A 57,183-nucleotide genomic window follows, 5' to 3' on the forward strand; every position below is an offset into this window, starting at 1 on the left:
AAAGGCGCCTCTTTTTCGTTTTTTATTTACTTTTTTTGGCTAATCAACACTCGTGAAATAAGTATTCTCTTATGGAATACAGAATTCCTTATATGACCCTAAGGAATTAGTCTGCGATGGCGCAGGCTGCACGTGAGCTTGGGCTGCATGAAAACACCCTGTATCGCTGGGTAACAGGAGTGAAAAAGGATGTTTTATTGAAGTAGCGAACAGGGTTGTTACGGAATGCGATAGAATAACCTAATTTCTACAAGTAGATAGTGGGGAGGACAAAAGTTTATGGAGATTAGAAAGTTCTGTGATTCGGATATTACTCAGATCGTTTCGCTGTTTTATGAAACAGTCCATTCGGTAAACGCAAGGGATTATACACAAGAGCAACTTGATGCCTGGGCACCTAAAGATGAAAAAGGAAATAAGATGATAAGTTGGAAAGATTCTATGGGTCGCAACATTACATATGTGGCTGAAGATAAAGGTAAAATTGTCGGTTTTAGTGATATGACTCATGATGGATACCTCGACAGGCTTTTTATTCATAAAGAGTTTCAGGGGCAAGGAATCGCTTCAGATTTGGTGAATGTTCTAGAATCTGAAGCCAGAAGACTAAGACTTGTAGAAATTAATACAGAAGCTAGTATTACAGCTAAACCGTTCTTTGAACGTCACGGGTACCGAGTAATTTATTCACAGACCGTAGAAAAAAGGGGCGTCAAATTAGATAATTTTAAGATGGTTAAAAAGGTGGGCTCCTAATGTATTTTGGCTTGGGATTCTGTTTTGTTGACTATCTATGTCCGATGATCTTTACTATGTAAAAAGGGAACTATCCAAGGGGTAGCGACAGAATTCTTGCTCGAATCCGTCAAATGTTTTGCATAAAATGAAAATTGGAGGATTATCATGGTCTATGTCGCACTGCTTAGGGGAATCAATGTTGGTGGGAAAAATAAAATTGACATGAAGCTGCTTAAAAAAACTTTTGAACGAGTAGGCATGGGCTCTGTAGTTACATATATCAATTCAGGTAATATTATATTCACGGTAAATGGTCAATCAAAAACAACAATATCCTATATTTTAGAAGAGGCTATACATACAGACTTCGGACTACAAATTAAAGTTTTAGTTCGTAGTTTTGACGATATTAAAAAAGTTATACACTCCCTTCCAGAGTCATGGACGAACGACCAACAGATGAGAAGTGATGTGCTGTTTTTATGGGACGAAATTGATGATGAGTCAGTGCTTACTAATCTGGTCATCAAACCGGAAATTGATACGGTGAAATACGCTCCTGGAGCCATTCTATGGTCGATTGAAAAGAAGAATAGTACCAAATCCGGTATGTCTAAACTCATCGGTTCAAAGCCATATCGACAAATGACAATCAGGAATGTAAATACAGCGCGCAAAATATACGAACTTATGCAGGCGGCAGAGGCGTGAATATGCGGCGTTCTCGCTTCGTCATATTTGGGGCTCCTTATCTGTCTAGATAAGTGTAGACGCTCCAATTACAGAAAAATGGCTGGGGTATAGAAAAAGAGCAAGATGAAGTTGCTTCGTTCAAGATGATAGAGCCACACCTTGCTCAAGCATTTTTTTCCTAATAAAGATTGGTTACGCTCTATGCCTAATTAAACTAAGAAGCTGCCATCTTTGTGGCGACTGAAAAACCTGGTTAAAATCCACCGAGGTTTATTTTTGTAATGAGAAATTTAAATAGACGATGCTGCTTTTAAACTGCTTTCCATTCCATTCGGTATACACCAGCTCCTTGCCGGAAGGGCTCCATGAGGTTGCTGCATTCTCGATCCCCACGGCCAGCTTGGTGGGCTCATGGCTTAACAGATCGTAAACATAGAGACTGTTCCCGGATGCGGAGTTAGCTTCGGGTTTCAGACTGTATGCAATCATCCTCTGATCCGATGACCATGAAACGCCGCCAAGCTCCGTACCTTCGGCAAGCGTTTTTTTGTTTTCGCCGTTTAGATCGCACAGGATCAGCGTTTCTTTGGAGCCATTGGACTGCAATACCAGCATTTGTTTCTTGTCCGGCGAAGGATATACACCCACCACATGGTCAAGCTTCAGGCTAGTCTTTTTCTTCGTCTTCAAATCCACTGTCGTTAATGTCGCATTGGAATGAGTGTTGTAATAGATCGTATCGTTTATTTGTTCAGCAATGAACAATGGATCATCCGTCCATTTTTCAGCAGAAATTTTGCCTGCAGTCGTCGCTGTATAAGCAGTACCACTATATGCGGCACCAAATATCTTGTCCGAATCTACCCATTCCGCGCTGACGGCACCTCCGATTGATTCACCTGAAAGGGGAAATGCATGCTGCGAAGTAAGATTCATCACGAAAAAGAGAGGGTCGCCCAATAAATATTCTTGATAGATCAAATGCTTTTTGTCGGGGGATAACCGGGCATCACCCAGATGCAGGTTCTTCTGTTCTTTCAGCAGCTCGAATTTTTTGGTCTCAAGATTGTACCGATACAGGCTTCTGGGATGGGAGTCTGACAGTTCTTCCTGGCTCATTTTGTCCAGTGCCTCATTTTCCTTCGAGACGATGACCGTATTTTCATCCCACCAATCCGATACTTCCATGTTCTCATACCTAACAATCTTTTCCACGGATATATCGGGATTACCAGCCTTCTTGCCGTCATCGTCAATGACGGTGATCGTTTTGCCAGGCTCTTCTTTAATGACGGTCTTATTCCCGGTAGCTTCTGATGCGCAGGCCGTGATCGTTAAAAGCAAAGCTGGTACGACCAAGATGATTTTGAATTTTTTCATTTTCGTTCGCCTCCTTGATACCTACAGTACCAGGAATATGTTCCAGGAATATAAACAGATATTTCAAAAAAGTAAACAAACATGTCGGGGATGTTAGTTATGTTCTTGAAGCGGTTGAGCCGTAAGCCGGAAACATAATGCGAAAATGACTTCCATCCGCATTTGTGCTCACAAGTGAAATCGAACCTCCTTGTGCTTCCGTATACTTTTTGGCAAGCGAAAGTCCGAGGCCGGTGCCGCCGCTTTCACGCGACCTGTTTTTATCGACGGTGTAGAACGGCTCGAAGATTTTGCGCGCATACTCTTCCGGGATTCCGATGCCGGTATCCGTAATATCAATGATCACCTGTCCGTCCCTTCGTTCATTCCTCACAGTAATATGACCCTTGGTTTTATTGTATTTAATGGCGTTATCCAGGAGATTGACAAGCACAATGGTCATGCAGTCTTTGTCCGCCTCTACATACGCTTTTGTTAAATCGGTTTCTAGTGTGATGCCGAACTTATCCATTTTCCCTTTCAGGCTGTTCAGCACCGTTTGAATGGCCTGCTGCACATCGACTTTTTCTTTATTGAATTCAAACTCGTATTTCTCCATGGAAGATAATTGAAGTACTTTCTCAACCATTTCATGAAGCCGCAGTGTTTCGCTTTTAATATTCACTATCGCCGTGTTCAAAAGCTCTTCATCGTCCGGATATAATTCAAGCAAATCGATATACGCACGGGTCGATGTGAGAGGCGTCTTAAACTCATGTGTTACGCTGCCAATAAATTGTTTTTGCTGCTGGTCGAGTTGGGACAATTTATGGACAGCCAGGGACAGCTTTTCCTGCTCTTTGTCCTTGTCCTGTATGGTTTTCTTAATTTGCTGGCTCATCACCCGGATGCCTTCACTCAGTTCTCCAATCTCATCTTTGCGCGATAGGGAGGGGACTTCATAATTTCCGGATCGAATTCTGTCTACCGTTTGATTAAGCTTGATAATCTCGCCGGCGAAGAAAGTAAAATAAAAATAAGCCAGAATAAAGCTTAGGAAAAATACACCCGCTCCAATTTGGATAAAGAGCTGCTTAATCTGATTGTAAAACGCCAGGTTTTCCGAGAGTGAGTGATGGAACTGTACGACACCCACTTGCTCTTTGCCTGTTCGTAAGGGAGCCAAGTAATATAACGATTCATTTTCCACCAGATAGGCTGTTTTATCTTTGAGTGCATAGGTCAATGTTTTGGCAAGGCTGTCGGATGCACCGGCGGCTTTTTTTTCGCTGACGATTTTTCCTTGCTGGTCATATAACACAACCGGTTGGCCGCTTATCATTTCTAATTGCGCAGCAAATTCCCGGCCTTTCGATGCAAGGAAGGTATGAGGAACCTTACTTTGCTCCGCCATCATCGTCTGGATAAAATAAATATTTGCAGTTGCTGCCTGTTGGGCAAATTGGTGTTCCACCTGTGATTGCTGATTCTTTTGAATGCCTTCTAGAACGAGCAGGCTTAAAATAAAGACCGTGAAGAGGAGAAGGACAGCCAGAAAAATACTGAATTTGATTTTTATACTGACTCTCACGTTACTCACCCAAGGCTTTGTAACCGACGCCATGAACGGTTTGTATCAAATCACTGTAGTCTGCGCCGAGCTTCTTCCGCAGCCGCTGTACATGGATATCCACGGTGCGCGTTCCGCCAATATAATCCAGGCCCCAGACCAGGTTCAGAAGATCCTCCCTTGTATACACCCGATGAGGGCTGGATAGGAGCAATGCCAGCAAATCGTATTCTTTGGGTGTCAGATCCATCTTCCGATCGCCGGCAAAAGCCGTTCGCTTGCTTACATTCAGTACCACTCCGCTGAGTGCAACCTCGGTCAGCTCGTCATCATCCCTTGCGGCTTTCATTCTTCGGAGCAGTGATTTTAAACGCGCAAGCAGTTCTCGTATATCAAAAGGTTTGGACATATAATCATCCGCACCGAGCTCAAGTCCAAGAATTTTGTCGATAAGATCTTCTTTGGCTGTGAGCATAATGACACCTATTCGCCCTTTGTCCTGAAGCTTTTTCAGAATATCGTAGCCATCCATTCCGGGAAGCATGACATCTAGAATAATCGCGGCCGGCTTGAATTCATACACTCTATCTATAGCCGTATCGCCGCGATCAACCACTTCGACGGCATAGCCTTCCTTGGTTAAAGCATAAGCAATCGCATCCGCAATTTTTCGCTCATCCTCAATGACCAGAATTTTATCGCCCATTGGATAGCCCTGCCCATTCTGTACCATAACGTCCAAACCGGGTTTGCTTCATAACCGCTCAGACCTCCGTTTCTTTTATGAAACAGATTTTACCAACCTATATGAAAAAGAACAACCATGGAAGGGAAAAGTCGAAAATACGCGCTGGGCATTTATCGAGACATCAAGTAAAGTAAAGGTAGGAATTGTAAAGGAGAGGAGGAAGAAATGGTACAGCAATTGATGGAAACATTTCAAATGACGTTACGTGATGACTTGATCGAAACGTTACAGTCACATAGCGATAAACAGCAAACATGTGAGTTTTTTATTCGGCTTATGAGTATACAGGAGATTGTCGAAGCGGTCGAGTGCTTGTCAGCGTTTGAAATGTATAGAGAGATCATTCCTTTGTGGACAGACGATCATTCAAACTATGTGGGTGTTTATTTTTGGGGGCCGATGCAATATAGGGTTTGTTATATCAATCATGAGGAGACCGATCTGTCTCCTGCATTTCGCAGTGTACAATCATTTAGTACATTGCTTGAGCAGCATCCTGAAAGTGATTGGTATGATTTGCCGAAGGATTATCCGGGGAGTGAAACAAACGCCGCTTTGATAGCGAACGATATGGTGGCGATTGCAGAATTAAATACAGCGCTTCAAGCAGAGGAATTAGATGAAGAAATACGATGTCAACTTCTCTTTTCTATTATGGCACTAACCCCGTACCATAAGCTTGATACACTAATGAGCTATATGGACGATGAAAATATGTATGTACAGGAAAGAGCCTGTGAAATTTTGGGCTTCCATAAATATGAACCTGCAAAAAGCAGGTTGGAAGAAATCGCTGAATCCGGTTCACATAATGGGAAAACAGCTGCCAGGTCTGCGTTAGCAAGAATGAACTGATTCTGCATGTTTGAGAAGGAGGATCGCTGTTTGTATCAATGAAGTAGGGGGAACGTTTATGCACTCAACATTGTCAGCATCTTTACAATCCTATAAGCGAAGCATTTCACAATTGTACAATGAACTGACTATAGAGGTGTATGGAACCGGGGTGCGAAGACAGAGCATTACCGTGACAGAAAACAAAATATTGATCTTCGCCGAGCGCTCGCGGCTTCCCGAGCTGAGCGCGCTGGAAAAGGGGAATAAGAACTTGAGCCTGCATCTCGATTCCGCACTGCGTGATGAGTTTAAACGGCGGCTCAGGGAAAGAATCGAGGAGACGTTTTCTGTTTCTGTACGAACGATTTTGCTTGATTATGATTTGGAGACAGAGATGACGGTAACAGCCGTATTTCTTATCGAAGCTGCGCAGAAGTGAATAGGTGTAAGAAAAGCAGTTGGGCCTGCCGCACAGTTCATCGACTGGCGAGCAGGCCCGTTTTTCATTTTGCCGTTCGCTGCAGAAAGTGTTCTACAAAGCGATCCGCTGCCACGTCTGTACAAACCGTTATCCGCTCCCGTGTAGGGTCCGCACTGTCCAAAGGTTTTGTTTGCCCCAGTGTATCGCCAGTTGTGTCCACGTAAATGGGCATGGAGGAGGTCGTAACGAAAGTCGGATCGATGGCCACTCCCACGGCGAGCGGGTCGTGAAGCGCACATCCGCCAAGCTCAGGTGAGGATATACGATACGCATTCATATAAAAAGCGCAGGCTTCGGCTAAAAAAGCTGAGGCAGGAGTATTCTGCTGCTGCCATATGGCGAGCTGACTTTCCTTTAATACGGCTTGCATGGTAACGTCCAGGCCGATAAGGGTAATTCGGGCGCCGGATTGAAGCACGATCTCGGCTGCCTCTGGATCAGCGTATATATTTGCTTCCGCATACGGTGTGACGTTACCCGGCACATGCACCGCTCCTCCCATAATGATTAATTCTTTCATCAGCGGTACAATCTCTGGTGCTTTTTTTATGGCTATGGCTATATTGGTCAGACTGCCTGTGGCAATGACTGTCACATCTCCGGGCCTCTCTTTGATCGAAGCGATAAGAAATTCGTGTGCCGGTATATTTTTGGGGGATTGGGTTGGTGCGGCAAGCGTTATGTCGGCGAGACCATTGCTTCCGTGTATCCATATGGGAGCCTCTCGCGCTTCGCGTACGAGAGGAGCGCTCGCTCCAGGATAAACGGGGATGTGTGCGCGTTCAAATAGATCAAGTACCTGAAGCGTATTCCGGGTTGTATGTTCTACTGTGCCGTTGCCAAAGCAGGTTGTAATACCGATGACATCGAGCTCTGGAGCGTTCAGGGCATAGCCGATAGCCATTGCGTCGTCAATGCCGGTGTCTACATCTAGAATAACTGGCTTCATGTGTTCCTCCTTGTGAGCTGTATCTCCCTTATACGTTTTGCTCGCAGGCTCCGCTCAGCTCCCGGCTGCTTTTCCATTCGCGGACAGTAAACAGGCGGCTGCTTGCTAGTGCTGCCGGGTCATTTTGGGCTAATTGCTGTGCTTCTTCCAATGAGTTCGCTGTGAAAATAATGAGTCCGCCGCTTTCATCCGTAAAAGGGCCTTTGGCTATTATTTTCCCCTTCTGTATGAGATCATTCAAGTATTCAATGTGTTCGGTGCGGACCTCTTTATCTTTGTTTGCCTCGATCGTTTCCATGAACGCGATATAGTATAAGGGCATCGTATGTCCTCCTTTTGTTCCCTGTATGGTACCAACAATAAGCGAATATACAAGTTTTCCTTGTAATAAATAAATTAATAATTTAAAATAGATGAAAAACATTATAAATTATATATATGCATGGGAAAAAGAATAGAGCGATATGCAGTGGAAAGATAAGCGTGTGCAGCATGATTGGCAGGGAGAAGTACACACTCGTGGCTAAGCGCGTGCACTCCCTGAATGGAAACCCCTACAGTTTTGCTTGATCAACACACGTTAGTTATACGGATACAATAGACGGCAAACGCTTTAGCAAGCGATGAATGGACTGATTGGCCTCCTGCAGAACGATGTGTTCATCCACCGTTTTCATGATGCGATTCTCCATCAGAATTCGTCCGTTGACCATCGTTGTTTCTACGTCGGCCTTGGAAGCGGAATAAACAATTCTGGAGATCAGGTCAACATTATCAGCCGGATAGGCATGGAATTTATTTAAATTTAGAATAGCCAAATCCGCTTTTTTACCGACTTCAAGACTCCCAATGTCCGCATCCAATCCGGCAGCCCTTGCTCCACCGATGGTCGCCATTTCGAAGACCATTTTTGCATTCATGGACGTGGGGCCGTGCACAGGCTTCTGAATGAGAGCGGCCAAGCGCATTTCATTAAACATGTCAAGGCTGTTGTTGCAGGGAGCGCCGTCTGCACCCAGGCTCATGAAGATCCCTTTATCGAGTAAATCAGGAACTTCTGCGATTCCGGAGGCCAATTTCAGATTTGAGCCTGGACAATGGGCGACTTTCACTTTTCTGTCCTTGATGATTTGTTTTTCTTCCTCATCAAGCCAGACGCAGTGGGCCAGGATGAGCCGTTCGTTGGCTACGCCAATGGAGTCGAGGTAGACGACGTTGCGCATCCCACGCTCCGATTCGACGAGAGCGATTTCGGACCGGTTTTCGGATGCATGCGTATGAATCATCGTATTATACGTAGCGGAGAGATCGCGCACGGCTGTAAGCAAGTCTTCCGTACATGAGACGACAAAGCGCGGACAGAAGGCATACTGAATGCGTCCGTTATCATAGTTGTGCCATTTCTCCAGCAGATCGACGCTTTCCTGGATGGATGCATCGGTTTGTTCATGCAGAAGCTTCGGCACATCTCCACCGCGATCCATCATAACTTTGCCGGATAGAGCACGTATGCCGCTTTGGGCGATCGCCTGAAGAGCCGAATCGGTATGATGCACGGTCTCCATATCTACGATGCAGGTTGTACCGCTTTGGATCAATTCACCGATTCCAAGCATAGCAGAGTAATAAATGGATTCTTCATCATGGGCGGCTTCTAGCGGCCAAATCCGTTTTTTTAGCCAATCGAGCAGTTCCAAATCATCGGCCTGTCCTCTAAACAGGGTTTGACAGAGATGGATATGCGTCTGCACGAAGCCTGGAATGACAACTCGATTCGCCGCATTGATGACTTTGTCTGCCTGTTCATAGCGCAGGTTCGGACCGATGTCTTTGATTCGATCCCCTTCGATGTAAATGTCGCCTGTTAAAATAAGGTCGTTTGCATCCATTGTGATGATCTGTGCATTTTTAATCAGGGTGGTTTCCATATACATCCCGCCTTCTTTATGTTCTGTATGATAAGCACGTTTGGTATAAACGTCTTTAGACGCGGTATATCATGTTAATAATAAAAGCCAGACTGATAAAGTGAACGGTCCAAGTTACTTCGTGGTGGCGTCCTGTCAGGACCTTCAGTAGGCTGTACGAAATGAAGCCAAAGGCAAGCCCCTGGGTAATGCTGAAGGTTAAAGGCATCATGATGATGGTGAGGAAGGCTGGCACCAGCTCCGTAAAATCATCGAACGGAATGTGTCGAATCTCGTTGAACATGAAAACGCCTACAAGAATGAGCACCGGTGCGGTCGCAAATCCGGGGATGAGCGTAACCAGCGGTGTGAAAAGGAGGGCCAGCATAAAAAATCCTGCCACTACTAGCGCTGTTAAGCCGGTTTTTCCTCCTTCTGAAATACCTGTGGCATTTTCTACATATACATTCATCGCTGTGGTACCCAATGTGGCGCTGCCCATTGTAGCAAATGCGTCCGCCACAAAAGCTCGGTTTAAGTTGGGGATCTCCCCATTCTTATCTACCAGCCCCGCCTTGTTTGCCAATCCCAGCAGCGTTGCGGAATTATCGAACAGCTCCACAATCGTAAAGGAGAAGATGACAGAAACGATGCCATAGGCAAGTGCGGCTTTAATGTCCATGTGCAGGAAGGTATCCGCAACGCTCGGCATCGAAAAAGAGATGATATTGCTGATGCTTGCCGGTGCCTGCGAAGCGCCTACAATCATGGACAGTACGGTTGTGGCAATAATGCTGATGACGAGTGCGCCTTTGACGCCCCGGGCGATGAGAAGGGCAGTTAACATGAGTCCGGTAAGTGCAATGAGCACCCCGGGAGAATGGAGATTGCCTAAAGAGACGATCGTATCTTTGCTGCTGATTACCAAACCGGCATTTTTCAATCCGATTAAAGCGATAAATAAGCCAACTCCCACTCCGATAGCGGAGCGCAGTGATTGGGGGACGGCAGCAATGATTTTTTTTCGCACCCCGGTGATGGTAAGGATGAGAAAGACAACCCCCGATATAAACACCGCTCCCAGGCCTGTCTGCCATGTTAGTCCCATTCCCAGCACGACTGTATACGTAAAGAAAGCGTTGAGTCCCATGCCCGGACCGACGGCAACCGGCATGTTTGCCATCAGGGCATACATTAGCGTGCCGAAAATGCAGGAGAAAATGGTGGCTGCCACAGCTGCTTCTTTCGGAATGCCTGCATCTGAAAGAATAAGAGGATTCACGAAAATGATATAGCTCATTGTCATAAACGTAGTCATGCCTGCAATAAACTCTGTTTTAGGAGTAGTGTTGCGCTCGCTCAGCCGAAAGAAATTTTCGAGCCACCCGCGTTTAACCGCTGCATTCGGAGGTGCAAGTACGTCTTCTTCTGTTTCAAGCGCCTGATCCGCTTCCTGTAATGGAGGATGTATGCTCATCTAGATTCTCCCTTCGCTTTTTCTTTTACCCGAGGCCGGCTTTAGCTTCTGCTATACAAATACAACATGGTTGAAGTTGTTCACCTCCCTTATACACATAAAAAAACCTAGCCGGAGAAAGAAGCGATGAGAATCCACTTCTCTCTCGTAGCTAGGAAATTTATGGTTTCCAATAGAAACCCCCAACCCATATTGCTGGGGTTATACGAGAGATATGAAATTGTGAAGGAATCGCAAGTTGCAAACTCATGTTTTGAATTTTAAGAATATTTAATTTGCATGTCAAGCGAGAAAAATAGTGTGAGAATGAGAAAAAAGGTGAATTCTGTCGCAGTAAGCAGATAAATTTTAAATAATAAGAAAAATGGGAAAATTATAGGTTTGAAGTTTGAAAAACAAAAAAATATAGTGGTACTCAATTACAGCTAACGACAGCAAAAATGAAAAATTCATACTTTCTTAGGCCTCGTATAGCCTCGAAAATACGGTTCGAGGGTCTCTACAGGAATACCGTTAATTTCCTAGCTACGAGAAAAAACACACCGGTTGTTTTTTCTCGTAGCTAGTTTTTTTATGAAGAGGTAAAGGAGGAAGACGATGATAAAAAAAGAGATAGCATTCACCATCAATCAAAAGCCGGTTATTGTCTCTGTTCATCCTGCCAAAACGCTGCTTGACGTACTGCGTGAAGATTTACAGCTCACGGGGGGAAAGGAATGCTGCGGCAAAGGGGAATGTGGAAGCTGTTCGGTATTGATCCAAAACGAAGCCGTTTGTTCGTGTCTCATTCTTGCGGGCCAGGTGGAAGGGGAGGACATCACGACGGTGGAAGGGATTGGCACAATGGGGGAAATGGATAGGTTGCAGGAAGCCTTTGTCGAGGAGGGAGCCACACAATGCGGCTACTGTACGCCCGGAATTATTGTGGCAGCGCGCGCCTACTTAAACAGCATTGACCATATCCCGAGCAGCGATGAAATTAAAGACGCGCTGGCAGGCAATCTATGCCGCTGTACAGGCTATACGAAAATCATACACGCTGTAGGCAGGGCAGCCCAGCGGCAGTTCGCATGAGTGGAGGTGAGCGCGCTGAATATTTTTCGTACATTGGTGAGCAGAGTACGTACAGAGCAAAAAACCACGTTTGCTACAGTGCTCAACAGCGAGAATCCGGCAGAGATCGGACACCACGTACTGTTTGATGCCGACGGCCACGTTATTTGTGCAGCAGGAAAAGCAGAAATACGTCTGCCCCACATTCCCGTAACGCAAGTCTCTGTTCAGTCGATCGTGATGGGGGGCAGGAAGATGGAGGTTCTGATCGAACCGTTTGAAGCCAAGCCGACACTGGTTATTATGGGCAGCGGGCATATTGCAGAGTATATCGCTGCGCTGGGCAGTTTGCTCTCTTATGAGATTGTCATTGTTGATGATCGAAGCGAATATGCCAATTCGCGTACATTTCCGTACGCTAAACGCATTCACTGCGGAAGCTTTGCAGATATTTTGCCTCAGGTGGCGCTTCACTCCAGAAGCTTTGCGATTCTGGTCACCCGGGGACATCAAACAGATGCGGTTTGTTTAGAACATTTGCTTACTTGCAATATACCATACATTGGTATGGTAGGAAGTAGGCGTAAAATTCGAAGCATATTTTCGCTGCTTAGAGACCGGGGGATAGAGCCTGAAGCCCATCCGAATATTCATGCACCGGTCGGGCTCGACATCCATTCCGAAACCCCGCAGGAAATCGCGCTGTCGATTTTAGCGGAGATTCAGCTCGTTCGTGCAGGTGGCTCCGGCAGGCCGCTGTCCGTCCTGCATAAGCAGGAGAATATTCATCCGCACGGCAAGCAGCGGGGAGAAGTGGATGTGTCTGTCTGGGAGCGGCTCGCTTATGCCCGAGAACAGCAGGAGTCCTGTGCTCTCGTAACCATTATCGGAAGCAGCGGCCATGTACCGCGTGGGGTGGGCAGCCGCATGCTTGTATGGGAAAGCGGGAAAACCTACGGAACGATCGGTGGGGGCAGAAGGGAGAGCGAGATCATTGAAGCGGCCCGTCACGCTCTCTATACTGGAACACCTGTGCGGCAAGAGGTGGATTTTAGCGGCAGCTACAACTCATTTCAGCCGGTTTGCGGAGGAAGATATACGTTTTTTGTTCAGCCGTATATTCCTGTCTCTGCATCGCAGGTCCAGGAAGTGTAAAGGGATGTACGCTGCCATTTTACTCGCTGCAGGTCAATCCTCAAGAATGGGCCAGCCAAAGGGGCTGCTGCCATGGGAGGGAGTTCCGCTGCTGGTCTATCAGATTGCGCAGCTCGAGAAATCTCGCATTGATCATATTATTCTTGTACTCGGGCATCAGCCGGAACGATATCAAGCGCTTGTTTCCGAGCGGACGCATGTGGTCTGGAATGAGGAATGGAAGCAGGGAAAGACCCGTTCAATCATCAAAGGACTTACGGCTCTCTCCCCAGATTGTGAGGCGGTTTTATTTGTAAATATTGATCAGCCGGTATCCGCCGGGAGCATTGACCGGCTCCTTGCTGCGTACGAGGAGGAAGAGGGGGATATTTACATTCCTGTTGCAGGCGGCACAAGAGGACATCCCGTTCTGTTTTCATCGCGTCTGCTGCCTGCTCTTTCCGCCATTACGGAAGAAGGACTCGGGTTAAAGGGGGTTATCAGGGACGAACAAAATAAAATCGTGTCTGTGCATATGTCGGATGCATCTGTGCTGTATAACTTTAATACACCCGCAGACTATGAAAAGGGGAGAGGGATATGAGAGTTTCGGAGATTGAGCTGATTTCACCAACGTCTGTATTGGAATGCCTTACATATTTGGCGAATTCCGGCCGCACCGCCCGACTGCTTGCAGGCGGAACCGATGCGGTGGTTCAGATGAAGGAGGGAATACGGCGTCCTGATATTTGGATTAATATAAAAGGCTTGAAAGAACTGCGTTTTATCCGGGAAGAGGAGGATGGCATTCATATCGGTCCGCTTACGACCCACACCGATGTGTTTCGTTCCTCTCTGCTGCAGGGAAAGGCGGATGCGCTGGTTGAAGCCTGTCGTGAGGTCGGTGCTGCACAAATTCGGAACATGGGGACGATTGGCGGCAATCTCGCTACCGCTTCTCCGGCCGGTGATACGATTCCTGCCCTGTATTTATATAATACCGAGCTTGAACTGCAGTCTCTATCCGGTCGGCGAAGAGTACGAATCGAGGATTTCTTTCACGGTCCGCGTCGTACAGAACTGAGGGAGCACGAGATGATCACATCGATTGTGATCCAGCCGCAGAAGCCGAATGAATGCTCCATTTTTCAGAAGCTGGGTCCGCGCAAGGCCCAAGCCATTTCCATCGTCAATGTAGCCATTATGCTGACGATGGGTCCAGGCTCACGAGAGTGTTTGGGCGGAAGAATTGCGCTTGGCTCTGTGGGACCGACCATTGTGCGGGCAAGAAAATGTGAGGGGATGCTGGCGTGTGCGCCGCTCACAGATGAATGTATACACGATATCGGCAAGATGGCGTGGAAGGAAGTGGCGCCGATTTCGGATATCCGGGCTTCGGCTGAATATCGACGAGACATGACCAGCGCGTTGGTTGAACGGGGATTATACCGGTTGATAAAAAGGTGGGAAGCAAAATGAAGATCGAAGAGGAAGTGCAAAGCAAGGAGCTTCGGTGGGTAGGGAAGCGTGTCAAGCGGCTGGACGGTCCGGAAAAAGTAACCGGGGAATTAAAATATATGACCGATTACCATTATACGAATATGGCATGGGGACGGGTTCTTCGCTCCCAGCATCCATATGCGAAAATCAAGCGGATGGATGTCTCAAAGGCCAGGGAGCATGCCGGGGTGATCTGCGTGCTCACACATGAAGACATTCCCGGTTTTAACGGGTTCGGTATTGTTGTGCCTGATCAGCCGGTGCTCTGCAAGGATGTGGTGCGCTGCATGGGAGATGCGGTGGCTCTGGTAGCGGCGGAAACAGAAGAAATTGCTGAAGAAGCGCTTGCTTTGATTGAAGTGGAGTACGAGGTGCTTGAACCGTTGATTGATCCGGAAGAGGCGATAAAGGACAGCGCTCCAAGCCTTCATCCATCAGGAAACATTCATAGTCGAATTCAGGTAAAGAATGGGGATGTGGAGAAGGCGTTTGCAGAAGCCGATGTCGTGGTGGAGCACACGTACTATTCTCCCCGCCAGATGCATGCGTTTATCGAGACGGAAGGCGGGTGGGGGATGCTAGAGGCGGATGGATCGCTAACGATCCGCTGTCCCGGTCAATACGCATACCGGGACCGGATGCAGATCGCGCGGGTGCTGGCCTGGAATCCGGAGCGCATTCATGTGGTGTCCCATCCCATCGGCGGCGGATTCGGAGGCAAGGACGAGATTACCGTACAAATCTATTTGGCGCTGCTTGCGCTGCATACCGGAGGCAGACCCGTCAAAATTCACTACAAGAGAGAAGAGTCCGTCATAGCCGGCATCAAAAGACACCCCTTCAAAGTGACGATGAAAACAGCGGCAAAAAAAGACGGCACCCTGCTTGCCAACAAGGTTGTCGCCTATGGGGATACCGGGGCGTATGCTTCGCTGGGGGGAGCAGTTGTAAGTCTAGCCATTGAGCATTCCTGCGGTCCGTATTACATTCCGAATGTTGATCTGGACGGGTATTGTGTGTACACGAACAATGGAGTCGCGGGCGCATTTCGCGGATTCGGGGTCAATCAAGTTGCACTGGCTATCGAGGCAAACCTTGAGAAAATCGCAGAAAAGCTGGGCATGGACCCCATTGAAATTCGAAAAAAGAATGTCTATCATCAAGGCGGCTTATCTAGTATGGGACATCGGGTGATGTCCAGCGTCGGCACGTGGAAGACACTGGATGAGGCGGAAAAGTGCGAGCTATGGCAAAATCGTGCAGCGTATAAAGCAGCCCCTTCCGAGCCTTGGAAAAAGCGGGGCATTGGAGTGGCGACCTCGTTTCATGGTATCGGCATGGGAATCGGCCTGCCGGATTACGGAGCGGCGACGATCGAGCTGCTGCCGGGCGGAGGTTTTCTTGTCGGGGTTTGCTCCGAGGATATCGGGCAGGGCAACGGAACCGCATTTGCGATTGTTGCGGCAGAGGAGCTCGAGTGCGATGTGCCAGACATTCAAGTAATACAGGGCGATACGCGCAAAACGATTGACAGCGGTACAGTATCGGCCTCCCGTTCTACGTATGTAGGGGGCAATTCTATCCTTGCGACCGCACCGTACATGATTAACCTGTTAAAAAAGACGGCGGCTGAGATATTGGGGGCTGAGACGCAGGAATTGGCCCTGCTAGATGGCCGGGTGTATGTTGTTTCTGATACAAGCAGAAGCGTGACCTATGCAGAAGTATATGAGCATTTGCATGAACAGCGAAAAACTACGCGGGTGGAAGGCCATTTTATGGTTCCCAAAGCAAAAAAACAGATCGGGAAAAATGTGGGTATGCCGCATTATTTGTACGGATACTTGACGCATGTGGCGCTGGTGGAAGTGGATACGCTTACAGGCGAAACCGAAGTGCTCCGTGTCGTGTCCATTCCGGATTGCGGCAGGGTGCTCAATCAGCAGGGCCTGGAAGGACAGACTGAGGGCGGTGCCGTGATGGGCATCGGATATACGTTATATGAGGACGTGATCATGGAGCAGGGAGTGAATAAGACAACGAATTTTACCAACTACATTCTCCCTACCTTTAAGGAAACCCCTGTGATTGAAACCATTCCGGTAGAGGAAGAGGAGGCGACGGGTCCATACGGAGCAAAGGGGATTGGCGAGGTCGTCATGATCCCGATCATTCCCGCCATCGTCCAGGCGATTTACGATGCGACGGGGGCCAGAATCAATCATCTGCCTGCAACGCCGGAACGCGTTTATCGGGCTATGAAGGAGCAGGGGATTGTATAAGGTGATCTATGGATGAGAAGGAGGCCGCTATGCTGACCGATTCTTTGCAACGACCTTTACGGGATCTCCGTATCTCTGTAACCGACCGCTGCAATTTTCGCTGCCGATATTGCATGCCGCCAGAAATTTTTGGACCGGATTACGAATTCCTGCCGAAAAAAGATTTGCTAACCTTTGAAGAGATTGAACGAATTACACGGCTGCTAGCCTGCCAGGGTGTACGCAAGGTCCGTTTGACGGGGGGAGAGCCTCTGCTTCGCAAGGATTTGCCTCGTTTGATTCAAAAATTGGCCGCGATCGAGGGAATTCAAGACATCGCTCTGACGACAAACGGGGTGCTGCTTCCAAAGTATGCCGGAGAATTGAAGGAGGCAGGCCTGTCCCGGGTTACTGTGAGCCTTGACTCTCTTGATGATCAGCGGTTTGGCATCATGAACGGGCGGGGCATCCCGGTCGCTTCCGTGCTGGCAGGAATGGAAGCGGCAGCACGGGCGGGCATGAAGGTAAAAGTAAATATGGTTGTTCAAAAAGGAAGCAATGACAGCGATATTCTTGCTATGGCCGCGCATTTCAAAGAGACAGACTATATTCTCCGCTTTATCGAGTATATGGATGTGGGGAATACAAACGGTTGGAGCATGGAGCATGTCGTTTCTAAACAGGAGATTCAGAATCGGATTCACGGGGTGCTGCCCATTGATCCGATCGAAGAGAATTATATGGGGGAAGTGGCGACACGATACCGCTATAGGGGAACGGAGAAAGAAATCGGCATCGTTTCTTCAGTTACAGATGCTTTCTGTTCTACCTGTACCCGGCTGCGTCTTTCTTCTGAAGGCAAGCTGTATACGTGTCTGTTTGCTGCATGGGGACATGATATACGCGCGCTGCTTCGTTCCCCTGCGACAGATGAAGAGATCAAGGCGGTGCTTTGTAGAATTTGGATGGGGCGTCATGACCGTTATTCTGAAGATCGTCGGGAGCAGGGGGAAGAGCAGCAGGGCAGAAAAAAGGTGGAAATGTCGTATATTGGCGGATAGGGAAGCGGATCAGGGAGCCTTGCCTCTCGCAGCATGGCTCGCCTGTATGACTATCGTTTAATTCATATCCCCAATGTAGGCGGGAATAGCTTCATCGTCTTCCTGTCTGCTGGTGAGAACCGCAGACAAGATCGGGACAATCTGTTTTGGGTACAGCCGGTATGATGCAAGCTCATGGAGCGGGAGCCATTCGGCACCGATTTGACCTTGATCCGGATGGATCGGACTTCCGGGATCGGAGATGGCACGACAGGAGAAAATGAATTCCACCTGATGAATTTCTGTATGCAGCTGAGCGTTTTCATGATTTTTGCCGATGTATTCACGCACGAAAAAAAGGGGTCCGATTTCGACAGCTGTTCCCAGCTCTTCCTGGCATTCTCTTTGTAACGCTTCCGGGATCGTTTCTCCGTGGTTTTGGCCACCTCCGGGCATGATATAGAAGATGCCCCGCTCGTCTTTCATCTTAACGAGCAGAATGTGTCCGTCTTCGATGATGAGCGCTTTTGCGGATGTTCGTATATTCATAGCAGCCCTCTCTTTTCTTTATATTCCATCATTGTAAGCGAGAACATTCGCGGCTTCAACAGGCGCAGGAAAAGAACCTACAAAAATAATAAAAAAATTTCGACAATTAAATTGACACAAACTAACTTTTCTGATAAATTAAAAATATACTAAATCGCTATGCGGTTACAGGCGTAGCGTCTACCAGTCGATGAGGTGACAGGCGAATGAATTCCGCACTGCTTCAGCACGATAATCTCTTTAAACGAAGGGTTACGCAGCTCTACAACAGCATCAATCAAGAGATGTATGGAGTAGGGGTGCGGAAGCAGCAAATCGACGTGCTGGAAGATAAAATTGTAATTTATGGCGAACATAAAAGAGTACAGGGGTTAACCATCCTTAAAGGAAGGTTTGACGATCTGACAATTCATGTGGACGCCGCCTTGATCCGGGAGTTTAAGACCCGACTCAAGGAGCAAATCGAGAAAGATTTCGGTTTGAAAATCCGTACTGTTTTAAAAGACTATGATCCTGAAACTGAGTTAGCCGTGACGGTCATTTATCTGGACCGACAATAAATAAACAGAACGTTTTCAATAGCCGGGGCTGGGGTGCCAGGGTGGCATGCTACCTCCTGCAGCGTGACAATTGAAGACGGCCGCTAGCGTTTTCGTTTACGGAAACATAGAAGCCGTAGGAATAGAAGAACTCTTTCTATTCCTACGGCTTTTTTTATTCTCTTAAAGGAGGTGAGGCCCACGTAGGAATTCCGTAGTACGACAACCTGTTTTCATCAACAGTAGAGTAAAGAGGCTGTACGCAGCAGAGATGGCGCGGCATTCTCCTCTTTTCTCCCTGTTTGATAAAGATACAAAAACGAAGGGAGCAAACAAAATGGATTTGATTTTAAAAAACGCGAATATTCCCCAGGGGGACAGACAGGTCCTGACGAACATTCTAGTCGAAAACGGAACGATCATGGGCTTTGTCCCTTCCATCAACGGTCTACAGGCCAAAAACGTGATCGATTTGGAAGGGAAACTGGTTGTGCCAGGGTGTATCGATCCGCACACCCACTTCATGGATCCGGGTTTTACCCACCGTGAAACGTTCGCTACGGGTACGATGTCGGCGGCGGCAGGCGGATTAACATTGATTATTGATATGCCGTGCTGCAGCAAGCCTTCTGTACGCAGTGAAGAAAGCTTCTATGCCAAAATCGATCCGATCAAGGATAAGGCATACATTGATTACTGCTTCTGGGGGGGCATGACAGGCGAAGACGTACGTGAAGGCCTGCTGGATAATGTATGGGGCCAGGTGGAAGCGGGGGTTGTCGCATTCAAGTCCTACATGACCCCATCGGTTCCGACCTTCCCGAAAGTATCGGATGCGGAACTTTTGGAGATCTTCTACAAGGTGGCAGAGACGGGGCTTCCGGTCGGTGTACATGCGGAAAACTATGATATTTGCAGCTTCTACACAGAGAAGCTTAAAAAAGAAGGACGAATGGATGGTCCGGCATGGGCGGAAGCGCGTAAGTCGCTGGCGGAAAAGGTAGCCATTGAATTGATCATCAGCTACGCGGAAGAAACCGGCGCTCGCGCTCATATCGTGCATATGAGCACGAAAGAAGGGGCGGAGCTGATTCGCAAGGCGAAGGAGCGTGGGGTAAAAGTTACCTCCGAAACATGCCCGCACTACCTGATGCTGAATGCGCAGGATTCCATGACAAAACACGGCACGTACGCTAAAATCGCTCCGCCGCTGCGCGGTGTCGAGGACAATGAGGTCCATTGGCAGGCGCTTGCAGATGGCACGATTGACTTTGTCGGAACCGATCATGCTCCATATGAGATTGCGACGGAAAAAGCAGCAGCCGATTCGGACATCTGGAACAGCTTCCCGGGCATTCCGGGCGTGGAAACGATGGTGCCGATTCTGGTAAGTGAGGGCTTGAACAAGGGAAGATTGTCGCTGTCCCGCTTCGTGGAAGTGACCAGCCGCAACGCCGCCATCCATTACGGCATTTATCCGAAGAAAGGTGCGATAGAGATCGGCAGCGACGCCGACTTCACCATCATCGATCTGGAGAAGGAGCATGTCATTAACCAGGAAGAAACATTCTCGATGGCTAAATACAATCCACTTCACGATATTAAGCTCAAAGGTATGCCGGTGATGACGATCGTGCGCGGAAATGTTGTTTATGAAGACGGAAAAGGCATCGTAGGCCAGGAAGGATACGGTCAATTCGTAAAACGTCAGAGCACACAGCACCTTGATGCTGTCATTAACCTGACCAAGTCCAACGAGAGTCGGGCAGTGCAGCAAAATACACAAAAGAAAGAAAGCGTTCAGCTATAAGCCGTATCTAAATTTTTTAACCAGGGGGAATGAGTTCAATGCTGCGAGGAGATAAACACGCGATTGTTATTATTGATATGCTAAATGACTTTATCGGGCCAAAAGCGCCGCTGCGCTGCGAAGCGGGAGAAGAGATCGTTCCGAACATCCAGCGCCTGATCGAGTTTGCCCATGAAAACAATATCCAGGTCATCCACGTACAGGAGTGGCACCGCAAAAATGACGCGGACTTCCGCGTTCGCCCGGTTCATGCGGTTCGCGGAACATGGGGAGCGGACTTCATACCGGAGCTGCGTCCGGAAGAGGATAAAGGCGATTATGTGGTGCAAAAGCGCCGCCACAGCGCATTCTCTTATACGGATATGGACCTGTTCCTCCGCGAAGAAAAGATTGACACTGTCGTGCTGACCGGCGTCTGGACAAATGTATGCGTGCGCAGCACCGGATCGGATGCTCTCTATCACGGCTATAATGTCGTATGCATCAGCGACGGCACAGCCTCCCAGGACAACAGCATGCACGAGTCGGGATTACGTGACATCGGTATTTTCGGTCAGGTATGCTCCACCGATGAATACATCGAACAAATGCAGCAAAAGCTTGCTGATCAAGAAACAAACGTTTCGGTATAAAAAGCAGATTGTCATACAGCTGCATAGAGAGGACGCGTTCACATGAGACTGATCGTGGGAATTACCGGTGCGAGCGGTTCTCTCTACGCCTATAGCTTGGTTCGCGCGCTGCATCATTTACAGGTAGAAACGTATGTTATCGCTACGGAAATGGGGAGAAAAGTCATGAAGTTCGAGTGCGGCATCGACACAGATGTGCTGAAAGAGTATGCGACCGTACTCGATAATAGCGACCTTTTCTCCGCCATTGCCAGCGGTTCTGTAAAGACGGACGGCATGGTGATTGTTCCATGCTCGATGAATTCGCTAGGCGCGATTGCAAACGGCGTAGGAGATACGTTAATGAGCCGGGCAGCCAGTGTTGTTATGAAAGAGCAGCGGAAATTAATTGTAGTTCCGCGGGAAGCGCCTCTTCACCTTATCCATCTCGAGAACATGGTAAAGCTCAGCAAGGCCGGTGCTATGATTATGCCCGCCGCTCCAGGATTTTACCATCGTCCAAAAGAGGTCTGGGAGCTTGTCAATTTCATTGTCGCACGCATTCTTGATGCGTTCGATATTGAGCATGACCTGATGGCAAGGTGGAGAGAGACGCCTCTCACACAATAAATGACGGAGTAGATGCCAAGTATGAACACCTCCATCCGAAAACTTATCGATCATTGGGATCGTACAAAGCAGCTCATTCACATTCAAAAAGAGGTAGATCCGCTTTATGAGCTGGGGGCTGTTATTAATGCCTGGGAAGGAAAGCAGCCCGTTTATTTTGAGAAGGTAAAGGGGTACAGCACCCCGATGGTAGCCGGCCTGGGTGGAGATCGTACCACGATGGCGGACTCGATGGGGATTACGCCGGATCAGCTGGTGCCGAAGCTAATTGATGCGATTGTCAATCCGATTCCTACGACAAAGATGTCGGTAGGTCCGGTCCATGACAATGTGGCGCTCGGTGAATTTTCTATTGATGAATTTTTTCCGGTTCCGACCTACCATGCCAAAGATGCAGGTCCGTATTTCGTTTCCGGTGTCATGGTCGTCAAGGATCCATCCGGTATCAAACGGTATACCTCCATCCGGCGCATGCAGTATCTTGGCGGCAATCGCTGCGCGATCTGTATCACGTCCCCGGAGCTAAACCAGCAGTACCAAGCGCTTGAGGATCGAAACCAGCCGCTTGAAGTAGCGGTCATGTTCGGTGTCGTACCAGCGGTTGTCTTAAGCTCGCAAATCAGTACCCATCTGTATCATGCGGATAAGCTTGATGTTGCAGGTGCGCTGCTTGGCACATCGCTTCCGGTAGTGCAGTGTAAAACCGTAGACATAGACGTGCTTGCCGACGCGGAAATCGTACTAGAAGGCAGAATTTTACCGCATGAGCGCTATCCTGAAGGTCCGTTTGGCGAAGTGGGCGGATACTACGGTGTAGTGGAAGAAAATCCGGTGATGGAATTTACGGCCATTACATACCAGAATCATCCGATTGCACAGACGATTTTCCCTTCAAGCTTTGAAGAACGGATTCCGATGTCCATCGTGCGTGAAGCTAATCTTCTTAATGCGGTGCGCCAGACGGTACCTAACGTGCTTGCCGTACATGTTACCGCTACAGCGGTCGCGCGGCTTCATGCCATCATTCAGATTGAAAAGAAAACAGAAGGCGACGCCAAGCAGGCGCTGCTGGCCGCCTTTTCAAGTGATAAAGATTTGAAGCTTGCCATCGTTGTCAACGAGGACATCGATATATTTGACCCGGCGGATGTAGAATGGGCCATCGGCACGCGCATGCAGGCTGATCTTGATGTATTTATCGTTCCTGGCGCGAAGGGATCTCCCCTAGAGCCATCGCATAATTTACGAGGAGTTACAGCGAAAATGGGGATGGATGCCACGTATCCGTTGTCAGAGAAAGAACGCTTCATACGTACTTCCATTCCGGTTCCCTCCTCTTTCAATATACAAGATTACCTCTAACCCTGGGAGTGAATAAGCAATGGAAGCAATCGGCTTACTTGAAACAAGAGGTCTGGTGCCGGCCGTCGCTTCGCTAGACACGATGGCTAAAGCAGCCCATACTCGCCTGGTTGATATGAAAGTGGTGGGCTCCGGATTGGTTTGCGTCATTATTGAAGGGAACGTCAGTGCGGTAAAGTCAGCCATTGAGGCAGGCAAAGCCATGTATGACGGAAGCGATAAGCTTATTTCATACAATGTAATTCCACGCCCGCATGGAGACCTGAGCAGGATGCTATAAGTCAGAGGAGGTGAGATGAGTTGGCTGACATGATGAAGAGCATTATTGAGGAAGTGCTTCACAAAGGCAGAAAGCGCGAACGGGTGCAGGGAAATGAGCAGCCTGCTTCGGCAGCAGGAAGCACGGGACAGTCGGTTTCTCTTCTGAATCTGTATCGTCCCAACTATCAAAAGCAAAAGCAGCAAAGCCGCCTTGGCAGTTTTGCCCCTGATTCTTCTGTGCGTTCTGCGAACAACGGGGTTCGCAGCGCGGCACCGACCGCTGCCATCAGGGAAGCAGGCGATTTCAAAGAAGATCAAATGTCTGCGCTGCAGCGGCTTGCCATTTCGCAAGTTGCCCAGCGCCATTCAGGACGGTTGGACGGAGCTTCTGCCGCTGAAGCCCCTCAGCTTATCGGAAAAACAAAAGAAGGAGAATACATTTGGTTTTATCCTGCGGGTGCTTCCCGTACAGATGAACGGCTGAGCATGCAGGATCAAGGTGGGATGTCGGCCGGAGTGATTACAAGAGGACAGGGAGGAAGCGGTCTGCTGTTTTTGTTGGACGACTGGCGAGCGTCCCTGCCGGATGTAACGTGTGAAGTGCTTCCGGAAGCTGTGCTGCTATTCGCAGAGAACAAAGCCGGACTTCGGCACATGCTGGAGACGGCCTACCGCGACTTGAACAGGCGAAGGATTCAGGGAAGCAAAATGTATCAGGCAGCGCAGCCGTCTTCCTGGCTCAAACAACAGCTGAATCTATCCCATGGCCCGAGTGTGGTTCTATGGGAAGGCGTTTCCTATTTTAATAGTGTGGCTCTTATTGAACGCTGCTTTGCAAACAACCCTGCTCTCGCACTCTCGTATGAGATAAGAGAGGATGAGCTTTTGCTCTCGGGGGAACCCGCGTTCATTGATAGCGCCATGCAGCAGATCAAGCAGGACATGGAACAATTGCTAGTGTAAGAGGGGGAGAAATATGGCGCTATACGCACTGGGTCTGATTGAAACGGAGGGCTATGCCACCGCAGTTTCCGCCGCTGATGCTGCGTTAAAGGCAGCAAGTGTGGAGCTTTTAGGCGTAGAACGGGTGATCGGGGTCAAAGGGACGCTCGGTGTGACCATTCAGTTAGGCGGTGATGTGGGAGCGGTTCGTTCCGCTGTGGAAGCTGGAAAAATGGAGGCGGAAAAAGTGGGCAATGTTATTGCGACACATGTAATTGCGCGCACACATCAAGAAGTAAATGATAAGATTCTGCCCCTGTTCTCTCTGGCAGCACCGAAAAAAGAAGAGCAGAAAAACGAGCTGGCCTCCATCCCGGAAGCAGAAAAAGCGGCGCCAAAGGATGCTGCTTTTGAAAAAAAACGTACCGGCAAAGCGTCCTCAAAAAAAGAGGATGCGGTGGAGCCACCGGGCAGGATTGAAAGCAAAACAGATACGATCAATGACAGCACCAAGATGGAATAATTGAGTGAAAAATTTATGATGGGAGACATGATCATGGGCGAAGCATTAGGATTGGTGGAAACAAAAGGATTGGTTGGTGCGGTGGAAGCAGCGGATGCGATGGTAAAGGCGGCAAACGTGGAGATCTGCGGGTATGAAAAAATCGGCTTCGGTCTTGTCACGGTGATGGTGCGCGGGGATGTAGGCGCGGTCAAAGCAGCCACAGATGCAGGCGCGAGCGCAGCCAGCCGTGTCGGAGAGCTGGTATCCGTTCATGTGATCCCAAGACCGCACAGCGAAGTGGAGCGCGCTCTGCTTGATAGAAAAGGAGAGTAAAAATGAATGAAGCAGGAACGTATGCAAAGCGTTCTCTTGGAGAACGTTTTGCTCTCACTGCTTTACCGTAACAAAACCGAAGAGTTAGAGCGTCTCCATCCCGGTGTTCTGACTCTTCTTTCGTACAGCATGGTGGGCACAAAGGAAGGAATCCGGTGTCTGCAGGAGGTTAGAGAGGCGCGAGTCCGGGTACGCATGATTGTGGATGATCAGGTGCTGGAGCAGCGTTCGATTCCAGCACTGGCGAGAGAAACAGCGATAGACGACATCACGAGGGTCAGTGAGTGGAGACAGAAGCACGCAGCCTATTCCTATCTCTTGATTCCGGTACTTCCTGCCTCCCTTGTTAAGAAAATTCTGGATTTTGATGAGGAGCACCTGTTTTCCCGTTTAATTCTGGAAGCGTTGTATCAGGGAAAGAAGGTCGGCGCGGTGGCGGCAGGTGCTGATCCATATCAGCCGGCCTGGGCGCAGCGCGGATATGACCGCATGTCGCCGCTCCTTAAATCAGAAATGAAGTCCCGGCTGCAGAAGCTGCGTGGATATGGGATTGAATTGCTGCAGGCCGGCGAGGTGGCCGGATGGCTGAAGCGGACGGAGCAAAAGCAGCGGCAGGCGCCCGTCATTGCGCGTCAGGAAGTAGAAGAAGCGCACCGTGCGCGTCAGGATGTTATCCGTACATCTTCCCATGCGATTGTCACACCGCTGGCAAGGGATCTTGCCCGGGAGTATGGCATCGAAATCCTTACATGATGAGAGGGAAAGCGCATGAACATTGGTCTGGTGATCGGCCGCATTACGTCCACCAAAAAAGATGAACAGTTAACCGGCACAAAGCTGCTGATTACGCATCCGATGGATTTGGACGGGGAGCTGGCGGGACAGCCGATCGTTACCGTGGATACGGTGGGAGCGGGCATTGGCGAGAGAGTCATTTATGTGACAGGGAGCATGGCGTCAAGAGCAGTCCGCAACAATCAGGCTCCAATCGATGCAGCCATCGTTGGAATTATTGATAATATGGAGATTGATCGCGGAGGTTGAATATGAGCATACGTACAAAGACATTGAAACAGGTCATGCAGTGGCGGCAGCTGATTGATACGTTACTTGATGAAAATCAATATGCGGACATTGTTCTGCGAAACGGTTATTTCGTCAATGTAATTACCCGTGAGATTTATAATGCGGACGTAGCAATCAAAGGGGAGCACATTCTGATGGTCGGTGATGCGTCCAGGTTGATTGGGCCTGCGACCGTAATTGAAGAGATGACAGGCAAGTTTATTGCCCCCGGATTTATCGACTCGCATATGCACTTTGAGAGTGCGATGCTTACCGTTACCGAATTCTCTCGTCTCTCCATCCCGACCGGCACGACCACGCTGATTGCCGACCCGCATGAGATTGGCAACGTGCTGGGTGTTGTCGGTATGAAGGCGATGATTGATGAAGCAAAAACACTGCCTAATCGCGTGCTGTATACGGTCCCCTGCTTAACGCCGGATGTGCCGGGGCTTGAAACGGCGGGCTATGATGTGAATTCAAAGGACATGGAAGAATTGCTGAGCGATCCGTATGTGCAGGGAATCGGCGAGATTCAGGGCTTCGCAAACGTGCGGCCGGTATTCAAGCATGCCCCGGAGATCATTACCGATCAGCTTGCATCGGTTGCCTTTGCCAAAAGCATCGGAAAGACGGTCGAAGGAAATTGTCCGGGCCTTTATGGAGAGGATTTAGCCGCACACATTATTAGCGGCGGCGCTCACGTGTCCTGTCATGAAACGACCGGCAAGGAAGAGATGATCGAAAAGCTGCGTTACGGCATCACCGTATTTATGCGCGAAGGCTCTTCGCAGCGCAATATGGCGGAATGCATTCGGGCTATTACGGAAGAAGGAATGGATTCACGTCGTGCCGTGCTCGTATCGGATGATATGGTGCCGGAGGATCTGCTCAAATATGGTCATATGAACGATATTGTGCGGCGGACGATTGCCCAGGGAGTCGATCCGGTAGAGGCGATTCAGATGGCGACCATCAATCCGGCGACACACTTTGGCTTCCAGCATATTGGGGTTCTTGCTCCGGGGAAAATAGCAGATATTGCTGTGATCAGTGACCTAACGCAGATGACGATTGACCAGGTGTACATCAGCGGAAAAAAGGTGGCCGAGAAGGGCAGCCTCACTATCGATATGCCGAGATATACGTATCCGGATACCGTAAAAAACTCAATCAAACGCAAGCCGCTGAAAATTGGGGACCTGTATATCCAGGCGTCCGGCAGACAGGCGCGTGTGCGAGCGCTTGAAGTTATCGCCGATCAAAATTTGACCGGGAAAAAGGAATTTTCGCTTCAGGTGCAGGAAGGCGTAGTGCAGCCGTGCCTGCAGCAGGATGTTCTGCCAATCTTTGTTGTCGAGCGCCATGGCCGTACCCTGAATATCGGCAAAACGTTTGCGCACGGCTTTAAGATCAAGGAGGGAGCGATCGCTGAGAGCGTCGCACATGATACGCACAACATTATCGCATGCGGTACGAATTATGAGGACATTCTGACCGCGATCAATCGGGTTATTGCAATGGATGGCGGGATCGCCATGATTAAGGACGGCAAAGTGGTCGGTGACCTTCCGCTGCGTGTGGGAGGATTGATGACCGATGAGCTGAGCGGTGAAGAGATGAGCGAGAAGATCGCCGAGCTGCACCGCCTGGCGAAAGAAGAGCTGGGATGCGGCATTCATGTTCCGTTCATGCATCTATCCTTCGTATCCCTCGTAACAAGTCCGGAATGGAAGATCACCGACATGGGATTGGTTGAGGTGGATACATACACGGTCATTCCGACTGTGATCGCATAGGGGGGATGAAGATGGGATTTCGACTTGTTGACTTAACACAGGAAATTTATCATGGAATGCCGGTATTTCCTCTGCATCCAAAAACGATGGTCTACCGGCATATCACCCATGAAGAATCGAAAAAGCAGATCGGTTTTGAATTTGCGACCAATACGCTGATTATTAACGAACACGGCCCAACGCACAGCGATGCGATTTATGAATATGATCCGAGCGGTCCGACCATTGATGAAATGCCGATGGAATATTTTTATGGGCCTGCCGTATGCCTCGATGTTTCCCATGTCTCCAAAGATGACTATATTGAGCCGCAGGATCTGGAGAAAGCGGTATCGAAGCATTCGCTTCAGATCGATCAAGGCGATATCGTATTGCTGTATACGGGCCATTTTAACCGGTCATACGGCACGGACGAGTGGCTGACGCGCCATGCGGGTCTGAGCTACAGGGCTGCAGAATGGCTGGCAAAACGGGGGGTGGTAAATATCGGGATTGATGCGCCTGCCATCGATCATCCGAAGGATACGAAATACTCGGGTCATTTGATCTGCCGCGAATATCAAATGACGAATACAGAGAATTTATGCAACCTTGATAAAGTCGCGGGCAAGCGCTTTTTGTACTTTGGTCTGCCGCTGAAAATTCGCAAAGGAACAGGATCTCCAATCCGCGCTGTGGCTCTATTCATGGACTAGGAGGGAACGACAATGAATCGTATGCAAACACAAACATCAGGCGATCTGTATGTGAAAGAAGAAGTAATCATTCCGCCGTATGATGGGCGCAGCGTGCTCGTCCGTCAGGGAGAAGAGCTGGTCATTATTGATATGGAGGGCAAGCAGGTTGGCGACTTCGTCTGCTTTCACACATCCGATCATGATGAACACGTTTCGCCTGTGCATATGCGCGCCTCGCTGAGCAGCATCCGTTTAAAAGAAGGAGACTACTTATACAGCAATAAGCGCAGACCGTTAATGCAGATGGTCAAAGATACGGTAGGCAGGCATGATTTCTTTTTTCCGGCCTGTGATTACTGGCGCTATAAAATCGACTTCGATGATGAGAACCATCCGAACTGCCATGACAATTTAAAAAAAGCGATGGCAGCATTCGGCGTGGACCGTCCTGTCCCCGATCCGATTAACTGGTTTATGAACAATCAGCTGGATGAAAATTGGGACTATATAATTGAAGAGCCGCGCTCAAAGCCGGGTGATTATGTGCAGCTGAAGGCGATGGAGGATGTCATCGTTGCTGTCTCCACGTGCTCGCAGGATATGGCGCCTGTGAACGGCTTTAAAGTTACCTCGCTAAAGCTTCAGGTACTGGGAAGGAGATAGGATATGCCTGTTTCGTTTTTACAAGAATTGCTCCGGGTCAATACATCCAATCCGCCCGGAAATGAACATGAGATCAGCAGAATGCTGGCCGCGCGCTGCGAAAGCAGAGGATTGCGCGGAAGCGTGACGATGGTGGATGGAAACCGGAGCAATTTTGAGCTTCGCCTACAGGGGACAGGTGCGAAGGGAAAAACACTTATGTTCTGCGGCCATATCGACACGGTATCACCGGGAAAACAGCCGTGGACGTACGAGCCGTATAGCGGCGAGCTGGTAGGGGATCGTCTATACGGCCGCGGAGCCTCTGATATGAAGAGCGGGCTGGCTGCCATGCTGCTTGCTATCGAGGAGCTGCATACGGAAGGGGTAAAGCTTAATGGAGATCTGGTTTTTTTGGCTACCGCCGGAGAAGAGGTGGACAGCTGCGGGGCGCGTCATTATCAGGATGTGATGGGCATGCAGGACATCGATGCGATCGTCATTGGTGAGCCGACGAACGAGAAGGTTGTCATCGGTCATAAAGGCGCGCTCTGGCTGGAAATCAAAACGTACGGCAAAACTGCACACGGATCGATGCCGGATCAGGGAATCAATGCCATCGATTACATGACTCATGTGATCCGACTCATTAAATCATTCAAGTTGGAGTGGCGCATCGAACAGGCACCGCTTGGATCGAGCAGTATGGCGGTTACCCAAATCGGCGGCGGTATCCAAACGAATGTCATTCCGGATCAGTGCTTCATTCACGTAGATATTCGCAGCATTCCTCCCCAATCCCATGACGCTCTCATTCGCGAGCTGAATGCCAAGCTTGACGAGCTTGCTGCCAGCCTTCCGTCGTTTCGAGCTGAGTGCAGTGTTGTGTTGAATCGTACACCTGTTCTAACAAGTCCTCATGCTTCGCTCATTCAGACCGCTCTCTCGCTAAAAGGGCTTGCGGAGAGCGAATGTGCCGGGGTCTCGTATTATACGGATGCTTCTGTGCTGAACCCGCACAGCAAAATTCCAACGCTAATTTATGGACCGGGTGATGAGAAGCTCGCGCATCAGCCGGATGAATGGGTGGCTGTACCTGCTTATCTGCGTTCTATTGCATTTTATAAAGAACTTGCCATCCGCTTTCTTAATGGAAAGAATGAAACTGCCGCACCGATAAAGCAAGCACAAACAAAATAGTCCTGCCGATATGCCCTCAGGATCTGAAAACCGTGAGCACAGCGCGCACGTCAGATCCATACCTTTCAAATTTGGGGAGGAATTCTCTATGGGAGAAGGATTGAATATCTGGAAAGTAGGAACGCTCGGTTTTCAGCATGTACTGGCCATGTATGCGGGTGCAGTGGTTGTACCGCTTATTGTCGGACCGGCGATCGGCATGACCCCAGAGCAAATTGCTTATTTGATTTCGATTGATTTGTTTACATGCGGTGTCGCTTCTTTGCTGCAGGTGATCGGTGGAAAATACTTTGGCATCCGGCTGCCCATCCTCATGGGATGTGCCTTCCAGGCAGTCGGACCGATGATCGCCATCGGACAGATGCAGGGCATCACCGCCATCTACGGAGCGATTATTGCGGCCGGTGTTATCATTGCCATTCTGGCACAGTTTATGGACAAAATCATCCGTTTTTTCCCTCCCGTCGTCACCGGCTCGGTCGTGATTATTATCGGTACTTCATTGATTGGCGCAGCCATGGGCAACATTACAGGGCAGCCGGATACGCCGGGCTATGCCAGCCTTACCAACCTTATACTGGCCGGCATTACGCTGTTCTCTATTGTGCTGATGAACCGTTTCTTTACCGGATATATGAAAACGATTTCGGTGCTGCTGTCTCTTATTATCGGTACGGTCATCGCGTATTTTATGGGCTTGGTAAGCTTCTCTGCTGTAAAGGAAGCCTCGTGGTTCCATATGGTTGAGCCGTTCCGCTTTGGTATGCCGACCTTTCATTTTGCTGCGATTGTAAGCATGGTCTTGGTCGGGATCGTAAGCATGATTGAATCCACCGGTGTCTTTTTTGCCCTGGCTGAAGTATGCGACAAAAAGATTGACGGAAAAGATTTAAAACGCGGCCTTCGGGCAGAAGGATTGGCACAGGTTGTAGGCGGTATTTTTCAGGCATTCCCCTACACAACCTATTCACAAAATGTCGGTCTCATTGCGCTCACCGGTGTGAAAAAGAAACGGGTGGTGGTAGCTGCCTGCTTTATCATTATGTTTCTCGGCCTGCTGCCCAAAGTCGCTGCGCTGACCACGATCATTCCGAATGCGGTATTAGGAGGAGCAATGATCCCGATGTTCGGCATGGTGATGGCATCGGGGGTTCGCCAGCTTATGACCGTAAACTTTCACAAGGTAGAAAATATGCTTGTTGTAGCAACATCGGTGGGCCTCGGCTTGGGCGTATCGATTGCGCCGGTCGTGTTCTCGAACCTTCCGGAAAGCATCCGCTTGATTGTAGAAAGCGGTATCGTTACGGGCAGTTTTGCGGCCATTCTGCTTAACCTCATACTGAATGGTGTCGGCAAGGAAAGCATGGAGGAGACGATTGAAGCATTGAAGTCCGAGCATTCCATTGAATCCGTCTCGTAAAGGCTAAGGCGATTGAACACTTGCAATCGAATGATACAAATATAAAAAATATTTTAAATATTATTGTATTTACCTTTCCTATATAGTACCATGTGGATAGTGACAGCACATCAACTATATAACGGCGAATGACTGTTGTGGGAGAGACCGAATAAACCATTCGGCACCGAAGGAGCAACTTCTAAAAAATCCGTAGAAGATAAACTCTCAGGTAAAGCGAACCACAATAGGACGCACCTCTGGAGAGAGCGATCAGCCACCCAAGGGGAATGTTCCGCCTACGCGGAAATAATCTCTCAGGTAAAAGGACAGAGGAAAGGTAGAATCATCTCTATCTTTCTTTTGTCCTTTTTTGTTATGCAAAAAAGAAAGATAGAACACACATGATGAAAGGAGACGGGGTAGAAATGGCATTACATGAGCACGATACGGAAATTTACGAGGCCATTGAGAAGGAGCGAAAGCGGCAGCACAGCACACTGGAGCTGATTGCTTCAGAGAACTTTGTAAGTGAAGAGGTTATGGCGGCGATGGGTTCGGTGATGACCAACAAATACGCGGAAGGCTATCCCGGAAAGCGCTACTACGGGGGTTGTGAATTCGTCGATGCAGCAGAGAGGCTGGCGATCGAGAGGCTCAAGCAGCTATTTGGAGCCGAGTATGCGAATGTGCAGCCGCATTCAGGAGCGCAGGCCAACATGGCGGTCTTCTTTTCACTGCTGCAGCCGGGCGATACGATCATGGGCATGAATCTCTCACATGGCGGTCATTTAACGCATGGAAGCCCTGTAAGCATCTCAGGGAAATGGTTCAATGTGGTAGCGTACGGTGTACGAGAGGACTCCCACCTGATTGATTACGATGAATTGGAGACGATTGCGCTGCGTGAAAAGCCGAAGCTCATGATCGCTGGGGCGAGCGCCTATGCACGCATCATTGATTTTGCGCGCTTCCGCGCCATTGCCGACAAAGTGGGCGCCTACTTTATGGTGGATATGGCTCATATCGCCGGTCTCGTGGCGGCAGGGCTGCATCCGTCCCCGGTGCCGCATGCGCATGTTGTAACGAGCACGACCCATAAAACACTGCGTGGACCGCGCGGCGGCATCATTCTCACAAACGATGAAGAGATTGCCAAGGGCATAAACAAAGCTATTTTTCCTGGTATTCAGGGAGGCCCACTTATGCATGTAATTGCGGCCAAGGCGGTCGCATTTAAAGAGGCGCTTGATCCGCGCTTTACGCAGTATGCGCAGCAGGTAGTAAAAAATGCGGGAGCATTAGCAGACACGCTGCTTGCAGAAGGGGCGGCACTCGTGTCCGGCGGAACAGACAATCACCTTGTCCTGCTGGATGTGCGGCCGTGGGGGTTAACCGGAAAAGAAGCGGAAGCCCTTCTTGAAGAAGCCCATATTACGGTGAATAAGAACACCATTCCATTCGATACGGCAAGTCCGTTTGTTACCAGCGGCATTCGCATCGGTACGCCAGCCGTTACTACACGCGGCATGGATGAGCACGATATGGCCGCCGTTGGCCGGGCGATTGCGCTCGTCCTGAAAAGTAAAGGCAGCGAGGAAGCCATTGCGCAGGCGCGCCAAATCGTCGCCGACCTCTGTGAAGCGAATCCGCTGTACGAACAAGTATCCGTTAAATAAAGGCAGCAGGAGGAAGAACATATGGCATACAGCAGCTGTTTCGATATTATCGGTCCCATTATGGTGGGTCCGTCTAGCTCACATACGGCAGGGGTTGTGCTGATCGGCAAATTCGTGCACGACCTGCTGCACGGCCCACCGACCCGGGCGGAGGTCACCTTCTACGGCTCTTTCGCTGAGACGTATCGCGGGCATGGAACAGACAAAGCGATTGTAGGCGGCCTGCTTGGACTGGACACACATGATACACAAATCCGCTCTGCGCTTGATCTAGCGAAGGAGAAGAACATAGACATTCGCTTTCAAATGGAAGAGGACTGCCCCTACTATGACCATCCGAACACGGTCATCGTTACGGCACAAAAGGATGACAGAGCCTTTCAAGTGGGCGGTGTATCCATTGGCGGCGGCACATCGAAGATTTTTTCCATTGATGGGGAAGCGCTTGATGTGCTGCTGGATTCTTCCTATACGTAGCAGGATACGGATGCATGAAGATATAACGGAAGGGAGGGAGCAGGATGGCGGTTCAAACGATTGAAGAGCTGGTAGAGCACTGTGAGCGTATGAATGAGGGTCTTGCTGATTGGATGCTTGCATTAGAGGCGGAAACATCCGGTCAGCCAAAAGAGGCGATCATCCACAAAATGAAAGAGCGTCTAATCAAAATGAAAGAGGCGGTTGACGCTGGCGTGTCCGATGCTTCTTCTGCGCCCAGCGGGATTTCCGGTGGCGATGCATACCGGCTGGGTGTATACAAGGAACAGGGACAGTATGTATCAGGCAGTCTGATTACAGATGCGATGCGGTTCGCGTTTGCCACATCGGAAACCAATGCGCGCATGGGTGTCATTGTCGCCACGCCGACAGCTGGTTCGGCAGGCATTCTTCCTGGCTGCTTGTTCTCCTTATATGAAAATGCCAATCTTTCATTTGAAAAGCTAGTCATGGGACTGTTTACGGCGAGCGCCATCGGCTATATCATCGCCAACCGCTCCTTTATATCGGGGGCTGCGGGCGGCTGCCAGGCGGAAGTAGGATCGGCTACAGCGATGGCTGCTGCGGCCATCGTTGAGCTTCGCGGCGGTACCCCGCATCAGGCGGTTCATGCGGCAGCGGTCGCTCTCAAATCCATGCTGGGCCTCGTATGCGATCCGGTTGCCGGGCTGGTGGAAGTGCCGTGCATCAAGCGCAATGTGATAGGCACCTCGATCGCCTTCTCTGCGGCCGATATTGGCCTAGCTGGTATTACCAGCCGCATTCCGCTGGATGAAGTGATTGCTGCGATGTACGACATCGGCAGAACGATGCCGGTATCGCTGCGGGAGACGGCGCGGGGCGGCCTTGCGATCACGCCGACCGGACAGAAGATTAAAGACCGCATCATGTCAGGTGCAAAAGTGTAAGGAGGCGATCATATGCAAACTCATACGGTTAAACAAACGTCTTTGTTTCCGCTGTATGCCAAATATGGTGGAAAGACGATCGATTTCGGCGGCTGGGAGCTGCCGGTTCAATTTACGAGCATCATAGAAGAACACCAGGCGGTTCGGACACGAGCCGGATTGTTTGACGTGTCGCATATGGGCGAAATCATCATTAAAGGGAAGAATGCTGCATCGTTCATTCAATCGCTCATTACAAATAACATTCACCTCATCGAAAAGAATCAGGCCCTGTACGCGGCCATGTGCTATCCGCACGGAGGAACGGTGGATGACCTGCTTGTATATAAGATGGAAGAAAATGAATACATGCTCGTCGTTAACGCGTCCAATATCTCCAAAGATTTTGTGTGGATGCTGGATCAACGGAAGGACCCGGACCTCATCATCAAAAACATTTCGGATCAGGTAGCGCTACTTGCCCTGCAGGGTCCGAAGGCGGAAAAGGTGCTGCAAATGCTGACGGCGTTTGATTTATCCGAGATTAAGCCCTTCCGCTTTTATAAAGATGTCGAGCTTGGCGGCGGGAAGGTGCTGGTATCGCGCACCGGCTATACAGGCGAGGACGGATTCGAGCTGTACCTGCCAGCGGCGGAGGCTCCGGCATTATGGGAGGAGATTCTGACTGTAGGCGAGGCGGAAGGTGTCGTTCCATGCGGGCTTGGTGCAAGGGATACGCTGCGCTTCGAAGCGCGTCTGCCGCTCTACGGTCAGGAATTGGGCGAAGATATCAGCCCGCTCGAAGCATCGATTGGATTTGCCGTCAAGCTGGATCAGGACGATGACTTTATCGGAAAGGAAGCGCTCCGCAAGCAAAAGGAGAATGGGGTGCCGCGCAAGCTGGTTGGCCTTGAAATGGTGGGTCGCGGCATTCCGCGCAGCGGCTACCTGGTGTATCCGGCCGATTCAGACCAGGCGAGCGAGCCGATCGGCCATGTTACATCAGGGACACAATCCCCGACGCTAAAGAAGAACCTGGGGTTGGCTCTGCTTCAAAGCGATGAGGCGGTTATTGATCAAGAGGTGGACGTAGAAATACGCGGAAAACGAATCAAAGCCAAAATTGTAAAAACACCATTTTATAAACGATAAGTAGGAGGAGAAGCGGATGAGCACGAAAGTAGCGGCAAATCTTTTATACAGCAAGGAACACGAATGGGTGGAGAAGGTAAGCGGGATGCGGGTACGAATTGGCATCACGGATTTTGCACAGCATCAACTGGGGGATATCGTGTTTGTCGAGCTTCCGGCTGTGGGTGACGAGATCCAGGCGCATGAAAGCATGGGAACGATTGAGTCGGTTAAAGCGGTCTCTGATCTATACGCACCGGTCAGCGGGAGCGTAGTAGAAGTGAATGCGGAGCTTGAAGACGGCCCGGAAATCATCAACACCGATCCGTATCAAAGCGGCTGGATGATCGTCGTTGAGCTGCACCAAGCAGACGAGCTGGCAGCCCTGCTGAACACGGAACAATACGAAGCGTTTATTGCGGAGGAGGCGTAAATCGTGAATTATCGATACCTTCCCATGACGAAGGATGACAGGCAGGAGATGCTTTCCTTTCTTGGTGTTACGAGCATCGAAGATTTATTTGCGGACATTCCAGAGAGCATTCGAGTAAAGGGAGAGCTTGCTATCCCTAAGGCGCAGTCGGAGCTGGAGATTGTGCGGCACTTCGGACAGCTGGCCGGAAGCAATGTGCACGCGGGTGAGTATGCCTACTTTTTAGGCGCAGGCATATACGATCACTACATTCCCAGCACCGTCAATCATGTGATTTCCCGTTCCGAATTTTACACGGCATATACGCCATACCAGCCGGAGATCAGTCAGGGAGAACTGCAGGCCATTTTTGAATTTCAAACAATGATTTGTGAATTAACCGGTATGGAGGTGGCGAACTCCTCTATGTACGACGGTCCGACAGCACTTGCCGAAGCGGCCAATCTCGCCGTTGGTGGCAAGAAGGGGAGAAAAGTGCTCGTCTCAAAAGCGGTACACCCAGAAGCGCGGGCCATTCTGCAGGTAAATGCGAGAGGACAAGAGTATGAGGTTGTAGAAATCGGAACAAAGGACGGAGTGACTGACATCGACGCGCTGGAAGCGGCGATGGATGAGAGCGTTGCGGCGGTTCTTGTTCAGTACCCGAATTTTTTCGGATCGGTGGAGGATCTCGCAGCAATTGAAGGCATCGCCCATCGGCACAAAGGTCTGTTTGTGGTCAGTTCCAATCCATTGGCCCTCGGTATTTTAGAACCTCCGGGGAGCTTTCACGCCGACATCGTGGTCGGTGATGCGCAGCCGTTCGGGATTCCGATGCAGTTCGGTGGTCCGAGCTGCGGCTACTTTGCGGTTCGGGAAAGCCTCATGCGCAAAATTCCGGGGCGCGTTGTTGGACAGACGACAGATCATGAAGGACGCCGGGGATTTGTGCTCACGCTTCAGGCGCGCGAACAGCACATTCGCCGCGAGAAGGCGACATCTAACATTTGCTCCAATCAGGCGCTGAATGCGCTGGCGGCATCGGTTGCCATGTCAGCTTTAGGAAAGCGTGGAGTGCAGGACATCGCCCTGCTGAATATGCAGAAGACGCAATATTGCAAAAGCCAAGTAGAAAAATTGGGCGGATATAGTAGTGCGTTTTCTGCCCCGGTATTCAATGAATTTGTAGTGAAAGTACCGCAGCCTGTCGCCGAGATCAACCGTAGTCTTCTGCAGAGAAGGATTGTCGGCGGCTATGATTTAGGGCGGGACTATCCGGAATGGAGCGGCCATATGCTACTTGCGGTAACAGAAGCCCGCACAAAAGAAGAGATTGATTCCCTGGTGGAAGGATTGGAGGAGGCAGGACGTGGATAAGAACAAAGACAAAGCGCTGATTTTTGAAATGAGTCGCCCAGGACGGATAGCGTACAGCATCGGAGCATGTGATGTGCCGCAGGTTGCAGCGGAGAGCATCGTACCAAAAGCCTACCTGCGCCAGACGCCGCCCGAGCTGCCCGAGGTCTCCGAGCTGCAGCTCATGCGTCATTATACCGAGCTGTCCAACCGCAACCATGGCATCGATTCTGGCTTTTATCCACTCGGTTCCTGCACGATGAAATACAATCCAAAAATTAACGAGGATGTGGCAAGGTACCCCGGCTTTGCAAAAATTCATCCGTACCAGGCGGAAGAAACCGTGCAGGGGGGATTGCAGGTCCTGTATGATTTGCAGAATGAACTGGCGGAAATCACTGGCATGGATGAGGTGACGCTGCAGCCAGCAGCCGGGGCGCAGGGCGAATGGTCGGCGCTGATGATGATTCGTGCATACCATGAAAGCCGGGGCGAGAAGCGAACCAAGGTGATCATTCCGGATACAGCGCACGGCACAAACCCGGCCAGCGCTTCCGTGGCGGGTTTGGAGACAGTTACGATCGGCTCGGATGAACACGGTCTGGTAAATGTGGAAGAGCTGCGGCAGGCAGTTGGTCCGGATACAGCGGCCCTCATGCTGACCAATCCGAACACGCTGGGCCTGTTCGAAGAGCATATTGTAGAAATTGCTTCCATCGTACATGAAGCGGGCGGCCTGCTTTATTATGATGGAGCGAACGCCAACGCCATTTTAGGCATTGTGAAACCGGGAGACATGGGTTTTGATGTGGTGCATCTTAACCTTCATAAAACATTCACCGGCCCGCATGGCGGCGGCGGCCCGGGAGCAGGTCCTGTAGGAGTGAAAAAGCAGCTGGTCCCATTTTTGCCCCGTCCGCAGGTAGTGAAGGAAGAAGGAAAGTATCGTCTGAATTATGACATTCCGCAATCGATTGGCCGCATCAAGGCCTTTTATGGCAACTATGGCATTTTGCTGCGCGCATTTGTATACATTCGTTCCAACGGACCGGAAGGATTGCTTCGCGTCTCGCAGGAAGCGGTACTGAATGCGAACTATATGATGCGCAAACTGGCGCCTTACTATGATGTACCGTATGACCGCGTATGCAAGCATGAATTTGTTCTGTCCGGCCGCCGTCAGAAAAAGCTGGGTGTGCGCACGCTGGATATCGCCAAACGTCTGCTGGATTTCGGCTATCATCCACCAACGATTTACTTCCCGTTGATTGTTGAGGAATGCATGATGATCGAACCGACGGAAACCGAGTCAAAAGAAACGCTTGATGAGTTTATTGAAGCGATGATCCGTATTGCCAAAGAAGCGGAGGAAAATCCTGAGATTGTACAGGAAGCGCCGCATACGACGCTGCTCTCCCGCCTAGATGAAGTAAAAGCGGCAAGAAAGCCAGTACTGCGCTATAAGAAAGAGGACGCACAGGCCCAGGAGGAAAGGGGCGGTATGCATGCGCTCGTACGAAACTAAGCGCAAGCCGGACTGGTTGAAGATTACGCTTCATACTACGGAACAATTCAAAGAACTAAAAGCGATCATGCGGGGCAAAGAGCTGCATACCGTATGCGAAGAGGCGAAGTGTCCCAATATTTATGAGTGCTGGAGCAACCGTACGGCCACGTTTATGATTCTGGGGAAGATCTGCACAAGAGCCTGCCGCTTCTGTGCGGTCACAACCGGTTTGCCCACCGAATTGGACCTGGAGGAGCCGGAGAAGGTCGCGCTTGCCGTACAGCAGATGGGACTGCGCCACGTTGTTGTCACATCGGTAGCCCGGGACGACCTGCGGGATGGCGGAGCATCGATTTTTGCGGCCACCATTCAGGCAATTCGCAGAAAAAATCCGCGTACTAATGTAGAGGTGCTCGTCCCCGACTTTGGCGGTAGCTGGGAGGCGCTTGCCGTTGTACTTGCCGCTGCGCCGGATATACTCAATCACAATATCGAAACCGTAGAACGGTCATCGGATCAGGTCCGTGCCCGTGCCAAGTACGACCGGTCGCTTGCGCTGCTTTATGAGGCCAAGCGGATCCGCCCTGAGCAGATTACCAAATCAAGCATTATGGTCGGGCTTGGTGAGACGGATTCCGAAATCTTTCAGACAATGGAGGATCTGCAGGCTGTCCGCTGTGACATTGTGACGCTGGGGCAGTATTTGCAGCCGACGAGAAGGCATTTGCCTGTCAGGAAATATTATACGCCGGCTGAGTTTGCAGACTTCAAGCAAAGGGGGCAGCAGATGGGATTCTCTCACGTAGAGTCCGGTCCGCTGGTTCGCAGCTCGTACCATGCGCATGAACAGGCTGAGCAGGCCGCATCCGTATAACGATTGAATCGAGCACATCACGCGGACAGAGGAAAGAGAAAGGGTCCATCCATCTTTTCTCTGTCTTTTTGCTGTGCGTATGGAAAACACCGTGTGAAAGGAAGGGAACACTGAGATGGAAATAGACAGCAGGATACGCATGCAGGGAAAGCGGCGGATCGAATTTTCGCTTACGTCATCCGCCCGAAAGGAGCTGCAGACGGTTGATGTACCCGAGGACAGGGCGATACGTATTGATGCGGAGCTATCCGGATGCTGCGGCTTTACATATACACTGAAGCTGATAGTGGATGAACTGCGCCGTGATGATATTGTCATCTATCAAGCACCGCTCCGCTTTTTTATTGATCAATTTACGAGAAAGTATGTGGGGGATGCGCTTGTGCTGGATTACGATTCAGGGAGCGGCTACACCCTTACGAATAAAGAGGAAGCTTTTGTATGTCAGGCCAGCTTTGGAGGGGTACAGCACAGCATGGAACAGAGAGGAGGACAAGCATGTACGAAAAACGAGCTACCTTATTGATTTCATGCCCGGAGAGGCCCGGCATCATTTCAACCATCTCTCATTTTTTGTTTGAACATAAGGCCAATATCATTCAATTCGATCAGCATACGACCGATCCGACAAGCGGCATTTTCTTTATGCGGATTGAATTTACGGTAGACGATCCCTCATTTTCTTTTACGCAGCTTGAGCAGGATGTGGCAGCCATTGCAAGGGAATATCATATGGACTGGCATCTAGGAATTGAGCAGAAAAGAAAACGGATGGCGATTTTCGTTTCTAAGGCGGACCACTGCCTTCTCGAGCTTCTCTGGCGGTGGAAGGCCAAGGAAATCGCTGTCGATATTCCGCTCGTAATCAGCAACCATAACGAGTTGCAGGACATTGTAGAAAGTTATGGGCTGCCGTTCTATCATATTCCTTTATCTAAAGAGACGAAGGAGAGAGCGGAACAGCAGGCGCTGGAGCTTTTAGAGGGGAAGGTTGATTTTATCGTATTGGCCCGGTACATGCAGATTCTTTCGCCGGCATTTATTGCCCGTTATCCGAATCGCATCATTAATATTCATCATTCGTTCCTGCCGGCCTTTGTGGGCGCCAACCCGTATGCCCGCGCCTTTAACCGCGGAGTCAAGCTGATCGGTGCCACGGCTCATTACGTAACGAATGAGCTGGATGAGGGACCGATTATTGAGCAGAATATCCTGAGGGTGAATCACCGCTATACGATGGACGAATTAAAGGTGGCGGGCCGCCAGGTGGAAAGAAATGTGCTTGCGCAGGCCGTGGCTTGGCATGTGGCCGACCGGCTCATGGTATATGGCAATAAAACGATCGTATTTGCTTAATTCACTACAATATAAAAGCACAATCCCCAGAGGCTAATCTGGACGGGGATTGTGCTGGAAAAAGCTAGTCCCACCAGAGAAAAGCACGCTCCGTTATTTGCAGTTCTTCCTTTAAGGCTTCCACGCTGCCGCATCCCTGGTCGACGATATCTGGACAGAATTCATACAGATCCTCACAAAATGCATCCCAATCTTCTGGCTCGCCTGCAAGTAAAAACTGGACTGTATCTGTTTCGGCCTGGAAAATATCGATGCCAAAGGCCCGGTCATATTCGATAAGCTTTTCGATGACCTCTTCTGTCAGCATATCGTAATTGACCGCATCCGTTTCCATTAAACGCAGAATATCGAATTGAGAATCCCCTGTGCCAAGAACAACTTCAACCATTCCCGCCGCTGGGGCATCCTCGGAAAGAAAGCTAGTTGTGCCGATGAAGCTGAGCACATTGTGCGCCGCTTTGGAACGCATGGTTTGTATCACCGCGAAGGCGTCCTCCTGCTCAACAAGCACGGAATAGGCGCCGTCTTTTTTTGTTCTGCCAAAATTAACCGTAAAGTAAGGGCGTACTGTCTGTCCGGTCAACTCTTGCAGCTCCTGTACCATGTCCGCAATGTTCATCTCGCTCTCTCCTCGCAAAGTAGTATATATTCAGAAAATGATAGTTGTTTTGTTTGATCATAGTTAGCTTCCTCTGTGTTTGTCAATCCCGAGCTTTTCGATTCGTCTAAGGAGCGTAGCGTGAGGAACATCAAGTATGGAGGCCGCCTGTCTGAGACTTTTTGTTTTTTTCACCGCCTCTTCAATCAATTGTTTCTCAAAGGCGGCTACTCGATCTCGCAACCCGGCTTGCTTCGTATATGTACTGGGATCGTATTGCAAAAAAATCGGAAGGTGCTCAATGCGGATGACATCCTCTTCTACAGTCGCATAGATTCCTTCGATACAATTCTGAAGCTGGCGGATGTTTCCCGGCCAATGATACTGTACGAATTGCCGCATCGCTTCTTGCGTATATGTTTTTATAGGCACCTTATATAAGGAAGAAAAGTGGGTCAAAAAAAGGTTGATGAAATATGGCAGGTCTTCCGGCCGTTCCCGAAGTGCCGGAATGACAAAGTGGGCGACTTGAAGGCGATAGTACAAATCTTCACGAAATTTCCCGTCCTCTACGAGCTGTGCCAAGCTTCGATTCGTGCTTGCTATGACTCGTACATCAATCGTTTTTGACCAGGATCCGCCTACTCTCCGAATCTCTCTTTCCTGCAGTGCGCGAAGCAGCTTGACCTGCATGAGTGGAGGAAGCTCACCGATCTCATCTAGCAGGATGGTGCCTTTATCGGCTTGTTCGAACAGCCCGATGCTGCCTTCTTTCTTTGCCCCGGTAAAAGCACCGCTCTCATAGCCGAATAGTTCAGATTCAGCCAGTGCATCAGGAATGGCACCGCAATTTACCTTTACAAACGGCATGGCCGCGCGCGGGCTTGTCTCATGAATCATGGCCGCGATCTTTTCCTTTCCTGTTCCGCTCTCTCCTTCAATGAGGATGGTGGAAGGGTACTGGGCAGCACGACGAATTTTTTGAATGGTGCTTGCAAAGGCCGGGTTTTTTGACTTTATTTCCATAGCATCGGTAGAAAGATGTGAAGAGGAAAGAAACATACGGGCCTCCAATCTATTCTGTTGTATCAATTATGAACAAAGTGGTTTGATAATGATACAAAATCAATGCTATGATTAATGAGGAATTTTGTCAATCACTCAAAAAAACGGTTCAAAAACGAACAAATCCATAAAGTTTTGTGTAGCATAAATATTCTAAATTAAAGGATCATTTGGTTTCTTTTAGTTGGCATGGTTCTTGCTTAATTAAATTTATAACACTGAGAGGTGCACACATGGTAGAGAGAGATTTTCAAAGATATGTTCAACAGGTAATTCAAGAGCACAAGATTAGGACGGTTCGTGTCTCAATTATGGACAATTCCAACATTCCGCGCTCCCGTTATGTGACCGCAAAGTTTTTTCTGGAAAACGTGATTCCTGAAGGCATTCACTATCCCTCTACGCTTTTTTCGTTCGATACATCCGCTGCTCTTGTAGAAGAAGCGGGGAATGGCTATGCCGGGGGATACCCAAGCTGGGTGCTGCATCCTGACTTAAATACGTTTGTGGTACTGCCGTGGGTACATCAAACGGCGAGGGTACTCGCCGACATTTATGATGGAGAAGGCCAGCCGATTCAGGAGTCTCCACGCTATCAATTAGGGCGTGTGCTGCAGGAGCTTGACAGCATGGGATATCAGGTGCGGGGTGCATTTGAATTTGAGTTTTATGTCTATAACAAAGAGAGTATGAAGCCTGCCTGGGAAGGGCTGAATTGTTTTTCGGATGTTGTACAGGCAGAGGTTGCCGACATTCTAGAAGCGGTTCAAACTGGGCTATCCGATATCGGGGCTGGGCCTGAGGTTGCGAATACGGAATACGGCTCAGGGCAGTTCGAGATTACGAATTCGCCGTTTCAGGGAATGCCGATTGCAGATATGGCATTTTTCTATCGAACAAGCATCAAGGAGATCTTGAGTCAGAAGGGATGGCATGCCACATTCATGAGCAAGCCTGACGAGCGCATGAGTGGCAGCGGCGGTCATTTCCATCTTTCGCTGCTTGATCAGGAAGAAAAAAACATATTTAGTGATCCGACTGCTCCGGATGGTCTTTCGGATGTGGCCCGCTGGTTTATTGGCGGACAAATTCATCATGCGTCTGCTATCTGCGCATTAGCGAACGGTACCGTAAACAGTTACAAGCGTTTGGTTCCAAATTCATTTGCTCCTGTTCATGCTTCATGGGGCTATGAGCATCGCAGTACGATGATACGTATTCCGCAGGGGCGAGGGAAGAAGACTCACATGGAAAGTCGGCTGCCTGGAGCAGATACGAATCCTTATTTAGCGATGGCGGCGACCCTGTTAGCCGGAATAGACGGCATCCGCAATCGGATCGAGCCGCCACCTCCTGTGGTAGGAATTGATATTTACCGTGAGCCGGGCCAGCATGCCCGCCTGCCTAAAAATCTTGATGCGGCGATTGATGCTCTCACAACCAATGAGGTATTCACTCAGTTTTTTGGCTCTGCATTCCTCAATCGCTACGCGGCTTTACGTCGGCATGAATACGAGCGCTATGAGCGTACGATAAGCGAATGGGAGCGAAAAGAATATTTTGATTTATTTTAATCGTAAGGAGGAGATGATCTCATGTATCGCGTAACAAAAGAAAACCTTATCTATGCGATGTCACCCGAAAATGATCCGGTCCTGCGCGTGCCATCCGGCAGTACGGTGGTTTTTGAAACGTGTGACTGCTTTGAGGATCAAATTCGTTCTGCTGATACGCAGTTTGATGCGTTGGATTGGAATCGCATTAATCCGGCAACGGGACCTGTATATGTTGAAGGCGCTGAGCCGGGAGATATTCTGGCTGTACGGATCGAGAAGATACACATAGCGAATCAGGGAGTGATGGTGACAGGACCGAATCTTGGGGTGATGGGTTTTGATTTGACAGAGAACCATATTCGGATCGTTCCTGTTCGCAACGGAAATGTAGTGTTCGCAGACAACCTTGAAATCCCGGTAAATCCTATGATCGGAGTAATCGGAACGGCTCCTGCTGTCGAGTCTATTTCCTGCGGTACACCGGGAGGGCATGGAGGCAATATGGACTGCAAGCAGATTCGTGAAGGGGTCACCTTGCTGCTGCCTGTCCATGTTCCCGGAGCGCTTCTTGGGCTCGGTGATCTGCATGCGGCGATGGCTGATGGTGAAGTTGCTGTGTGCGGCGTAGAGATCGCTGGCGAAGTGACAGTGACGGTCGAGGTGATGAAGGGGAGAGAGCTGCCCCTGCCGATGGTGATTACAGACGAACATGTAATTACGATCGCATCAGAGGTGGAGTTGGACAAAGCTTCTGATCAAGCGGTTATCAACATGGTGAATTTCCTGCATGAACAATGGCAAGTTCCGAAGGAGGAGGCCACCTTCCTGCTCTCCATTGCAGGCGATGTGCGCATATGTCAGGTGGTTGATCCGTTGAAAACGGCACGGGTGGAACTGCCGATCGCGTATGCAGAAGCAATAGGAGTAGACATAGAATCATATTTGATAAAGTAGGTGAAGACAGTGAACGTACAAGTGGAGCAGAATGCTAATACTTCCACGGGATATAAACAGGAGTTAAAACGGGCGCTTACATTTAGGGATTTGCTAGTTTACGGAATGATTTTTATGGTACCGATCGCTCCGTTTGGAATTTACGGGCAGGTTGCACAAGGCTCGGGCGGTATGGTGGCGCTTGTCTACCTTATTGGTATGGCAGGTATGATTTTTACTGCCTTAAGCTATGCGCGTATGTCAGAAGCTTTTCCGATTGCAGGATCAGTATACTCGTATGCACAGCGAGGATTGAACCCATCCCTTGGCTTTTTTGCCGGATGGGTCATCCTTCTCGATTATATTTTGGTTCCTTCATTGTTGTACCTTGTATCCGGTGCCGCGCTTGGTGAACTCATTCCATCCATCCCCAGTTGGGTCTGGCTCGTTCTCTTTATTGGTATTAATACAATGATTAACATTCGCGGTATTGAGTTTACAGCCAAAGCCAACATCATTATTCTGGTATTTGAGTTTATTGTCCTGCTGCTGTTTGTTGGTGTAGGTCTTGTCGCAATTTCTCAAGGGGTAGGAGATGGATTCACGGTAAAGCCTGTCTATGATTCCGAACATTTCAGCCTTCCGCTTGTTATGGGGGCCGTTTCCATCGCGGTGTTAAGCTTTCTTGGCTTTGATGGAATTAGTACGCTGGCGGAAGAAACAAAAGGCGGCACCAAGACCGTAGGAAGAGCGGCTATTTTTGCCCTGCTGGGTGTCGGAGTCCTGTTTATTATTCAAACATGTATTGCAGCGTGGATCTGGCCTGACTTTTCTACCTTTAAAAATGCAGACGTAGCCTTTTATCAGGTAGCTGAGCTGGCTGGTGGGGCCTGGTTGAAGAACCTATGTATTATTGCTACTGCCATCTCGTGGGGCTTGGCTAATGCGCTGGCAGCACAGGCCGCCATTTCTCGTATTTTATACAGCATGGCAAGGGATCGGAATCTTCCGTCTTTTCTGGCCAAGGTGCATGATCGCTATCAGACGCCATATGTAAGCACGTTGTTAGTTGCTATCGTATCGCTGATTGTTGGGCTATTTTTTATGGATCAATTGGGTGCACTGGCTTCACTAGTTAACTTCGGGGCGTTAACGGCGTTTCTGCTGCTTCATATCTCGGTAATTAATCATTTCATTGTAAAGCAGAAGTCAACCCAGTACATTCGCCACCTTCTTCTTCCGATCATTGGCCTTATGATCATTGGCTATGTGTGGTACAGCCTGGACAGCCTTTCAAAGGAATTAGGATTCATTTGGTTAGGTATCGGAGTTATTTACTTTATTTTCCTAAAATTTAGCAATAAGAAATTAACGATCGAAGAATAAAATAATAGAAGCAAAGAAGTCTGCACTTTTATTAAAGCTGCAGGCTTTTTTGCAATGAAGCAATCACAGCGCAATAAAACAAAGGAAGCTAACCCGAAAAGGTCATAGTATATGCCTTTTTGGGCTAGCTCCCTTATGTGTAGAACTATACTTTCTGCACTTCTTCTTCGTAGCATTCCATACAGTACTGGTCTTTTTCTTCCACTTCATATTCAGTTAGCTTCGCGCCACATTGTTTACACTTTCTATCCGTCAAAATAATATTCATATCATTACCTCAATTTAGATTTCTTTACCTTTCATTATACGTCATATAATTATGAAATTTGTGAACTCTTTATGAAGATCTAATGAATTTTATCTTTTTTCAGCAAATAAAAGAAATAAAGTGGCGATCGGGCCTAAAAAAAGTGAAAGCAAAAACCAATTGATCCCTGTCCGGTTCTTACCCTGTGCAAGACCTGCGTTAATGAGTGCCAGCGTACCCCACCCTACAACGTATTCATTGTCCATATGTATTCTCTCCTATACATGTCGATGCGATATGAGGAGGGATTGCTTGCAGAAATTATTGGCGCAGCGGGAGAGAGAAATCTACCTTGCTGTTAATGGACGAGCAGGACGATCCGCTCGTTGTCATTAACGAGAACAAGCTTCCAGATGCCGTCTTCGTAGACTTCTCTTATCGCGGTATAGAGTGTGCCGCGGTAAGAAATTTCGCCCAACACAATTCTACAAACAATCATAGCAACAGTCCTTCTTTATGCTTCCTCATATATGATTGTAGCATAGTGGAGAGCAATACGAGGATATGGTGAGTGACGAATGGTTTAAAATAAAAAATAATGCCAATAGCAAGAAAATACGGTACCCTAAAAGAAACATTAAATAATAAGCAAGGAAGGGACGGTGCTCTAATTTTGTGGGTGTTTGGTCTGGTCGCTTCGGTTTATAGATAAAGTAGGATAACGTTATAGGGATGCATAAGGGAGGAAAGCAATTGGCTACGCAGGATGTATTGAAATCAAGTCTGACTCATCTCTCGTCTAGGATTCGAAAGAAAGAAATATCACCCGTCGAAGTTGTGGATGAGCTGGTAAAGAGAATTGAAGTCATCAACCCTTCCATCAATGCCTTTATTACGGTTTCGGTTGAGGAAGCCACTCATGCTGCAAAGCAAGCGGAGGCAGAGATGATGCGGGGGCAGTGGCGAGGGCCTTTGCATGGTGTTCCGCTCGGGTTAAAGGATCTTATTTATACAAAAGGGACGCGTACTACGATGGGCTCGAAGTTATATGAGAACTTCGTTCCAGACCGTGATGCAACAGTTGTAGAGAAGTTAAGGAATGCCGGTGCAGTTCTCATTGGCAAATTGAACACACATGAATTCGCTTATGGACCGACCGGAGATATCTCATTTTTCGGCCCGGTTCGCAATCCGTATGATACCGAGCGAATGACGGGAGGATCGAGCAGTGGGTCCGGTGCGGCTGTGGCTTCTGCCCTGTGTTTTGGTGCGCTTGGTACCGATACGGGCGGCTCGATTCGTATCCCGGCTTCGGCCTGCGGCATTGTAGGAATGAAGCCGACTTTCGGGCGGGTCAGCAAGCATGGTATATATCCGCTCGCCTATACGCTTGATCATGTAGGCCCTATGACGAGAACGGTGCAGGATAATGCGCTTATGCTGCATGTGCTAGCAGGCTATGATGAGCGAGACCCGTATTCGGGCCAGCGTGGCGAAGAGGACTTCGAGCGTCATATTGGCGATAGTATCAAGGATAAGGTGATCGGTGTACCTTCCACGTTTTATTTTGATGGACTTGATGAGGAAGTGCGAAAGCAAATAGAGGATGCTTTGCGCATTTTTCAAAGCATGGGTGTACATATTGAAACCGTGGAGATGCCGATCTTAGAAGAGGTATCTTGGGCGCAATTGAAAACGATTCAAAGTGAGGCGTATGCCGTTCATGAGAAGCATATGGATGGGAAGCGTGCTCACTTTCACCCGGAAGTGTTAGAACGACTTATGATGAGCGCTGAGGCAAAGGGGTACGAGTATGTTAAAGCACAGCACATTCGCAAGCATGCCTATGCCTCCTTTGCGGAGGTGTTTGAGCGTGTCGATGTGCTGCTTACTCCGACGCTTCCTATCCTTCCGCCGCGAATCGGGGAACGGGAGATGGAGGTAGCGGGCGCGGTTGAGCAGGTGCGTGCCGCGCTGCTGCGCTTGACCGGTCCAACCAGTCTAACAGGTTTGCCCAGCCTATCTGTACCATGCGGGTTCTCAACCTCCTGCGGCCTTCCTATCGGCATGCAATTGATTGGCCGCCCGTTTGATGAAGCGGTGCTATATCAGTTTGGCGCTGCTTTTGAGGAGGCAGTCGATATTCCTACGATGAAGTGGGATATTCCTGTTCGTTAATGATCCATAGCAAAGCAAAGACGAAAGCAGCTATTCCAAAGGGGGAATGGCTGCTTTCTTATTCGTTCTGTAGGCCGGATGCAAGAACGTAGTTATCCCAAGACATTGTGAATAAATCGCTCTACATTCGCAACATCTGTCATGCTCCGATTGCATTCCTGGCTATTTATACACATGTAGTTACCTACGGATTTATAATAATCAGGTATATGGGCAAGCTTTGCTTTAGATCTCGCTGAGACGAGGGCAACTTCTTTGATGTCATTACACAAAAAGCATAGGTTTTTCTTTTGTATGGGTGTATACCTTCCTTCTATCCCGACAATTTTTCCGTCTAAGTGATAAATCATAAACAATTTATGGGTGGATATATCAATCCAACCAAGATACGTAACATAGCGGAGGTCTACCGTCGATAAATCAGGTATCTTTAGTTTTTTATTCTTAGGAAATAGCTTCTTGATTTGTTTGTCTGTTACGTGTGGAAAGGTAAGCAAATACGGTTCTAAAGAATGTAAGTAGTGCTCAAAGTCTTCTGCTGTTTTTGCTATAGCAATGTTTTCGATGACTTGTTTTTGAATATCCGTATGATCAGGAAACATCTGCATAATCTTGGATTCCGCGCTGCCCCTCACGGCTTCAAGTACACCGGAATCATGCACGGTCTTGTAAGCGCGCTGCAGTATCGTGGCTTGCTGCTTAATAAAGTTGTATTGGTGATTCCTGATAAATGGTTCAGACATTGTTTTTCTCACTCCTATATACATTGCTGTTCCTTTTACTGTAAAGGTGTAGTCTATTTTATGAAATGGATAAGATGAGTAAGAAGCAAAGTCGACATATAAATAACACTGGTCATCCTACGAATGGATGACCAGTGTTATTGTTTCTATATTCTTCATTTATTTAGAGTACACAATTTTTTTTATCGTTTCTATAGCGAGGGAATGCTCCTCGGCTAATTCATCAATGGTTGTACCATTTTTAAATGCATGCTTAATGGCCGCGTTCCTCTCATCAAGCCATTTACGTCCGCCGGAACACGTACCCCATTTATGGTGGGCTGTCTCCGGTTTAGGAATATAAATGGTTTTTCCCTGCACATATTTTTGGATTTCTGCTATTAGACTTTCAGGTAAAATAGCGGTCGCTTTTACATACTTCATTTCTGCCAGCCCCTTATTCTTTTTTCGAAGAAAAATAAGGTGCAAAGCCAATCATATTAGAAATGAGAGCAAGCGTAGGTAGGCGATTTTTTAGATGAATGTCCGCCCCATGCAAAGTATCGCCCCTCTAATACTAGGCTTTGCATGAGACGCTACAGTTCCTGACAATCCGCTTTTGTTTGCCATTGTACCACCTCCCTTCTTCCAAAATATAAGCTATTAGCTCAATATTGTCACTCATGTACTACTATAGACGGTATGTTCAAGACAGGAAGAAGAGTGGAAAAGAGAAGAGAGGGAATAATACAAAAAAATCCCTTGGGTATGTTTTTGTCATGTGGACACATAAAATGGAGTATGGTACATTAAACAATAAATAACCTTTATAATAAAGGATTTATTTAAAAATAATTGTACTTTCCATATGGACATTTGTTTTTCGGAAATAGAAAATACGTAGCGATACACCCCAATGCCAGAAAAAGCCGGGTATATAGAAGCCCCGAGTGAAGGAGGAATTGATCGTGCCAAGCAAATCATTAGCAAATTTTTTGAATGAGAATCTAACCGACTTAAAAGAAAAAGGTCTCTATAATGTAATTGATCCATTAGAGAGTCCAAATGGCCCGATGATTACAATTGCCGGGAGAGAACTAGTAAATCTATCGTCTAACAACTATTTGGGGCTTGCGACGGACGAACGTCTGAAAAAAGCTGCGGTAGAAGCAGTGCAAACCTATGGGGTAGGAGCGGGTGCTGTTCGTACGATTAACGGAACGTTACGCCTGCATGTCGAGCTGGAAGAAAAACTGGCAAAATTCAAGCATACGGAAGCTGCGATCGCTTATCAATCCGGATTTAACTGTAATATGGCGGCCATATCCGCTGTGATGGATAAAAATGATGCGATCCTCTCTGATGAGCTGAATCATGCTTCGATCATCGACGGTTGCCGCTTATCGAGAGCAAAAATTATTCGTGTGAATCATTCGGATATGGATGATTTGCGCGCAAAAGCAAAAGAAGCAAAAGAATCGGGGCAATACAATAAGGTTATGGTCATTACGGACGGTGTGTTCTCGATGGATGGAGATGTAGCGAACCTTCCCGATATTGCAACCATTGCCGAGGAATTTGATCTTATCACCTATGTGGACGATGCGCACGGGTCAGGGGTACTGGGTAAGGGGGCTGGCACAGTTAAGCATTTTGGCCTCTCAGATACAATTGATTTCCAAATCGGCACACTTTCAAAAGCCATCGGCGTCGTTGGCGGCTATGTAGCCGGAACACAAGATTTGATCGATTGGCTGAAAGTGCGCAGCAGACCGTTCTTGTTCTCTACATCGCTTACACCAGGGGATGTCGCCGCTTCGATGAAAGCACTTGACATTCTTATGGAGAGTACGGAGCTGCATGATCGTCTATGGGATAACGGAAATTATTTGAAAAAAGGCCTGAAGGAATTGGGCTTTAATATTGGACAAAGCGAGACGCCGATTACGCCGTGCATTATCGGTGATGAGGTGAAGACACAGCAGTTCAGTAAGCGTCTTTATGAAGAAGGTGTATATGCCAAATCGATCGTATTCCCGACGGTACCGAGAGGAACGGGTCGGGTGAGAAATATGCCGACGGCGGCACATACGAAGGATATGTTGGATCAGGCTCTGGTGATTTATGAGAAAGTGGGCAAGGAATTAGGCGTAATCTAGACGATGCGCAGCACATTCGCCCACTTCTGCATACCGGGATAGGAGGCACAACGATGAAGAAGATTTTTGTTACAGGAGCACTCGGTCAGATCGGTTCAGAACTTGTCATGAAGCTCAGAGGCTTGTACGGGGAAGCAAACGTAATTGCGACAGATATTCGAGGGGACGAGATGAATCCGGTAGTACAATCGGGGCCGTTTGAAATTCTAGACGTTACAGATGGGAAGCGGATGCATGAACTTGCGCAAAAGTATAATGTGGATACGATCATTCATCTTGCCGCTTTATTATCTGCTACCGCAGAAGCGAAGCCGCTGCTTGCATGGAATTTGAACATGGGCGGATTGGTCAATACCTTAGAAGTGGCGCGGGAGAGAGGCTGCCAATTCTTCACGCCAAGCTCGATTGGCGCTTTCGGACCTACCACGCCGAAAGATTGTACACCGCAAGAGACGATTCAGAGGCCCATTACCATGTATGGCGTCAACAAAGTATCAGGTGAGCTGCTTTGTGATTATTACTACCATAAATTCGGTTTGGATACACGCGGCCTCCGTTTTCCAGGACTGATCTCGTATATAGCACCTCCTGGTGGAGGCACAACAGATTATGCGGTTGAAATTTATTATGAAGCTATCAAAACGGGTCGTTATACATCATACATTGCTGAAGGCACGTACATGGATATGATGTACATGCCGGATGCATTGCAGGCAGTCATCATGCTGATGGAAGCTGACCCGGCTAAGCTTCGTCACCGTAATGCATTCAATATTACAGCGATGAGTATCGCGCCTGAGGACGTAGCGGGTGCTATTCGCAAGCATATACCAGGCTTTGTGCTGGATTATGCGGTTGATCCGGCTCGACAGGCGATTGCAGATAGCTGGCCTAATTTGATTGATTCATCCATCGCGCGTGAGGAATGGGGCTTCAAAGTAGAATACGACCTTGAGAAAATGACGCAAGATATGTTAGTGAAGCTTGGTGAAAAGCTCCATGCAGTTAGCGCAAGATAACAAAAAAGACACAAAACCGATCAGTCGGCTTTGTGTCTTTTTATTTATTTCCCTTGTAGCTTTTCGTACATTTCCTTTTGCAGTGCCATCTCAAGCTCTCTGTATTTTTTAAGAACTGGATATTTCTCTTCCTCGCTTTGTGCATGATAGCGAATGATGGTGTCGTCCGGCAGATCTTTCATTTCCTTTTGCATATCAGTAAGTATAGAAATGACATCTTCATCCTTTGTCCGAGCCTTCGCTTCATCGAAGAGTTTAATGGCATGTGTTTTTTTCCCGTTACCGCCTTCAAGAATCAGCATGGCAACCAAATCATCTTTCTGCCAGTCATATACTTCCTTTTCTTTCTTAACCTGATAGCCGATCATACTGTATAATCCGAGGTCATCCGGTTTATAGATGGTGCCATTGTTGTATTCGAACTTTCCGTCCATAAGATCAACTCTGGCTACATTCTCACGCGATAGTTCATTTTGATCATATTTTGTGTCGAATTTCTTAGAAATCCGCTCAAGGCGGGGATCAGAGAAGGTCAGCTTCCCACTCGCGTCTTTTGATTGGTTCTGCTCTTGTTTTTGATTTGGCTGCTCTGCTTGCTGCTGTCCTGAACATCCGATGATGCCGGCAAGTCCTAGGATCAGTATGCCAAGTGCGAATCCTTTTGTGATCTTCATGGTTATTCTCCTTTGTCTATCAGTGTCTATCAATATGCAAGATAAGCACTTTGTTTATCTATGATTCCTCAATTATTGTACACAAAACCTTTGTGAATAGAAAGGAGTACAGTGTCTGTTCGTTATTTTGTGAATAAATCTTAAAGACTCTGACACAGATTGGACAAATACCCACACGCTTGTCTTATCCCTTCATATACTATCCATGAGGTGAGGATATGGAAACAGAAGTAGGGATTGTCATGCCTGTATATTATCAAAAGGAAGAGCATGTAAAAGCAGCGCTTCACACGATTCTAGGCCAAACACATACTGATTTTATGCTCTGTATCGTGATTGATGGCGCACCTGAAATGCTCGCTTTCATTGAACCGCTTGTCCGACATGATTCCCGGGTTCACATCATTTCCTATGAACATAACCAAGGTGTGGCACATGCGTTGAATACGGGGTTTAGCTATATTTATGCGATTCCTTCGATTCGTTATGTGACCTGGGTATCGACAGATAATCTATATTATCCGCACTTTCTTGCGACATTGTACCATGACATTACTTATGCCCCGCCTAATGTAGGGATTGCGTATACATGCTTTCATCAGATTTTTGAGGATGGAACGCTTGCCCATTCCCAGGAGTTCATAGAGGATATGCGGAAGTGGCAAAGCAGGCCGAAGGAAGATCTTCTTCAAGGATGTATCATCGGTCCAGCCTTTATTCATCGAATCGAGCATTGCAAGGACATGGACCCGTATCGGTTTACGCTGATTCAGGATTATGATTATTGGCTGCGTATGACAGACCATTGCGATATCCAATTTAATCCTGAGGTTACGATGGCGTACCGCTTGAACTCGCCATTTAGTCTATCGACAAACATTAGGACCAATCCGAGGTACCACCGCACATGTTGGAATGAGGTACACCAGGCACATTGGGAAACAAGGCAGCGGAGAGGCATCGTACCGGATTTGACAATCGCTTATGTTGTGAAAAATACAACGAATGATCTCTTCCATAACTTGAGCCGCTTGATTGATCAGTACTACACGAATTATGACTTGTTTCTTGTCAATCTCTCAGGTGTAGATATACAGCAGATTGTTGTCGATGAATATAACGACCGCCGTATTATCGTCCGAGATGCGTCAAAGACTTCACGAAAGCAGATGATACAGGACATTGCCGCGACATGCCGTACGCCTTATTTTATGGAGGCAAGCGGTACAAAAAAGTTTTTGAACGAAGCCATACTAGGCCAGCGTATGAAGGAGATCAAGGAGAGTACACAGGTGTCTCCTATATATAATAGAGGGTCCTTCGCTATCTACCGCCCAATGGGGGGAATTGGGCTTAGAACATACACTGTATATCCGATTGCCGAGGCAAAATGGCGTCTTGGTATATAAAAAAATCCCTTTCCGTTGTGGAAAGGGGTATCTGGGCTAGTTTCCTTCTTGGTTGTATGTATCTTTTCCCACAACAGAAGGAAATGAAACAAAAGAATAGCGGTTAGGGAAGAGGAATCTCACTCTCTGTAAATGTAATGAATCCCATGTCTTTCATGATTTTCCCTGCAGCGCTGCTGATTTTTTCTCTGCTGTTTGCCGGGTCTTTAAAGTGTTCGTCTACTGCCGGTTTTACTTTAGAGATATCAACACCGCCCTGTTTAATTTTGATTTCTTCTGTTGCATCCCAATGTGTAATCAATTCATTGATAAAAGACGCCTTATCTTCATCGCTCATGCTCAGCCAGTCTGCTCCGGTAGCCTCAAACAGGTTGATCCCGTAGATCTCACCTGTGTCAAAGTCAAAGAAAGATACCTCACCGGATTCATGAAGGATTTTGATAATGCCGTCATTCATTATGATTAGTTTTTTTATATCGGTGATGCCATTCTCATTAAGAATGAGAGTAAGAGCCCGCTCGGAAAACATCTCTGCATTCAATGTCATTCCATGAATCAGCATCGCGGCGGCTTGTCTTTGGGCGCTGCCAAGCGGATTGAAATTCGTTCCGTCCCCTTTCACGAAGCCAATTGCTTGTGAGAATGCGACATGCGGTTTTGCCCAGGATGCGATTTTATTGCTGTCTGCAAAGGAGAGCGGTAAATCCATAGCCTCTGCATAGTCTTCCATGCCCATGCCCCGTACAAGCAGCGTCGTCATCTCCTGCCGTGTGATTTGGTTTTTGGCACCGAATTCATTTGGCCCGATACCCTTTGTCAGACCTTCGTGGACGAGCGCACCCACAGCGCCTTGTGCCCAAGTAGGGACATCGCGGAACATAGCAGCCGCTTTTGGATTATCCGGAAGTTCTAATGCGCCGGCCAGCAGACTGGCGAACTCTGCCCGGGTAATTGGGTTAAGCGGCTTAAATGTATGATCTTTATATCCGGTGATGATGCCAACCCCCATCAGCTCAAGGATTTGCTCTTTAGCGTACGACCCTTCAACATCCGTAGGATACACATACGCAAACATGCGTGTTGGGAATATAAGTGCCAATAATATAAGCAATAAACCAATCTTCTTCTGCATATTCTATCTCCTATTCTAGAAAATCATGATGGCTCATTTAGTATAGTGAGATTAATGGGGGGCAACAAATGCTTTTATAACCAAAACAAAACGGAGGCATCCAGGAATTCTGGACACCTCCATAGTGCCTCATGCTCATATAAGGAATCACCAATGTAAGAAAGCGTTTACAATGTGTTTTTGGATGTACTGATTTCATGAATAAAAGCTGCGCATTGCCGCGCAATTAGTTCCTTGTCATTATCAAGTGTTGCTACATGATAGGAGTTTTCCAAGATGACTTTTTCTTTTAGCTCCGCTCCAATGTTGGCGAGGATATAATCAGAGTCGGCAG

62 protein-coding genes and 3 riboswitches (1 of these 65 only partly in view) are annotated in these 57,183 nt (G+C 48.5%); of the genes, 44 read left to right on the forward strand and 18 right to left on the reverse strand.

Features of this window, described 5'->3' with window-relative positions; all coding sequences use genetic code 11:
- Positions 1-116 precede the first annotated feature (116 nt).
- The 3 genes from AB3351_RS00005 (at position 117) to AB3351_RS00015 (ending at position 1,449) form a co-directional block, all read left to right on the forward strand.
- A complete protein-coding gene (locus tag AB3351_RS00005; RefSeq protein ID WP_371145055.1) occupies positions 117-206 on the forward strand; it encodes a transposase in 90 nt (29 codons plus the stop codon).
- Positions 207-279: 73 nt separating this feature from the next.
- Positions 280-756: a GNAT family N-acetyltransferase gene (locus AB3351_RS00010; RefSeq protein ID WP_371145056.1), complete on the forward strand. Its 477-nt coding sequence runs from the start codon at positions 280-282 to the stop codon at positions 754-756.
- 147 nt (positions 757-903) lie between these two features.
- Entirely contained in the window at positions 904-1,449 is a 546-nt protein-coding gene (locus AB3351_RS00015; protein ID WP_371145057.1) for a DUF1697 domain-containing protein, read from the forward strand.
- Between the two features lie 252 nt (positions 1,450-1,701).
- Here the strand turns inward: AB3351_RS00015 and AB3351_RS00020 are convergent, their stop codons facing one another.
- The 3 genes from AB3351_RS00020 to AB3351_RS00030 form a co-directional block, all read right to left on the reverse strand.
- Positions 1,702-2,811 (reverse strand): TolB family protein, encoded by a 1,110-nt coding sequence (locus tag AB3351_RS00020; RefSeq protein WP_371145058.1) that lies wholly within the window; start codon positions 2,809-2,811, stop codon positions 1,702-1,704.
- Positions 2,812-2,908: 97 nt separating this feature from the next.
- Positions 2,909-4,381 (reverse strand): sensor histidine kinase, encoded by a 1,473-nt coding sequence (locus AB3351_RS00025; RefSeq protein ID WP_371145059.1) that lies wholly within the window; start codon positions 4,379-4,381, stop codon positions 2,909-2,911.
- A gap of 1 nt (position 4,382) precedes the next feature.
- Entirely contained in the window at positions 4,383-5,066 is a 684-nt protein-coding gene (locus AB3351_RS00030; protein ID WP_371145060.1) for a response regulator transcription factor, read from the reverse strand.
- Between the two features lie 207 nt (positions 5,067-5,273).
- Here AB3351_RS00030 and AB3351_RS00035 point away from each other — a divergent pair, with 207 nt between their 5' ends.
- The gene (locus AB3351_RS00035) at positions 5,274-5,963 is read left to right on the forward strand and encodes a HEAT repeat domain-containing protein (RefSeq protein WP_371145061.1); all 690 of its coding nucleotides are present in this window, start codon (positions 5,274-5,276) and stop codon (positions 5,961-5,963) included.
- 58 nt (positions 5,964-6,021) lie between these two features.
- On the forward strand, positions 6,022-6,384 hold the full coding sequence (locus AB3351_RS00040) for a Na-translocating system protein MpsC family protein (protein WP_371145062.1): 363 nt from the start codon (positions 6,022-6,024) through the stop codon (positions 6,382-6,384).
- 64 nt (positions 6,385-6,448) lie between these two features.
- Here AB3351_RS00040 and AB3351_RS00045 read toward each other — a convergent pair whose 3' ends face one another.
- The 4 genes from AB3351_RS00045 to AB3351_RS00060 all read right to left on the reverse strand — a co-directional run bounded on the left by AB3351_RS00045 (position 6,449) and on the right by AB3351_RS00060 (position 10,759).
- Positions 6,449-7,375, reverse strand: a complete 927-nt coding sequence (locus AB3351_RS00045) for a nucleoside hydrolase (protein WP_371145063.1) — start codon at positions 7,373-7,375, stop codon at positions 6,449-6,451.
- Positions 7,376-7,403: 28 nt separating this feature from the next.
- On the reverse strand, positions 7,404-7,697 hold the full coding sequence (locus AB3351_RS00050) for a YciI family protein (RefSeq protein WP_371145064.1): 294 nt from the start codon (positions 7,695-7,697) through the stop codon (positions 7,404-7,406).
- A 262-nt stretch (positions 7,698-7,959) separates the two neighbouring features.
- Positions 7,960-9,303 (reverse strand): 5'-deoxyadenosine deaminase, encoded by a 1,344-nt coding sequence (locus tag AB3351_RS00055; protein WP_371145065.1) that lies wholly within the window; start codon positions 9,301-9,303, stop codon positions 7,960-7,962.
- Between the two features lie 55 nt (positions 9,304-9,358).
- Entirely contained in the window at positions 9,359-10,759 is a 1,401-nt protein-coding gene (locus AB3351_RS00060; protein ID WP_371145066.1) for an NCS2 family permease, read from the reverse strand.
- A gap of 128 nt (positions 10,760-10,887) precedes the next feature.
- Positions 10,888-10,988, reverse strand: a riboswitch (purine riboswitch).
- A gap of 217 nt (positions 10,989-11,205) precedes the next feature.
- Positions 11,206-11,307: riboswitch (purine riboswitch) on the forward strand.
- A gap of 49 nt (positions 11,308-11,356) precedes the next feature.
- Here AB3351_RS00060 and AB3351_RS00065 point away from each other — a divergent pair.
- The 6 genes from AB3351_RS00065 to moaA are packed head-to-tail and all read left to right on the forward strand — an operon-like array spanning position 11,357 to position 17,768.
- A complete protein-coding gene (locus AB3351_RS00065) occupies positions 11,357-11,833 on the forward strand; it encodes a (2Fe-2S)-binding protein (RefSeq protein ID WP_371145067.1) in 477 nt (158 codons plus the stop codon).
- A 6-nt stretch (positions 11,834-11,839) separates the two neighbouring features.
- On the forward strand, positions 11,840-12,967 hold the full coding sequence (locus tag AB3351_RS00070) for an XdhC family protein (RefSeq protein ID WP_371145068.1): 1,128 nt from the start codon (positions 11,840-11,842) through the stop codon (positions 12,965-12,967).
- Positions 12,968-12,971: 4 nt separating this feature from the next.
- Entirely contained in the window at positions 12,972-13,550 is a 579-nt protein-coding gene (locus AB3351_RS00075) for a nucleotidyltransferase family protein (protein ID WP_371145069.1), read from the forward strand.
- On the forward strand, positions 13,547-14,425 hold the full coding sequence (locus AB3351_RS00080; protein WP_371145070.1) for an FAD binding domain-containing protein: 879 nt from the start codon (positions 13,547-13,549) through the stop codon (positions 14,423-14,425). Before AB3351_RS00075 ends, AB3351_RS00080 begins: the two co-directional genes overlap by 4 nt.
- Complete coding sequence (locus AB3351_RS00085; RefSeq protein ID WP_371145071.1) at positions 14,422-16,728, forward strand: xanthine dehydrogenase family protein molybdopterin-binding subunit; 2,307 nt, start codon at positions 14,422-14,424, stop codon at positions 16,726-16,728. The genes AB3351_RS00080 and AB3351_RS00085 overlap by 4 nt, the downstream gene beginning before the upstream one ends.
- A gap of 29 nt (positions 16,729-16,757) precedes the next feature.
- On the forward strand, positions 16,758-17,768 hold the full coding sequence (moaA, locus tag AB3351_RS00090; protein ID WP_371145072.1) for a GTP 3',8-cyclase MoaA: 1,011 nt from the start codon (positions 16,758-16,760) through the stop codon (positions 17,766-17,768).
- Between the two features lie 57 nt (positions 17,769-17,825).
- On the opposite strand, the gene AB3351_RS00095 is transcribed toward moaA, so the two are convergent.
- Positions 17,826-18,296, reverse strand: coding sequence for an NUDIX domain-containing protein (locus AB3351_RS00095; protein ID WP_371145073.1), 471 nt, complete (start codon positions 18,294-18,296; stop codon positions 17,826-17,828).
- 206 nt (positions 18,297-18,502) lie between these two features.
- Here AB3351_RS00095 and AB3351_RS00100 point away from each other — a divergent pair, with 206 nt between their 5' ends.
- The 26 genes from AB3351_RS00100 (at position 18,503) to purU (ending at position 41,771) form a co-directional block, all read left to right on the forward strand.
- On the forward strand, positions 18,503-18,856 hold the full coding sequence (locus AB3351_RS00100; protein ID WP_371145074.1) for a Na-translocating system protein MpsC family protein: 354 nt from the start codon (positions 18,503-18,505) through the stop codon (positions 18,854-18,856).
- A 316-nt stretch (positions 18,857-19,172) separates the two neighbouring features.
- Positions 19,173-20,645 (forward strand): dihydroorotase, encoded by a 1,473-nt coding sequence (locus AB3351_RS00105; RefSeq protein WP_371145075.1) that lies wholly within the window; start codon positions 19,173-19,175, stop codon positions 20,643-20,645.
- 38 nt (positions 20,646-20,683) lie between these two features.
- Positions 20,684-21,277: a cysteine hydrolase family protein gene (locus tag AB3351_RS00110; RefSeq protein WP_371145076.1), complete on the forward strand. Its 594-nt coding sequence runs from the start codon at positions 20,684-20,686 to the stop codon at positions 21,275-21,277.
- A 42-nt stretch (positions 21,278-21,319) separates the two neighbouring features.
- Positions 21,320-21,886, forward strand: coding sequence for a UbiX family flavin prenyltransferase (locus AB3351_RS00115; protein ID WP_371145077.1), 567 nt, complete (start codon positions 21,320-21,322; stop codon positions 21,884-21,886).
- Between the two features lie 21 nt (positions 21,887-21,907).
- A complete protein-coding gene (locus AB3351_RS00120) occupies positions 21,908-23,248 on the forward strand; it encodes a UbiD family decarboxylase (RefSeq protein ID WP_371145078.1) in 1,341 nt (446 codons plus the stop codon).
- Positions 23,249-23,267: 19 nt separating this feature from the next.
- Positions 23,268-23,528 (forward strand): BMC domain-containing protein, encoded by a 261-nt coding sequence (locus AB3351_RS00125; RefSeq protein WP_371145079.1) that lies wholly within the window; start codon positions 23,268-23,270, stop codon positions 23,526-23,528.
- A gap of 20 nt (positions 23,529-23,548) precedes the next feature.
- On the forward strand, positions 23,549-24,472 hold the full coding sequence (locus tag AB3351_RS00130) for a hypothetical protein (protein ID WP_371145080.1): 924 nt from the start codon (positions 23,549-23,551) through the stop codon (positions 24,470-24,472).
- 13 nt (positions 24,473-24,485) lie between these two features.
- Positions 24,486-24,974 carry a BMC domain-containing protein gene (locus tag AB3351_RS00135; RefSeq protein ID WP_371145081.1) on the forward strand — a complete coding sequence of 163 codons (489 nt, stop codon included), beginning with the start codon at positions 24,486-24,488 and terminating at the stop codon, positions 24,972-24,974.
- 30 nt (positions 24,975-25,004) lie between these two features.
- A complete protein-coding gene (locus AB3351_RS00140; RefSeq protein ID WP_371145662.1) occupies positions 25,005-25,289 on the forward strand; it encodes a BMC domain-containing protein in 285 nt (94 codons plus the stop codon).
- Positions 25,290-25,295: 6 nt separating this feature from the next.
- Positions 25,296-26,042 (forward strand): hypothetical protein, encoded by a 747-nt coding sequence (locus AB3351_RS00145; protein ID WP_371145082.1) that lies wholly within the window; start codon positions 25,296-25,298, stop codon positions 26,040-26,042.
- A 15-nt stretch (positions 26,043-26,057) separates the two neighbouring features.
- Positions 26,058-26,333: a EutN/CcmL family microcompartment protein gene (locus tag AB3351_RS00150; protein ID WP_371145083.1), complete on the forward strand. Its 276-nt coding sequence runs from the start codon at positions 26,058-26,060 to the stop codon at positions 26,331-26,333.
- 2 nt (positions 26,334-26,335) lie between these two features.
- Positions 26,336-28,153, forward strand: a complete 1,818-nt coding sequence (gene ade / locus AB3351_RS00155) for an adenine deaminase (RefSeq protein WP_371145084.1) — start codon at positions 26,336-26,338, stop codon at positions 28,151-28,153.
- 11 nt (positions 28,154-28,164) lie between these two features.
- A complete protein-coding gene (locus AB3351_RS00160; protein WP_371145085.1) occupies positions 28,165-28,848 on the forward strand; it encodes a cyclase family protein in 684 nt (227 codons plus the stop codon).
- A gap of 12 nt (positions 28,849-28,860) precedes the next feature.
- Entirely contained in the window at positions 28,861-29,493 is a 633-nt protein-coding gene (locus tag AB3351_RS00165) for a DUF1989 domain-containing protein (RefSeq protein WP_371145086.1), read from the forward strand.
- A 3-nt stretch (positions 29,494-29,496) separates the two neighbouring features.
- Positions 29,497-30,672, forward strand: coding sequence for a M20 family metallopeptidase (locus tag AB3351_RS00170; protein WP_371145087.1), 1,176 nt, complete (start codon positions 29,497-29,499; stop codon positions 30,670-30,672).
- Positions 30,673-30,760: 88 nt separating this feature from the next.
- Entirely contained in the window at positions 30,761-32,092 is a 1,332-nt protein-coding gene (locus tag AB3351_RS00175) for a nucleobase:cation symporter-2 family protein (protein WP_371145088.1), read from the forward strand.
- 128 nt (positions 32,093-32,220) lie between these two features.
- A riboswitch (glycine riboswitch) is annotated at positions 32,221-32,326 on the forward strand.
- A gap of 173 nt (positions 32,327-32,499) precedes the next feature.
- Positions 32,500-33,750, forward strand: coding sequence for a serine hydroxymethyltransferase (gene glyA / locus AB3351_RS00180; RefSeq protein WP_371145089.1), 1,251 nt, complete (start codon positions 32,500-32,502; stop codon positions 33,748-33,750).
- A gap of 21 nt (positions 33,751-33,771) precedes the next feature.
- Positions 33,772-34,227 carry a serine dehydratase beta chain gene (locus AB3351_RS00185; protein ID WP_371145090.1) on the forward strand — a complete coding sequence of 152 codons (456 nt, stop codon included), beginning with the start codon at positions 33,772-33,774 and terminating at the stop codon, positions 34,225-34,227.
- Positions 34,228-34,271: 44 nt separating this feature from the next.
- The gene (gene sdaAA, locus AB3351_RS00190) at positions 34,272-35,156 is read left to right on the forward strand and encodes an L-serine ammonia-lyase, iron-sulfur-dependent, subunit alpha (protein WP_371145091.1); all 885 of its coding nucleotides are present in this window, start codon (positions 34,272-34,274) and stop codon (positions 35,154-35,156) included.
- Between the two features lie 12 nt (positions 35,157-35,168).
- Entirely contained in the window at positions 35,169-36,287 is a 1,119-nt protein-coding gene (gcvT, locus tag AB3351_RS00195; RefSeq protein WP_371145092.1) for a glycine cleavage system aminomethyltransferase GcvT, read from the forward strand.
- A 16-nt stretch (positions 36,288-36,303) separates the two neighbouring features.
- Complete coding sequence (gene gcvH / locus AB3351_RS00200) at positions 36,304-36,699, forward strand: glycine cleavage system protein GcvH (protein WP_371145093.1); 396 nt, start codon at positions 36,304-36,306, stop codon at positions 36,697-36,699.
- 3 nt (positions 36,700-36,702) lie between these two features.
- Positions 36,703-38,055 (forward strand): aminomethyl-transferring glycine dehydrogenase subunit GcvPA, encoded by a 1,353-nt coding sequence (gcvPA, locus tag AB3351_RS00205; RefSeq protein WP_371145094.1) that lies wholly within the window; start codon positions 36,703-36,705, stop codon positions 38,053-38,055.
- Positions 38,048-39,559 (forward strand): aminomethyl-transferring glycine dehydrogenase subunit GcvPB, encoded by a 1,512-nt coding sequence (gcvPB, locus tag AB3351_RS00210; RefSeq protein ID WP_371145095.1) that lies wholly within the window; start codon positions 38,048-38,050, stop codon positions 39,557-39,559. The genes gcvPA and gcvPB overlap by 8 nt, the downstream gene beginning before the upstream one ends.
- A complete protein-coding gene (gene lipA, locus AB3351_RS00215; RefSeq protein ID WP_371145096.1) occupies positions 39,540-40,415 on the forward strand; it encodes a lipoyl synthase in 876 nt (291 codons plus the stop codon). The genes gcvPB and lipA overlap by 20 nt, the downstream gene beginning before the upstream one ends.
- Positions 40,416-40,530: 115 nt before the next feature.
- Entirely contained in the window at positions 40,531-40,941 is a 411-nt protein-coding gene (locus AB3351_RS00220) for an iron-sulfur cluster biosynthesis family protein (protein ID WP_371145097.1), read from the forward strand.
- Positions 40,914-41,771 carry a formyltetrahydrofolate deformylase gene (gene purU / locus AB3351_RS00225; RefSeq protein WP_371145098.1) on the forward strand — a complete coding sequence of 286 codons (858 nt, stop codon included), beginning with the start codon at positions 40,914-40,916 and terminating at the stop codon, positions 41,769-41,771. The genes AB3351_RS00220 and purU overlap by 28 nt, the downstream gene beginning before the upstream one ends.
- Before the next feature lie 64 nt (positions 41,772-41,835).
- On the opposite strand, the gene AB3351_RS00230 is transcribed toward purU, so the two are convergent.
- Positions 41,836-42,390, reverse strand: coding sequence for a DUF4253 domain-containing protein (locus AB3351_RS00230; RefSeq protein WP_371145099.1), 555 nt, complete (start codon positions 42,388-42,390; stop codon positions 41,836-41,838).
- Between the two features lie 63 nt (positions 42,391-42,453).
- Complete coding sequence (locus AB3351_RS00235) at positions 42,454-43,431, reverse strand: sigma-54 interaction domain-containing protein (RefSeq protein ID WP_371145100.1); 978 nt, start codon at positions 43,429-43,431, stop codon at positions 42,454-42,456.
- A 236-nt stretch (positions 43,432-43,667) separates the two neighbouring features.
- Here AB3351_RS00235 and AB3351_RS00240 point away from each other — a divergent pair, with 236 nt between their 5' ends.
- From AB3351_RS00240 to AB3351_RS00250, 3 genes are read left to right on the forward strand one after another with little or no spacing between them, the layout of a single operon-like run.
- Complete coding sequence (locus tag AB3351_RS00240) at positions 43,668-45,008, forward strand: glutamine synthetase family protein (RefSeq protein ID WP_371145101.1); 1,341 nt, start codon at positions 43,668-43,670, stop codon at positions 45,006-45,008.
- A 21-nt stretch (positions 45,009-45,029) separates the two neighbouring features.
- Positions 45,030-45,944 (forward strand): acetamidase/formamidase family protein, encoded by a 915-nt coding sequence (locus AB3351_RS00245; protein WP_371145102.1) that lies wholly within the window; start codon positions 45,030-45,032, stop codon positions 45,942-45,944.
- Between the two features lie 9 nt (positions 45,945-45,953).
- Positions 45,954-47,309 carry an APC family permease gene (locus AB3351_RS00250; protein ID WP_371145103.1) on the forward strand — a complete coding sequence of 452 codons (1,356 nt, stop codon included), beginning with the start codon at positions 45,954-45,956 and terminating at the stop codon, positions 47,307-47,309.
- Between the two features lie 145 nt (positions 47,310-47,454).
- On the opposite strand, the gene AB3351_RS00255 is transcribed toward AB3351_RS00250, so the two are convergent.
- From AB3351_RS00255 to AB3351_RS00265, 3 genes are all read right to left on the reverse strand, one after another.
- A complete protein-coding gene (locus tag AB3351_RS00255) occupies positions 47,455-47,577 on the reverse strand; it encodes a hypothetical protein (protein WP_371145104.1) in 123 nt (40 codons plus the stop codon).
- Between the two features lie 89 nt (positions 47,578-47,666).
- The gene (locus AB3351_RS00260; RefSeq protein WP_371145105.1) at positions 47,667-47,822 is read right to left on the reverse strand and encodes a hypothetical protein; all 156 of its coding nucleotides are present in this window, start codon (positions 47,820-47,822) and stop codon (positions 47,667-47,669) included.
- Positions 47,823-47,914: 92 nt separating this feature from the next.
- Positions 47,915-48,055 (reverse strand): hypothetical protein, encoded by a 141-nt coding sequence (locus AB3351_RS00265; RefSeq protein ID WP_371145106.1) that lies wholly within the window; start codon positions 48,053-48,055, stop codon positions 47,915-47,917.
- Positions 48,056-48,309: 254 nt separating this feature from the next.
- On the opposite strand from AB3351_RS00265, the gene AB3351_RS00270 reads away from it, so the two are divergent.
- A complete protein-coding gene (locus AB3351_RS00270) occupies positions 48,310-49,734 on the forward strand; it encodes an amidase (RefSeq protein ID WP_371145107.1) in 1,425 nt (474 codons plus the stop codon).
- Positions 49,735-49,826: 92 nt separating this feature from the next.
- On the opposite strand, the gene AB3351_RS00275 is transcribed toward AB3351_RS00270, so the two are convergent.
- Positions 49,827-50,477, reverse strand: a complete 651-nt coding sequence (locus AB3351_RS00275) for a FusB/FusC family EF-G-binding protein (protein WP_371145108.1) — start codon at positions 50,475-50,477, stop codon at positions 49,827-49,829.
- A 159-nt stretch (positions 50,478-50,636) separates the two neighbouring features.
- Positions 50,637-50,900, reverse strand: coding sequence for a CD3324 family protein (locus AB3351_RS00280; protein ID WP_371145109.1), 264 nt, complete (start codon positions 50,898-50,900; stop codon positions 50,637-50,639).
- Between the two features lie 524 nt (positions 50,901-51,424).
- Between AB3351_RS00280 and AB3351_RS00285 the strand changes: the two genes are divergently transcribed.
- Entirely contained in the window at positions 51,425-52,615 is a 1,191-nt protein-coding gene (locus tag AB3351_RS00285; protein WP_371145110.1) for a glycine C-acetyltransferase, read from the forward strand.
- A 53-nt stretch (positions 52,616-52,668) separates the two neighbouring features.
- Complete coding sequence (locus AB3351_RS00290; RefSeq protein ID WP_371145111.1) at positions 52,669-53,634, forward strand: L-threonine 3-dehydrogenase; 966 nt, start codon at positions 52,669-52,671, stop codon at positions 53,632-53,634.
- A 44-nt stretch (positions 53,635-53,678) separates the two neighbouring features.
- Here AB3351_RS00290 and AB3351_RS00295 read toward each other — a convergent pair whose 3' ends face one another.
- Positions 53,679-54,308, reverse strand: a complete 630-nt coding sequence (locus AB3351_RS00295; protein ID WP_371145112.1) for a hypothetical protein — start codon at positions 54,306-54,308, stop codon at positions 53,679-53,681.
- Between the two features lie 218 nt (positions 54,309-54,526).
- On the opposite strand from AB3351_RS00295, the gene AB3351_RS00300 reads away from it, so the two are divergent.
- Entirely contained in the window at positions 54,527-55,717 is a 1,191-nt protein-coding gene (locus AB3351_RS00300; RefSeq protein WP_371145113.1) for a glycosyltransferase family 2 protein, read from the forward strand.
- A 103-nt stretch (positions 55,718-55,820) separates the two neighbouring features.
- On the opposite strand, the gene AB3351_RS00305 is transcribed toward AB3351_RS00300, so the two are convergent.
- Both AB3351_RS00305 and AB3351_RS00310 read right to left on the reverse strand, forming a co-directional pair.
- The gene (locus AB3351_RS00305; protein WP_371145114.1) at positions 55,821-56,849 is read right to left on the reverse strand and encodes an S-layer homology domain-containing protein; all 1,029 of its coding nucleotides are present in this window, start codon (positions 56,847-56,849) and stop codon (positions 55,821-55,823) included.
- Positions 56,850-57,016: 167 nt separating this feature from the next.
- A protein-coding gene (locus tag AB3351_RS00310) for an alpha/beta hydrolase (RefSeq protein WP_371145115.1) crosses the window boundary here: on the reverse strand, positions 57,017-57,183 show its 3' end. It continues 595 nt past the right edge of the window; the window shows 167 of its 762 coding nt (coding positions 596-762); the start codon falls outside the window, past its right edge — the gene reads right to left on this strand; the stop codon is at positions 57,017-57,019.

This window comes from Aneurinibacillus sp. REN35 (assembly GCF_041379945.2).
Classification (GTDB): Bacteria; Bacillota; Bacilli; order Aneurinibacillales; family Aneurinibacillaceae; genus Aneurinibacillus.

Bases quoted from the DNA above. Each gene is read 5' to 3' on its own strand.
- AB3351_RS00005 (WP_371145055.1), top strand. From the start codon at position 117: ATGGCGCAGGCTGCACGTGAGCTTGGGCTGCATGAAAACACCCTGTAT.
- AB3351_RS00010 (WP_371145056.1), top strand. From the start codon at position 280: ATGGAGATTAGAAAGTTCTGTGATTCGGATATTACTCAGATCGTTTCG.
- AB3351_RS00015 (WP_371145057.1), top strand. From the start codon at position 904: ATGGTCTATGTCGCACTGCTTAGGGGAATCAATGTTGGTGGGAAAAAT.
- AB3351_RS00020 (WP_371145058.1), bottom strand. From the start codon at position 2,811: ATGAAAAAATTCAAAATCATCTTGGTCGTACCAGCTTTGCTTTTAACG.
- AB3351_RS00030 (WP_371145060.1), bottom strand. From the start codon at position 5,066: ATGGGCGATAAAATTCTGGTCATTGAGGATGAGCGAAAAATTGCGGAT.
- AB3351_RS00035 (WP_371145061.1), top strand. From the start codon at position 5,274: ATGGTACAGCAATTGATGGAAACATTTCAAATGACGTTACGTGATGAC.
- AB3351_RS00040 (WP_371145062.1), top strand. From the start codon at position 6,022: ATGCACTCAACATTGTCAGCATCTTTACAATCCTATAAGCGAAGCATT.
- AB3351_RS00045 (WP_371145063.1), bottom strand. From the start codon at position 7,375: ATGAAGCCAGTTATTCTAGATGTAGACACCGGCATTGACGACGCAATG.
- AB3351_RS00050 (WP_371145064.1), bottom strand. From the start codon at position 7,697: ATGCCCTTATACTATATCGCGTTCATGGAAACGATCGAGGCAAACAAA.
- AB3351_RS00055 (WP_371145065.1), bottom strand. From the start codon at position 9,303: ATGGAAACCACCCTGATTAAAAATGCACAGATCATCACAATGGATGCA.
- AB3351_RS00060 (WP_371145066.1), bottom strand. From the start codon at position 10,759: ATGAGCATACATCCTCCATTACAGGAAGCGGATCAGGCGCTTGAAACA.
- AB3351_RS00065 (WP_371145067.1), top strand. From the start codon at position 11,357: ATGATAAAAAAAGAGATAGCATTCACCATCAATCAAAAGCCGGTTATT.
- AB3351_RS00075 (WP_371145069.1), top strand. From the start codon at position 12,972: ATGTACGCTGCCATTTTACTCGCTGCAGGTCAATCCTCAAGAATGGGC.
- AB3351_RS00080 (WP_371145070.1), top strand. From the start codon at position 13,547: ATGAGAGTTTCGGAGATTGAGCTGATTTCACCAACGTCTGTATTGGAA.
- AB3351_RS00085 (WP_371145071.1), top strand. From the start codon at position 14,422: ATGAAGATCGAAGAGGAAGTGCAAAGCAAGGAGCTTCGGTGGGTAGGG.
- moaA (WP_371145072.1), top strand. From the start codon at position 16,758: ATGCTGACCGATTCTTTGCAACGACCTTTACGGGATCTCCGTATCTCT.
- AB3351_RS00095 (WP_371145073.1), bottom strand. From the start codon at position 18,296: ATGAATATACGAACATCCGCAAAAGCGCTCATCATCGAAGACGGACAC.
- AB3351_RS00100 (WP_371145074.1), top strand. From the start codon at position 18,503: ATGAATTCCGCACTGCTTCAGCACGATAATCTCTTTAAACGAAGGGTT.
- AB3351_RS00105 (WP_371145075.1), top strand. From the start codon at position 19,173: ATGGATTTGATTTTAAAAAACGCGAATATTCCCCAGGGGGACAGACAG.
- AB3351_RS00110 (WP_371145076.1), top strand. From the start codon at position 20,684: ATGCTGCGAGGAGATAAACACGCGATTGTTATTATTGATATGCTAAAT.
- AB3351_RS00115 (WP_371145077.1), top strand. From the start codon at position 21,320: ATGAGACTGATCGTGGGAATTACCGGTGCGAGCGGTTCTCTCTACGCC.
- AB3351_RS00120 (WP_371145078.1), top strand. From the start codon at position 21,908: ATGAACACCTCCATCCGAAAACTTATCGATCATTGGGATCGTACAAAG.
- AB3351_RS00125 (WP_371145079.1), top strand. From the start codon at position 23,268: ATGGAAGCAATCGGCTTACTTGAAACAAGAGGTCTGGTGCCGGCCGTC.
- AB3351_RS00135 (WP_371145081.1), top strand. From the start codon at position 24,486: ATGGCGCTATACGCACTGGGTCTGATTGAAACGGAGGGCTATGCCACC.
- AB3351_RS00145 (WP_371145082.1), top strand. From the start codon at position 25,296: ATGAAGCAGGAACGTATGCAAAGCGTTCTCTTGGAGAACGTTTTGCTC.
- AB3351_RS00150 (WP_371145083.1), top strand. From the start codon at position 26,058: ATGAACATTGGTCTGGTGATCGGCCGCATTACGTCCACCAAAAAAGAT.
- ade (WP_371145084.1), top strand. From the start codon at position 26,336: ATGAGCATACGTACAAAGACATTGAAACAGGTCATGCAGTGGCGGCAG.
- AB3351_RS00160 (WP_371145085.1), top strand. From the start codon at position 28,165: ATGGGATTTCGACTTGTTGACTTAACACAGGAAATTTATCATGGAATG.
- AB3351_RS00165 (WP_371145086.1), top strand. From the start codon at position 28,861: ATGAATCGTATGCAAACACAAACATCAGGCGATCTGTATGTGAAAGAA.
- AB3351_RS00170 (WP_371145087.1), top strand. From the start codon at position 29,497: ATGCCTGTTTCGTTTTTACAAGAATTGCTCCGGGTCAATACATCCAAT.
- AB3351_RS00175 (WP_371145088.1), top strand. From the start codon at position 30,761: ATGGGAGAAGGATTGAATATCTGGAAAGTAGGAACGCTCGGTTTTCAG.
- glyA (WP_371145089.1), top strand. From the start codon at position 32,500: ATGGCATTACATGAGCACGATACGGAAATTTACGAGGCCATTGAGAAG.
- AB3351_RS00185 (WP_371145090.1), top strand. From the start codon at position 33,772: ATGGCATACAGCAGCTGTTTCGATATTATCGGTCCCATTATGGTGGGT.
- sdaAA (WP_371145091.1), top strand. From the start codon at position 34,272: ATGGCGGTTCAAACGATTGAAGAGCTGGTAGAGCACTGTGAGCGTATG.
- gcvT (WP_371145092.1), top strand. From the start codon at position 35,169: ATGCAAACTCATACGGTTAAACAAACGTCTTTGTTTCCGCTGTATGCC.
- gcvH (WP_371145093.1), top strand. From the start codon at position 36,304: ATGAGCACGAAAGTAGCGGCAAATCTTTTATACAGCAAGGAACACGAA.
- lipA (WP_371145096.1), top strand. From the start codon at position 39,540: ATGCGCTCGTACGAAACTAAGCGCAAGCCGGACTGGTTGAAGATTACG.
- AB3351_RS00220 (WP_371145097.1), top strand. From the start codon at position 40,531: ATGGAAATAGACAGCAGGATACGCATGCAGGGAAAGCGGCGGATCGAA.
- purU (WP_371145098.1), top strand. From the start codon at position 40,914: ATGTACGAAAAACGAGCTACCTTATTGATTTCATGCCCGGAGAGGCCC.
- AB3351_RS00230 (WP_371145099.1), bottom strand. From the start codon at position 42,390: ATGAACATTGCGGACATGGTACAGGAGCTGCAAGAGTTGACCGGACAG.
- AB3351_RS00235 (WP_371145100.1), bottom strand. From the start codon at position 43,431: ATGTTTCTTTCCTCTTCACATCTTTCTACCGATGCTATGGAAATAAAG.
- AB3351_RS00240 (WP_371145101.1), top strand. From the start codon at position 43,668: ATGGTAGAGAGAGATTTTCAAAGATATGTTCAACAGGTAATTCAAGAG.
- AB3351_RS00245 (WP_371145102.1), top strand. From the start codon at position 45,030: ATGTATCGCGTAACAAAAGAAAACCTTATCTATGCGATGTCACCCGAA.
- AB3351_RS00255 (WP_371145104.1), bottom strand. From the start codon at position 47,577: ATGAATATTATTTTGACGGATAGAAAGTGTAAACAATGTGGCGCGAAG.
- AB3351_RS00260 (WP_371145105.1), bottom strand. From the start codon at position 47,822: ATGGACAATGAATACGTTGTAGGGTGGGGTACGCTGGCACTCATTAAC.
- AB3351_RS00265 (WP_371145106.1), bottom strand. From the start codon at position 48,055: ATGATTGTTTGTAGAATTGTGTTGGGCGAAATTTCTTACCGCGGCACA.
- AB3351_RS00275 (WP_371145108.1), bottom strand. From the start codon at position 50,477: ATGTCTGAACCATTTATCAGGAATCACCAATACAACTTTATTAAGCAG.
- AB3351_RS00280 (WP_371145109.1), bottom strand. From the start codon at position 50,900: ATGAAGTATGTAAAAGCGACCGCTATTTTACCTGAAAGTCTAATAGCA.
- AB3351_RS00290 (WP_371145111.1), top strand. From the start codon at position 52,669: ATGAAGAAGATTTTTGTTACAGGAGCACTCGGTCAGATCGGTTCAGAA.
- AB3351_RS00295 (WP_371145112.1), bottom strand. From the start codon at position 54,308: ATGAAGATCACAAAAGGATTCGCACTTGGCATACTGATCCTAGGACTT.
- AB3351_RS00300 (WP_371145113.1), top strand. From the start codon at position 54,527: ATGGAAACAGAAGTAGGGATTGTCATGCCTGTATATTATCAAAAGGAA.
- AB3351_RS00305 (WP_371145114.1), bottom strand. From the start codon at position 56,849: ATGCAGAAGAAGATTGGTTTATTGCTTATATTATTGGCACTTATATTC.